The organism is Kitasatospora sp. NPDC008050 (assembly GCF_042957465.1).
In the GTDB taxonomy this organism is placed as follows: domain Bacteria; phylum Actinomycetota; class Actinomycetes; order Streptomycetales; family Streptomycetaceae; genus Kitasatospora.
This window is the reverse complement of the sequence record NZ_JBIBIJ010000007.1, coordinates 264,391-319,695: the sequence shown is the minus strand read 5'-3', so window position 1 is coordinate 319,695 and position 55,305 is coordinate 264,391. Positions and strand designations below refer to the sequence as shown.

The following is a 55,305-nucleotide window of genomic DNA, read 5'->3' as shown; positions in this document are numbered from 1 at the left end:
CACGATCAGGTAGCCCAGCGCGAGCCAGGAGCGGGTGGAGACGGCGCCGAGGTCCAGCCCCCGCTCCTCGCCCCGGACCAGCGCCACCAGCAGACAGCCGAGCCCGCCCGCCAGCATCTCGTAGGCGCTCGCCACCAGGGGGTTGGCGGGCATCGGCAGTCGGCTCGACATGAACGAGCCGATCGCCCAGGAGAGCGAGGCAATCATGATCATCACGACACCGCTCAGCGACACGCTCCCGCTGAACCCGGCGGCCGACAGGACGCCCAGCCCGACCAGGCCGAGCAGGACCCCGACCAGCGCCGCTCCCCCGGGCCGATCACCGAAGACGGTGCGCAGCACCACCACCCAGAGCGGCACCACCGCCACCAGCAGCGCCGCCAGGCCCGACGGGATCCGGCCCTCGGCCAGTACGAGCAGCCCGTTGCCGCCGACCAGGAGCAGCACGCCGACCAGCACCGTCGAACCGAGCTGACGGCGACTCACCCGCAAGGCGCGCGGCCCCAGCCGCCAGGCCAGCACCCCGAACAGCAGCAGCCCGGCGACCAGGAAGCGGACCGCTCCGGAGAGCAGCGCCGGCATGGTCTCCACCGCGATCCGGATGCCGAGGTAGGTGGAGCCCCAGACCACGTAGACCACGGCGAGCGCGGCCCAGACGGTCCTCGAAATCCGGGCGCCGCCCGGCCCGAGCGATGCGGCGGAGCCCGGACCCGAGGCGGCGGAGGAGCGTTGGGCCCCGATCGATGTCATGCGTGTCTCCCGATGTCGGTACTGTCCGGCCAGCGCTCATCAGAGCGCATCGGGGCACCCGGCCGCCAGCGGGTATCGAGGACTGATCGGACCCCCATTTCCCCGCGCTCCACCAGCGGCGAGAATCGGCGTACACACCATGCCGCACCGAGCAGGTACCCGTGCCGCGCAGAGAGCGCCACGGAGAGAGTGTCACGGAGAGAGGAAGGGCCCACGGTGACCGACCGGCCGCTGCCGTTCTTCGTCTACGGCACGCTGCGCCCCGGGCAGCGCAACCACGCGCACTTCCTGGGCGGCCACTGCGCGCGGATCCAACCGGCGGTGCTGGCGGGCGCGCTGCTGCACGAGGGGCCCGGCTACCCGTACCTGGTCGCCGACCCGGACTCCCGACGGCGGGTGCTCGGCGAGCTGATCACCGTCCGGCCGGGCGATTTCACCCCGGTACTGGCCGCGCTGGACCTGCTGGAGGGGTGCCGCCCGGACGGAAGCGGCCACTACATCCGCCTTCCGCTCCCCGTCACGGTCACCGCCTCCGCGTCCGCCTCCACCCCCACCGCCGCCACGGCCACCACCACCACCGACGCCAGTGCCGGTCCCCCCGCCCCCGACCCCGCCGAGCAAGTGACCGCCTGGGTCTACCTGGCCGGCCCGGAGCAGGCCGCCCGGCTGCGCGCGCACCCCGCCCCGATCGCCTCCGGCGACTGGACGCACCCCCGCTGACCGCAGCACCAGCACGGACGGCACAAGGACCGTTCGCGAACAACCCTCTATGCTCGACCAACACGCCCGCACCCACCCGAGCGGGCCAGGAACTGGGAGAGAGTGAGCATGACCACGGTCTCGACGCGGGCCCGACGGAATCTGACGAGGCGTCAGACAGGTGTGCTCGCGCTGACGTTGCTGGCCGTGGCCGGCTGCTCCTCCTCGGGGACGCCGGCGCCACCGGTGGCCCAGAAGATCGCCCTCCCCGGGAGCGCGAGCGGCAACCAGTCCAGCGAAGTCCGGCTGCACGTCGGCGAACGGCTGGGGGTCGCCACCGTCCGCAACGCCCAGCCCCGCGCCTGGACGACCGGCACCAGCGCCAACTCCCGTATCGTGCACCAGGATCCGAGCGCCACCACACGGAGCTGCGCGCCCGCCGAGGCCGGCTGCGAGAGCGAGGTGCTGGAGATCTACACCGCCACCACCACCGGCAGCGCCGAGCTCACCTGGTCCTACCAGAACCTCCCGACCTGCGGCCCGTACGCGGACCACCGCGACCCGATCCCCTGCGTGCTGGGCACGATGACGGTCCATGTGACCGTCGTCCACTAGGGCCTGCCGCCGAGCTCCCCTCAGGCGGCGTGCAGGTCGATGGCGTGCAGCACCAGGTCGTGGCCGGCGTAGCAGTACCGGCCGTCGGTGGAGAGCGACCAGACGTCGACGCCCGCCTCGCCGTCCTGGAAGGCCCAGCGCTTGGTCCCCGCCGCGGCGTCGAGGGCGACCACGCCACCGTCCGTCGGCCCGGGCACCAGCAGCAGGCCGCCCGCCTGCAGCGGTCGGCTGCGGTAGTCCAGCCGGAACGGCAGCTGGTAGGTCCACCGCGTGGCGCCGTCGCCCGAGTCCAGCGCGGTGACCAGCCCGTCGTCGTTGAAGAGGAAGAGCCGCCCGTTGTCGCCCGGCAGCGGGGCCAGGTAGCGCCAGGAGTCACCCGGCCCGGGGCTCAGCGTCCGGTGCACGCTGCCGTCCGCCATGCTGAGCAGGCGCAGCCCGGAGCTGTTGTCCGGCGCGTAGATCCACTGCTGGTCGGCGTTCCACCAGCCGGTCCCGCCGATCGTCCAGAGCCGGCGGCCGTCCCGGGCGTCCAGCAGGGACGTGCTGGAGGTGCCCTCCATCAGCAGCCGTCCGCCCGGGACCACGGCGAGCCGGATGATCAGCTCGTTGTGCTCCACCGGCACCTGCCAGATGGGCTGCCGGGTGGCGAGCGAGACGGCGATCAGGGCGCTCTCCGCGCGTCCGGGGTCGTTCGAGCCGGGCCCGACGAAGCCGTCGTTGCGGCAGTAGAGCGCGGTGCCGTCGCTGTCGAATGCCCGCAGCTGCGCCTGCGGGCCGCCGGGCGTGCCGGCCGGCGCGGCGTACTGCCAGTCCGAGGCGCCGGTGTCCAGGTCGTATCCGATGATGCGGCCCGGCTCCTGATCGCTGTCCGCGCCGGCGTCGAAGAGCCGCGAGCCGCCCGCGAGCAGCTGCCCCGCGGTGGAGACGGAGAAGTGCCGCAGCGCGCTGCCCGAGGCCGGATCGAGCTGCGCCAGGTCGGCGTCGGTCAGGTAGAGCGGCGGAAGGGTGAGGCTGCCCATCCGACTGTTCTGGAGCCGGCCGGTGCCGCGATAGGTCCAGCGCGGCTTCGGCCCGCTGGGCGCCGCCCGGGGAGCGGCGGAGCCGGGACCGCCGGACGGGGGCGCGGCGGACCGCGCGGGCGGGCTCGCCGAGCGCCGGTTCACCGCCCAGGCCGCGCCGCCCGTCAGCGCCACGGCGCCGCCGAACAGCAGCTGCCGGCGGGTGAGGCCGAATCGCGAGACGGGAGGGGAGGAGGCGGGATCGGCCAGCACCTCCATCGGCTCACCCGCCGCGCCCTCCTCGTCGTCGAAACGCCAGGACCCCCCGCTCCCGTCGGCACTCACGCCTGCTCCCCCCGTCGGGCCGTCCGCCCGTCTCCCGCCCCCAAGATCCGTTGGTCGCGACTTTACCTCGCGGTGCGCGGCGGGCAGGCGGGGTGTAGAGAGGAAAGGTGCCTCCCCAGCGGCGTTCCGATGACTTCGGCTCCCGGCCCCGGCGATCCGGGCGCGCCCTGGTGCTGCTCCCACTGACGCTGATCGTGGTGATCGCCACGGTGGACATCCTCAGCCCGCCGCAGATCCACCTCGGCCCGCTGCTCGTGGTCGCGCCCGCGATCACCGCCTCCTTCGCCGGCACCCGCCTGACCGCGCTGGTCAGTCTGCTGGCGGTGGCCGCCCTGACGGTGATCGGGGTGATGCGCGACGGCCTGGCCACCTCCAACCACGAGACCCAGCTCGTCGGCCTGGTGGTGGTCTCGGGCACCGTGGTGACGTTCACGGCGCTGCGCGACCGGCACGCCCGGGAGCTGGTCCAGGTCCGCTCGGTGGCCGCCGCCGCCCAGCGGGTGCTGCTGCGTCCGCTGCCGCACCGGATCGGTTCGCTGCGGATCGCCTCGGTCTACCTGGCCGCCGAGGCCGAGGCCCAGGTGGGCGGCGACCTCTACGCGGCGGCCCGCACCGCCTCGGGCACCCGGCTGCTCGTCGGCGACGTCCGGGGCAAGGGCCTGACCTCGCTGGGCGAGGCCTCGCTGCTGCTCGGCGCGTTCCGGGCCGCCGCGCACCTGCAGGCCTCGCTGCCCGAGCTGGCGGCGTACCTCGACGGCAGCGTCAGCTGGGACCTGGCGGCGGCCCTGGAGCCCAGCCCGCTGGACGAGGCGCCGGGGGATCCACCGGAGGACGGTGACCTGCTGCTGGACGCCGAGCGCCAGCCGGCGGAGTCGTTCATCACCGCCGTGCTGCTGGACATCCCCGACAAGGGCAACCGGATCCAGGTCATCAACTGCGGCCATCCGCCACCGCTGCTGCTGCACCGGGGCCAGGTGCTGGCGCTGGACGCCGGGCGCCCCGCGCCGCCGCTGGGGCTGGGCAACCTGCTGGAGAGCGGCTACCACGCCGACGAGTTCCCGTTCACGGCCGAGGACCGGCTGCTGATCTACACCGACGGCGTGATCGAGGCCCGCGACGCCACCCGCGCCTTCTACCCGCTCACCGAGCGCGTGCGCGCCTGGACGACCGACCGCCCCAAGCTCCTGCTCGAACATCTGCGGCACGACCTGCTGGCCCACGCCGGGGGGCGACTGGGGGACGACGCGGCGATGGTGGCGGTGGAGCGGGTGACCGAGGACGACTCCCCCGGGATGCGGTAGCCGGCGCGGGCCCCCTGCCCGCAAGCGGGTAACCACGCTAGGGCGCCTGCCCGCAGGCGGGTAGGAGGCCTAGGGTGGCTGCCCGCAGCCGGGTAGGCGGCCTAGGGTGGCTGGGTGGCACGGGCCCGAGCCGGTCGGGTGGGCGTGCGGGTGTGCGGAAGGTGGTCACGGGTGAGCGGTGTGGCGGCGCAGGCCGGGCACGAGGGCGGTAGCCGGCTGGGGGCCGGGGCCGACTTCACGCCCGAGCAGCTGGCCCGCGGACGCGGGCTGCGACGGGCGCAGGTGCCCTGGGTGCTCGGCGGGCGGCTGGTGGGCCTGGCGGTGACCCTCGTCCTCGGGCTGACGCCCGCCGGAGCGCATCTGGTGCGCTGGGCCGGCGGGCTGTTCGGTGGCTCGCGGACGGCCCAGGTGCTCGCCGGGATGGCGGCGCTGGTGCTGATCGGACAGCTGGTCGGGCTGCCGTTCGCGGCCCGGGTGCGGGTGGTGCGCCACGGCTACGGGCTGGTCACCCAGGGCTGGGCCGGCTGGGCGGTGGACCAGCTGCGCGCGCTGACACTGGGCCTGCTGGTCGCACTGCCCACCGCGCTCGGCGTCTACGCGCTGACGGGGTGGTCGACCCGCTGGTGGTGGGCCCCGGCGGCGGGCGCGGCCGCGCTGCTCACGGTGGCGCTCTCGTTCCTCTTCCCGCTGCTGGTGGAGCCCCTGTTCAACCGCTTCACCCCGCTGCCGCCCGGCGACCTGCGGAGCACGCTGCTGGCCCTCGCCGAGCGGGACGGGGTGCGGGTGCGGGACGTCCTGGTCGCCGACGCCTCGCGGCGGACCACCGCCCTCAACGCCTATGTCTCGGGGTTCGGTGCGACCCGCCGGATCGTCGCCTACGACACCCTGCTGCGCACCGCCGAACCGCGTGAGGTGGAGCTGGTGGTCGCGCACGAGCTGGGCCATGTGGTGCACCGCGACGTGCCGCGCGGCACCGCGCTGGGCGCCCTCGGCGCGGCCGTGGCCGTGGCCGTGCTCGGCCTGCTGGCGTCGCTGCACCCGTTGCTCTCCGGCGCCGGTGCCCCGGACGTGGCCGACCCGCGTTCCCTGCCGCTGCTGGCGGCGCTGGCCGCGGTGCTGGGTGCGCTGAGCGGGCCGGCGCAGGCCGCGGTGAGCCGCCGGATCGAAGCCGGCGCGGATCAGCACGCCCTGCGACTCACCGGCGATCCGGAGCAGTTCATCGCGATGCAGCGCCGCCTCGCGCTGACCAACGTCGCGGATGTCGATCCGCCGCGGCTGCTGGAGCTGCTCTTCGCCACCCACCCGAGCACGGCCCGCCGGATCGCGGCGGCGCGGGCCTGGGCGGCGGCCCACGGGGAGGGACGGGCATGACGCACCAGCCGTACCGGACCTGGCAGCAGGCGGACGCGGTGGACGTGGTGGCGCCGGACGGCTCCACGGTCACGCCGCTCGGCGAACTGCCCGGGGTGGCGAGCATGGCCCGCTTCGAGCTGGCCGCGGGCGCGGTGTCGCGGGCGGTGTCGCACGCGACGGTGCAGGAGATCTGGCATGTGGTGGCCGGTTCGGGGCGGCTGTGGCGGCGGCAGGGCGGGCGGGCGGAGATCACCCCGCTCCGGGTGGGCATCACGGTGAGCATCCCGCTCGGGACCGCCTTCCAGTTCCGCGCGGACGAGGGCGCTGCCGCGCTGGTGATCCTGGCCACCACCGTGCCGTCCTGGCCCGGCACCGATACCGAGGCGCGCCCGGAGCTGGGCCCGTGGCAGGCTGAGGGCCATGACGAAGATCACCGGCATGACGCCCAAGGGCCTGGACCAGGACGGCCTGTTCGTCCGTGAGGGCGCGCTGAGCAAGGTGCCCGTGGCCTTCGAGCCGGTGGTCACCGCGGCGCGGGAGGGGATCGCCGCCGCGTTCGGCCCCGAACTGCTGGACAGCGCCTACCTCTACGGCAGCATCCCGCGCGGCACGGCGGTGCCCGGGCACTCCGACCTCGACCTGCTGCTGGCGCTGCGCCGGCAGCCGACGGCCGCCGACCGGTCCGCCGCCGACGCCCTGCAGGCCGGACTCGACGCGCGGTTCGGGCAGATCAACGGCGGGGGCATCCTGCTCTTCAGCACCGAGACCCTGCTCAGCGAGCTGGAACGGTACGACCTGGGCTGGTTCGTCGCCTGCCTGTGCACCCCGCTGCTCGGCCCCGACCTCGCCGAGCAGCTCCCCCGCTACCGCCCCGACACCCTGCTCGCCCGGGAGACCAACGGCGATCTCGGACGCCTCCTCCCCCGCTGGCAGGCCCGCGCGACGGCGGCCGGCACGCAGGCGGAGCGCCGCACGCTGAGCCGGGGCGCGGCCCGCACGATCGTGCGGGCCGGCTTCACCCTCGTGATGCCGCGCTGGCAGGGCTGGACCAGCGATCTCGCCGAATCCGCCGAGATCTTCGCCCGGTACTACCCCGAGCACGGCGACCAGATGCGCGCGGCCGCCTCGATCGCCCGGGCCGGCAACCCGGATCCGCGAGCACTCGCCCTGCTGCTCATGGAGCTGGGCCCGTGGCTGGCCGAGGAGTACGCCGCCGTCCACGGGGTGAAGACGCCGCGGCCCTAGCGGGCGGCGGGCCCCGGCCCGCCGCCCGCCGCCCGTCAGCCGTCAGCCGTCAGCCGTCAGCCGGCCGGGGGAACGCTCAGCCGAAGTAGCTGTGGAAGTTGCCGGAGAACTCGTTGCCGTTGTACTGGTCCCAGTTGATCGACCAGGTCATCAGGCCGCGCAGACCGGGCTGCGGACCGCTGCGCGGCACGTAGCCGCCGCAGTTGGTGCCCTTGGTCAGGCAGTCCAGCGCCTGGTCCACCGCGCTGGGCGCCACATAGCCGTTGCCCGCATAGGTGTTGGCCGGCATGCCGATCGCCACCTGGGAGGGCGCGAGCGGCGGGAACATGTTGTTGGTGTTGCCCGCCACCGGGAACCCGGCCAGCAGCATGTCCGTCATCGCGATGTGGAAGTCCGCGCCGCCCATCGAGTGGTACTGGTTGTCCAGGCCCATGATGGAACCGGAGTTGTAGTCCTGGACGGTCAGCAGGGTGAGGTCGTTGCGCAGCGCGTAGATCACCGGCAGGAAGGCGCCGGCCCGCGGGTCCTGGCCGCCGAAGGGGCCGGAACCGTAGTACTGGTAACCGAGTTGGACGAAGAAGGTCTCCGGCGCCATGGTCAGCACGAACTTGGCGCCGTACCTGGCCTTCAACTGCTGCAGCGCCGCGATGGTGTTGACGATGACGGGTGTGCTGGGGTTCTTGAAATCGGTGTCCCCGGCGTTGAGCGACAGGGACTGGTTCTCGAAGTCGACGTCCAGGCCGTCCAGGCCCCACTTGTCGATGATCGCCGACACCGAGCTGACGAACTCGTCCCGGGCCGCGGTGGTGGTGAGTTGGACCTCGCCGTTGGCGCCGCCGATCGACAGCAGCACCTTCTTGCCCTGGGCCTGCTTGGCCGCGATGGCCGCCTTGAAGTCGGCGTCGGACTCGGCGGTCGGGCAGTCGGTCACCGAGCAGCGGTTGAACTGGATGTCACCGGAGGTCACCGAGGTGGGCTCGCCGAAGGCGAGGTCGATGACGTCCCAGGAGCTGGGGACGTCGGACATCTTCAGGTAGCCGGCGCCGTTGGCGAAGCTGGCGTGCAGGTAGCCGACCAGAGCGTGGGTGGGCAGGCCGTTGTCCGGCGGCGGCGTCGGGGTCCCGGTGGGCGAGGACGTGGGGGTGCCCGTCGGGGTCGATGTCGGTGTCGACGTCGGTGTCGAGGTGGGCGTCGAGGTGGGGCTGCCGGTCGGCGAGACGGTCGAGGTCGGCGTGGAGGTCGGGCCGCCCGGGCCGCTGAGCGAGACGTCGTCCGCGTAGTAGGTTCCCTCGCCGTACCAGCCGTGCAGGTAGACCGTCGCGCTGGTCTGGTTCGCGGCTGTCGTGAAGCCGACCGAGAGCTGCTGGTACCCGCCACCGGTGCTCGGAGTCCAGGTGCTGGTACCGCCGTTGACACCGAGGTAGACGTACGCGCCGTCCACGTAGGCGCTGAGCGTGTACGTGGTGTTCGGGGTGACGGTGACGGTCTGCGTGCACTGGGCGTCGTCCGCCGCGGTCGCCGCGCCCGCGAGCGCGTGACTTCCGCTGTGCACCGGGCTACTGACGATGCTTCCGGAACTGCCGTCGCAGCTCCACGGGTTGAGCGCACCGCTCTCGAAGCCGCCGTTGACCAGGTACTCGCCGGCCGAGGCACTCGGTGCCAGGCCGAAGGTGAGACCCACGGCACCGGCGGCGGCCAGCGCCCAGGCGGTCGTCATGGCGGCCAGACTGCGGACCCGCGGGCGGGGGCTGGCCTGTTCGTACGGGAATCCTGCTCTGTTGAGACTGCGCATGTGGGGATGCTCCTGCGTCTCTGCTGCCGAACGGATGGGGTGGGGAGGCCCGTCGGGGCAGCACGGGGAGCGACCCCGCAGCGCGCAGCGACCCCGTTGGACTAGACCACTGAAGCGGCCTGGACCAGTCCGTGTCAATGACCGCGAACCGGGCCAGGCCGCCCCGCGCCTGACGTCCGCTCAGAGGTTCGGCAGCGTCCGCCAGATCCACCCGGCCGTGAGCAGCACCGCAACGCCGGCCGCGGCCATCGCCGCGGCGGCGGTTCCGAGTTGCGCGAGGGCACCGAACAGCGCGGGCCCGAGGCCCTGCAGGGTCATCGCCCCGGCCGAGAGCAGCCCGAACGCCTGCCCCTGGCGGTCCGTCGGCACCGCCGTCACGAAGCGGCGCTGCACCCCGAGCCCATAGGAGAACCCGCAGCCGGCGACCACCAGCAGCAGGGCACCCGCCGGCGCGCCCGGGTGCAGCGCGAAGCCGAGCAGCGGGAGCCCGAGCAGGCCGACCAGCGGTGCGACCAGCCGCTCCCGCAGCGCCGGGCGCAGCAGGCGGCCCACCACCAGATCACCGGCCAGCATCCCCACCGGGAGCGCCCCGAGGAGCAACGCGGCGTAGCCGGGCGGCAGTCCGCGCTCCCCGGTGTACGCCACGATCAGCCCCTCGGCACCCGCCGCGAAGGCGGGCGGCAGCCACTGGGTGAGCAGCAGCCGGCGCACGGCGCGGTCGGCGAGCAGCGCGCGGTTGCCCGTCCAGCTGTGCCGCAGCACCGCTGCTCGCCCGGCGTCGGCCGACGGCGCGGGCAGTGCGGGCAGTGCGGGCAGCCGCAGCCGGACCAACAGCGCCGCCACCAGATAGCCGGCCGCACTGACCAGGAGCGCACCGCGCGCGCCGAGCACGGTGACCGCCACCCCCGCGCCCGCCAGGCCCAGCAGTTGCCCGCCCGAACTGGCGAGGTTGCCCAGCGAACGGCCCAGCACATAGGCGTCGCCGGTCAGTTCCAGCGCGATCAGCCGGCTGCTCACCGCGCCGAAGACCGGGGTCAGGCACGAGACGGCGCCGATCAGCGCGAGGGTCGCCGCCGTCGGCAGTCGGACCAGCGCCGGGGCGGCCGCGGCGAGCGCCGCAGCAGTTGGCCCGCGATGATCAGCGGGCGCGGGCGGCCCCGGTCGGCGAGCGCACCGAGCAGCAGGGTGCCGAGCAGTTGCGGGGCGAAGCCGACCCCGAAGGCCAGCGCGCCGAGCAGCGGGGAGCCGGTGGTGGCGTAGATCAGCACCGAGAGGGTGGTGATCCGCAGGCTGTCCGCCACCACGGCGAGGGTCCGGGCGACAAAGAGCAGGCGGAACAGCGGGCGGGCCAGGACCTCGCGGTAGGTGGCCCGCGGCTCGCCGGCGGTGGGGGCGGTCGCGGTGGCGGTCATGGGCGGCAGCGTCCCCCGGGGCGGCCAGGCGGGCCCACTCTTACGTGCCTGGACGTAAGCTCGGCGCATGCTGCGTTTCGAGGTGGGCACCGAGGACCTGCTGCACAGCCGCTTCGCTCTCTCCCCCGCCTTCGAACTCTGCACCCTGCTAGGTCTGTTGGGCAGTGTGCCGGGTCGCCGTCCACCTACCGGGTGGGTGGCCCGGCTGCGCCCGGCCTTCGAGCGGCTGCGTGCCCGGACCGAGCTGGACGCGGTGCTCACGCTGCAGACCCCGTCCTTCGGCGCCAACTTCATCGCGCTGCCGCCCACCGGCCTGGCCCAGAGCTGGGCCGACGACCTGACTGCGATCCGGCGCGCTCCCCCCGCCGCGGCCCGCGCGGACATCGCGCGCTGCCTCGCGGCCCAACCGGCCGCCGCCCCCGCCGTGCGCGCGGGATCGCCGCGCTCTGGGAGGAGCGGCCGCAAGCAGCGCCCGAGGCACTGGCCGAGTTGCTCGGCCGCTCCCGGGCCCGTCTGCTCGCCGCGCTCGACCAGCCGGCCGGCACCACCCAGCTCGCGCGCAGCCTGGCCATGACCACCGGCGCGGTCGGCGACCACCTCGCCGTCCTGCGCCGCGCCGGCCTCCTGCACCCGAGGCCGGCACCACCCAGCTCGCGCGCAGCCTGGCCATGACCACCGGCGCGGTCGGCGACCACCTCGCCGTCCTGCGCCGCGCCGGCCTCCTGCACCGGGCCCGGGCGGGCCGCACGGTGCTCTACTACCGCACCCCACTGGCCGAGGCGCTGCTCGGCGGAACAACGGCGGGCAGCTGAACCGGACTCCGGGGAGCGGGTGCGGGGTCGGGCACGGGTGGAGTGGGGGAGGCGGGGGTTGTCGGGGTGGGGGCGCGATCAGGACACTTGGTCTTGTGGACGAACCGACTTCGACGCCCGTTGTGCCCGCCGCCCTGGTCTTCGCCGGTCAGGTGCTCGACCCGGGCTCGTTCCGCAGCTGGGACGAGCCGCCGAGTCATGCCGAGGGAGGCAACCAGGACGCCTGCCCCGCCGGCTATGCCGAGGATCTCGCCCGGGCCCGGGCGCGCAGTGGGGCCGATGAGGCCGCGCTCACCGGGGAGGGGCTGATCGGTGGCCGGCGGGTCGCCGTGCTGGTGAGCGAGTTCACCTTCCTCGCCGGTTCGATCGGGGCGGCCACCGCCGCCCGGCTGCTGCACGCGGTGGAACGGGCGACGGCCGAGGGGCTGCCGCTGATCGCGTTTCCGGCCTCGGGCGGCACCCGGATGCAGGAGGGGACGCCCGCGTTCGTCCGGATGATCGCCATCGCCAACGCGGTGACCGCGCACAAGGCGGCCGGGCTGCCGTACCTGGTGCACCTGCGTCACCCCACCACCGGCGGGGTGCTCGCCTCCTGGGGTTCGCTCGGCCAGGTGACCACGGCCGAGCCGGGGGCGCTGGTCGGGTTCCTGGGCCCGCGGGTGTACCAGGCGCTGTACGGTGCGCCGTTCCCCGAGGGGGTGCAGCGGGCGGAGCATCTGGCGCGGTTCGGGACGGTGGACGCGGTGCTGACGGCCGGCGAGCTGCGGCAGTGGCTGAGGACGGCGGTGGGTCTGCTGACCGATCCTCAGGGTCCGGTCACCGAACCGGCGCCGGCTCAGCGCCCGGACGAGCGGGTGCCGCCGGCGGGGTCGGTCTGGGACTCCGTCCAGCGGACCCGGCGGGCGGACCGCCCCGGGCTGGCCGAGCTGCTGGCCGAGGCCGAGGCCGTGCTGCCGCTGTCCGGCACCGGTGCCGGGGAGCGGGACGACGCGCTGCGGCTGGCGCTCGCCCGGTTCGGCGGCCGCAGCTGCGTGGTGGTCGGCCACGACCGGGCGGCCGCGGCCGTGCACGGCCCGGTGGGCCCAGGTGCGCTGCGTACCGCCCGCCGGGGCATGCGGCTGGCGGCGGAGCTGCGGCTGCCGCTGCTCACCGTGATCGACACCCATGGCGCACTGCTCAGCCGGGAAGCCGAGGAGGGCGCGCTGGCCGGCGAGATCGCCCGCTGCGTGGCCGAACTGAGCACGCTGCCCACCCCGGTGGTCAGCCTGCTGCTCGGCGAGGGCGCGGGCGGTGCGGCGCTCGCCCTGCTGCCCGCCGACCGGGCGCTGGCGGCCGAGCACGCCTGGCTCTCCCCGCTGCCGCCCGAGGGCGCCTCGGTGATCCTGCACCGCACCCCGGACCGCGCCCCGCAACTGGCCGAGCAGCAGCGGATCGGCGCGGTGGAACTGCTGCGGGAGGGCGTGATCGACCGCGTCCTGCCGGAGCCGGCGTCCGCGGCGCTGTTCATCGAGCACACCGTCGGCGCGATCCGCGAGGAGCTGGCCGCCGCGGCCGCCCTCACCCCGCCGGGCCCGCGCCTGGCGCGCTTCAACGGCCTGGCGCGATAGCCGGCGGGCGCCCGGGACCACACCCACCCCAGCGCCCGCCGGACCGGCGGGCGCTAGCCCGGGCCGGCGAGGGCGGAGCGGGCGCCGGCGACCTCACGGCGGACGGGGGCCAGGGCACTGCCCGTGGTGACGTCGCACGGCGGGGCGAGGTCCGCGCCGCCCGCGCGGATCGCGGTGGCCAGGGCCCGCAGGTCGGCGGCGAGGGCGGCGACCTCGGCGGGCCGCGGCGGCTCCGCGCCCTGCGCGGTCTGCACGGCGGCGGCCGTACTGGCGTCGATCACCCGCTCCACCGCGACCACCAGCGGCCACCAGGCGGCGGCCCGCGCGCCCATCGGCGGCGGTTCGCCCAGCGCCCGCTGGAACTCGGTGCGCACCCCGGCGAGGTCCCGGTAGAGCCGGCGCCGCAGCCGGGCCCGGGAGCCGGGCGCGGCGGAAGGCACGGGAGCGGTCGGCGGGAACACCACCCCGGGCAGCGGCGCGTGGTCGCCACCGCCCGCGGGCGCGGCGTCGGTGCCGGCGGCGAAGGCGCACTCCAGGTACCGGGCCACGTCGTCCACCGCGTCCGCGAGCCGGGCGCCGACCCGTGAGTGCCAGCTCTCCGGCCACAGCGCGTACCCCGCGACCAGCACGATCGCGCACCCGAGCAGGCTGTCCAGCAGCCGGGGCGCGATCAGGTGGACGCCCTGGTGGCTCAACAGGTCGGAGAGGATCAGGATCAGCGGCGTGATCACCACGGTCTGCAGGCCGTAGCTGCGTCGCGACACCATCGGCAGCGCCGCGGCCAGCACGGCCACCACCGGCGCCTCCCAGCCGCCGCGCGGGACGGTCTCCAGCACGGCCGCGGCCAGCACCAGGCCGACCACGGTGCCCAGCGCCCGCAGCACGGCGCGGGAGAAGACGGAGCCGAAGTCCGGTTTCAGCACGAAGGTGACGGTCAGTGGCACCCAGTAGGAGCGGGGCACCGTGACGGTGGAGACCAGCGTCTGGGCCAGGCCCAGACAGAGCGCCAGCCGCAGGCCGTAGCGCCAGGAGTCGGCCGAGAGCAGCACCTCGCGGGTGCGGCTGCGCAGCCGCACCCCCAGCGGTGCCGGGCGCAGCGCCGGTGTCGGCGCGCGATCCTGGTAGTCGCCCGCCAGCACCTCGTGCGCGTGCAGCAGGGCAGCTGCGGCGGCCCGCTCGACGGGGGCGGCGGCCTCGCCCGACGGCAGGTCGGCGTCGGCGAGGAGCGTGGGAGGGACGGGGAGCGGCCTGCGGTCGGCCACCGCCTCGGCGAGCGCGCGCACCTCGCTCGCGAGCCGCGCGCCGAGGTGGCCGCCGGCCGCGTGCACGGCGGGGGCCACCTCGACCAGCGGGGTGAGCGCACCCAGCAGCGCGATCAGGCGCACCATGCCCCGGCTGCGTCCCGGCGCCAGCGCTCGGCGGCTGAGCAGCAGGTCGTACGCCTGGTCCAGGGCCCCGGTCAGCCGGGTCCGGGCCTGGCTCCAGTCGGCGCCGCCGGCGGCGTCCAGCAGGTTCGCGGTCTCCCGATAGGCCTGGACCACCGCCGTCCGCTCCGGGACGCCCGAGCGGGCGGGCCAGGCGAGCAGCGCCATCACCAGGATCAGCCCGGCACCGAGCAGGATCAGTGCGGGCCCGCGCCACCAGGGCGGCGGGAACGGCAGGCCCGCGCCGATCACCGCCATCAGCAGGACGTTGAGTCCGGCGGCGGAGGAGACCGCGCCGATCGTGCTCATCATCCCCGCGACCAGCGCGAGGCCGGTGAGCGCGGCGACGGCGACCCAGCCGTGCCCGTGCACCTGCTCGCCGAGCGCGAGCCCGGCGGCGGCGAAGAGTTGCGGGACGGCGATGTTGAAGACCCGTAGCCGGTAGGCGTCGGCGGTGTCGCCGAGGACCGCGCCGAGCGCGCCCATCGCGACCAGCGCGCCGTCCGCGCTCTGGCCGATCGCCGCGCCGACGGCCACCGGCACCGCCATCCCGATGGCCGCCCGGACCGCGGCCGCCTTCGGCACGGCGGTGGGCTGCGGGCGCAGCGTGCGGACCAGCCAGGCGGGCGGCACCAGCAGGCCGGTCCCCGAATAACCCGGTTCACCCGGTTCACCCGGTTCGTCATGGTTCTCGCTCTTCCTCACCGGACGATCCTCACCTGACGACTCGTCAGCCTCGGGGAGGCGCGAGGACGATCCGTTCATCTCTTGCTCAATTCTGCGTGGAACTGCTATGAACTAAGCAATATCAATCACATACCGGAGGGCTCCCCGTGCCTGCGCCCGACCCGATCCTCACCGTCACGCTGAACGCCGCACTCGACCTCACCTACCAGGTGCCCGGTGTCCGACTGCACCGGAGCAACCGGGTGGCGCAGGTGGCCGCGCGGGCGGGCGGCAAGGGGGTCAACGTCGCCCGGGTGCTCCACCGGCTCGGTCGGCCCGCCGTGGTCACCGGCCTGGTCGGCGGCGCCACGGGCAGCGCGCTCCGTGCCGACCTCGCCTCCGCCGGGCCGACCGACGCGCTCTTCGCCGTGCGGGGCGAGACCCGGCGCACGATCGCGGTGGTGGACCCGCTCGCGGCGGACGCCACGCTCTTCAACGAACCGGGGCCGGACATCACCACCGCCGAGTGGGCCGGGTTCACCGCCCACTTCGCCGCCCTGCTCGACGCGGGCTGCCGGGCGGCGGTACTCTCCGGCAGCGTGCCGCCGGGCCTGGCGCCGGACGCCTACGCCACGCTGGTCGCACTCGCCCGTGACCGTGGCGTCCCGGTGCTGCTGGACACCGCCGGACCGTGGCTGCTGCCCGCCCTCGCCGCCGGGCCCGAGCTGGTCAAGCCCAACGCCGACGAGCTGCGCGAGGCCACCGGGCTGGCCGACCCGCTGGCCGCCGCCCGCACCCTGCTCGCCCGGGGCGCGGGCGCGGTGGTCGCCTCGCTCGGCGCCGAGGGCATGCTCGCCGTGACGCCGCAGGGCGCCTGGCGGGCGGTGCCGCCCGAGCAGCTGGCCGGCAACCCCACCGGGGCCGGCGACTCGGCGGTGGCCGCACTGAGCGTCGGCCAGGTCGACTTCCTGCCCTGGCCGCAGCGCCTGGCCCAGGCCGTCGCCCTCTCGGCCGCGACCGTCCTGAGCCCGCTGGCGGGCGGCTACGACGAGGCCGCGTACCGCTCGCTGCTCCCGCGCGTGCGGGTGACCGAGCTCTGACCAGCGGAAACCCGGGCGGAATCCGGGCGGAATCCGGGCGGGCACCCGGGCCGAAACCCGATTGGCCCCGCCACCGGGCCGCACTACTCTGCGCCCATGGACGTCAAGATCACCACGCTCGCCGAGCGCCCGGAGCTGCGGGCGGCGCTGTCGTTCCCGGACACCTGGCCCGAGTTCATCCTGGCCGATCCGGTCGGCCGCGCCTTCTTCGGTCAACTCAACGACACTTTCCCCGAGTTCACGATCGTGGCGACCATCGAGGATGACCTGGTGGCAGCGCTCGGGCACAGCGTCCCGTTCGCGCTGCACCAGCCGCAGCGCGGCAGCCTGCCGCCGGGCGGCTGGGACGAGGTGCTGCTCTGGGCGTTCCGGGACCACCGGTTGGGGACCGGGCCCGACACGGTCAGCGCGATCGACGTCACCGTGCACAGCGACTGGCTCGGCCACGGCCTGTCCGACCTGATGCTGGCCGCGATGCGCGAGAACGCGCGCTCGCGCGGCTTCGCCGAGCTGGTCGCGCCGGTCCGGCCGACCGGCAAGCACCTCGAACCGGCCGTCCCGATGGCCGAGTACGCGTTCCGTACCCGGCCCTCGGACGGCCTGCCCACCGACCCGTGGCTGCGCACCCATGTCCGCGCCGGCGGGGTGATCGACTCGATCGCGCCCTGCTCGATGACGGTGGCCGGCTCGCTGGCGCAGTGGCGCTCCTGGACCGGCCTGCCGTTCGACGCCCCGGGGCCGGTGACGGTGCCCGGCGCCCTGGTGCCGGTGCACTGCGTGCCGGACGCGGACGCGGCGACCTACACCGAGCCGAACGTCTGGATCCGGCACGCGCTGGACTGAACAGCGCTGTCCGCTCTCAGCGATTCCGCCCAGAGCTTGCCCGCCTTCCCAACCCTCCCGCCGGTTGGCACAGTCGGGCCATGCGACTTCTGATCCTGGGCGGTACCGAGTTCGTCGGCCGGGCTTTCGCCGAGGCGGGGCTGGCACGTGACTGGGAGGTGACGGTCTTCCACCGCGGCCGGCACGCACCCCCGGCGGGTGTCCGGGCCCTGCACGGCGACCGGAACGACCAACGCGGCATCAGAGCCCTGGCGGGCGGCGAGTGGGACCTGGTGGTGGACACCTGGCAGTTCGCCCCCACCGCGGTGCGGGACGCCGCCCGGCTGCTGTCCGACCGGGCCGGCCACTACATCTACGTCTCCAGCCGGTCCGTCTACGAGTTCCCCACCGGGCCCGGGCTCGACGAGCGGGCGCCGGTGGTGGCGGGCGACCCGGACGACCCGGCGGGCGACTACGCGCGGCTCAAGCGCGGCGGCGAGCTGGCCGCGCAGGCGGTCTTCGGCGACCGGGCACTGCTGGTCCGGGCGGGCCTGGTGCTCGGCCCCGGCGAGAACGTGGGCCGGCTGCCCTGGTGGCTGAACCGGATAGCCCGTGGCGGCCTGGTACCGGCACCCGGACCGCGCGAGCTGGCCCTGCAGTACATCGACGCGCGCGACCTGGCGGCCTGGGCCCTCACCGCGGCGGCGGGTGGCGTGGGCGGGACGTTCAACACGGTCGGCCCGCCCGGGCAGGCGACCATGGGCGGACTGCTGGAGGCCTGCCTGGCGGCCACCGGCTCGGACGCCGAACTGCGCTGGATCGAGCCGCAGGTGCTGCTGGCGGCCGGTGTGGAGCCGTGGAACCAGCTGCCGATCTGGATCCCGCCGGGCGATCTGTACGACACCATGCACGGCGGGAACGTCGCCAAGGCACTGGCCGCGGGCCTGCGCTGCCGGCCGGTGGCGGAGACGGTCGCGGACACCTGGGCCTGGCAGCGCACCCTGCCGAACCACGCACCGGCGGGGACCAGGCACTCCCCCACCGGGATCAGCGCCGAGGTGGAGGCCGGGCTGCTGAACGGCTGATCCGATGGAGTGATCGAGTCCGCCGACTTCCTATGCACCAGGCAGAGCACAATGGTTGAAAGTGTGTCAGTTCCTGGAAAGGTGCACGGTGCTCGACGAGTCCTCCTTCCCGCTGCTCGGTATCCCCAGCTGGCCCGGCCGGCGCGGGCTGACCCTCACCGGCGGCGCGGGGCCGACGCCCCGGTCGGCGATCCACTCCTATCTGGCCGGGGACTCCCGGCGCTCGCCGGCCGCCGTGGTCTTCGGGCAGTCCAGCGAGCGCGACCAGTCCGAGGCGGTGCGGCGCAACCTGCTCGATCCGACCGGGCGTCCGGAGTACGTCGAGTCGCTGGGCGCCCGGGCCCAGACGGTGCAGGTGGACGGGGTGCCGGTGCGCGCGGTGCTGGAGAGCTGGTCCGAACCGCGCCTGCGGACGGCGCGGTTCGGATGGCGCGGATACCTGGTGGCGGTGGGGAGTTGGGAGCTGCCGCTGGACTCGGCGTTCTTCGCCTCGCTCGGGGCTCTGGAGCCGCTCCGCTGAGCCGGGCCGCACGCCGAGCCGGGGCGCGACGCCCGGTCAGGCTTCGGCTTCGGCTGCCGTACGCCGTCGGCTCGCCGCGCGGGCCCAGAGCGCGACGGCCGCGCCCAGCAGGCAGAGCACGGCGGCGACCACGATCGCCCGGTCGGCGCCCGCCGTGACACCGGCGGCGGACCCGGCGGCCGAGTGGCCCGAGTTGATCAGGGCCAGCGCGATGGCCACCCCGAGGGCCGAACCCAGGTAGCGGGCGGTGTTGTTGGCGCCCGAGCCCATCGCGGACTGGTGCGCCGGCACGCTGCTGACGGCCAGTCGGGCCAGGGCCGCGTTCAGCACCCCGCTGCCGACCCCCGCCACCGCCAGGCCGGGCACCAGGCGCAGCCAGCCGGACCCTGGCGTCAGCCCGTACAGCGCCGCCTCGCCGATCGCGCAGGCCAGCAGCCCGGCGGCCAGCTGGGTGGTCGGGGCGAGCCGGGTGGCCAGGCGGCGGGCCTGCAGGGCGGCGACCACCGACAGGCCGGACCAGATCGCCAGCACCAGGCCCGCGGCCAGCGGTGTCCGGCCGAGCCCGCGCTCCAGGACGGTGGGCAGGCAGCTCATCAGACCGACGATGGAGAGCCCGGTGAAGAGCGCACCGGCGCCGGAGGCGATGAAGCCGGGGTCACGGAAGAGCGCGAGCTCCAGCATCGGCTCGGCCACCTTGGCCTCCACCAGCGCGAACGCCGCCAGCCCCAGCACGCCGAGCGCGAGCAGCAGCAGCGGGGCGGTGCGCAGCCAGCCGCTGCGGCCCTCGGCCAGGCCCGCGATCAGCGCGGCGGTGGCGGCGGCCAGGGTCAGCGCGCCGAGCGGGTCGAGCCGGCGCGGGTGCGCACTGCGGGACTCGGTGAGGAAGGCGGCGCCGAGGCCGGCCAGCAGCAGCGCGAGGGCGGCGAGCACGCCGTAGACCACCCGCCAGTTGGCCCACTGGGCCAGCAGTGCGGCGTAGACGGGGCCCACCGCGATGCCCAGGCCCACGGCGGCGCCCCAGCTGCCGAGCGCCCGCACCCGGGCCGCGCCGGCCGGGAAGGCGTGGCTGACCAGCCCCAGACTGGGCGCGAGCACGGCGGCCGAGGCGCCGCCCTGGACCACCCGGGCGATCAGGAAGACGGCGGTGTCCGGGGCGAGTGCGCCGAGGGCGGCCGAGGCGGCGAGCAGCACCGCGCCGAGGGTGAAGACGCGCTTGCGGCCGTGGTCGTCGGCGATGGTGCCGGAGATCAGCAGCAGGGCGGTGAGGCCGAGCAGCGTGCCGGTGAGGATCCAGGTCTGCGCGGCGGCGCCGGCGTGCAGCGCGGCGGCGGTGGGCGCCAGGGTGGTGGTCGGCACGGTGTAGGTGATCAGGACCAGCAAGGTCCCGTAGCAGGCGGTCAGCAGGGCCCGGCGCGGTCCGCGCACCGCGGTGGCGCCGACCGGGCGGGCCGTCGCGGGGCTCACCGCCGGGCTCAGCGCCGAACCCGTCACCGAGCTCACCGCCGGGCTCACCTCCGGGCTCGTCAACGGGCTTGGATGGGTGCTCTCCAGGGTCATCTCCGCGGCCTCCCCGACCAGTCGGATCCAGTCACTCGCCGGCACTCGGACCGGCGTGCGCACGAGGTGGGTCTGGTGAATGAACTCACTCGACCACATGGGTCTGTTGAACGAACCGACCCAGGAGTGACTGTACACCATGAGTCTGTTCAACGAACTGACTCCGGGTACACTGGTTTCCATGGCGCTCGGAACGGACTACGCCCAGCAGGACTGCTCGCTCGCCCGCGCACTGGAGGTGATCGGTGAGCGGTGGAGCCTGCTCATCGTGCGCGACGCCTTCTACGGGGTGAGCCGCTTCAACGACTTCCTGGTCCACCTGGACATCCCGCGGGCGGTGCTCACGGCCCGGCTGCGCGCACTGGTCGAGGCCGGGGTGCTCTACAAGGAGCCCTACCAGGACTCGCCCGTGCGGTACGGCTATCTGCTCACCGAGGCCGGTCTGGAGCTGTGGCTGCCCGTGCACGCGCTGGCCCGCTGGGGCGAGCGGCACGCCGCCGAACAGGAGTCGCACACCGTCTTCACCCACGACGCCTGCGGCAACCGGCTGAGCCCGGCCGGCGTCTGCGTACCCTGCGGCGTCGCCGTCCCCCCGGCCCACGTCGTCATGCGCCCCGCGCCCAGCGGTCGGCGCAGCCCGCGCACCGACCCGGTCTCCCTCGCCCTGGCCCAGCCCCGCCCGCTGCTCACCCCGCTGCTGACGGACGGTCAGGGGTAGCGCGGGCCAACGACGGCCCTGTGCAGGCTCATCTCACCGGGAGTGGGCCACCAGCGGCGCGCCGCACCCACCGGCGGCCGCGGCGGCCCCGGTGGGGAAGGACTCGGCGGACCCAGCGGGGAAGGACTCGGCGGTCCCGGCGGGGAAGGACTCGGCGGTCCCGGCGGTGAAGGCGAAGCGGACCACCTTGCCGCTCTCGGTCCGCTCCCACTCCCAGCCGCCCGCCAGTGCCTGCACCAGCAGCAGGCCGCGCCCCGAGGGCAGTTCGTCGCCCGGGGAGAGCATCACGGGTGCGCGCCTGGACCGGTCGGCCACCTCCACCAGTAGCCGCCGACCGGTCCAGCGCACCGTGACCCGGCACTCCCCGCCCGCGTGTTCCAGCGCATTGGTGACGACCTCACTGGCACACACCCGCAGGTCCCCCAGTGCCTCCGGGGCGAGCGGCACACCCCAGCCGATGGCCACGGCAACGATCCGGTCACGGGCGTGCCGAACGGCGTCGGCACCGGTGGTGACCTGGAATACATCCGACTGGGGACGGTACACGCGCTCCATGTAGGGCATCTCCTCGACGATCCAGGGAGCGGCCGAGCTTCTGTTCCGCCGTCCCCGAGCGGCTGATTGACAGTCAACCGACTTACGCCAGGGAAGAGAACGGTTCATGCTGGGCGAAGCCGTGAACGACGTGAATCAGGCAGGGGGAGCTATGACACGCACGCCGAACAGACAGCTGGTCGCGCTGCTGTCGGAGGCCCGTTGGGGCAACGACCAGCTGGCCCGCGCGGTGAACCGGACCGGCCGGGACGCCGGTCTGGAACTGACATACGATCACTCTGCGGTTTCGCACTGGCTGAAAGGCGTCCGTCCGAAACCGGCCGTCCGCCCGGTGGTCGCCGAGGCGTTCAGCCGTCGGCTCGGCCGCCCGGTCACCGTCCAGGAGGCCGGCCTCGGGTCGACGCCCGCCGACGGCAAGCCCGGTGCGGACCTGGTCGACCTGGTGCGCAGCGACATGGACCCCTCGCGCCGCAGCATGCTGACCGCCGGGCTCTACTCGGCCGCGCTCCTGGTGCCCGGCTACACCGAGCTGGCGCACCGGCTGGACGGCTCGAAGCAGGAGGTGCGGGCGGGGCGCACCGTGCGGATAGGAGAGAGCGAGGTGGAGACGGTCCGGGCGATGACGGTCCGGATCGCGGGGATCCTCGACGAGCTGGGCGGCGGCCACGCCCGCCCGATGAGCGCGGCCTTCCTGGCCAACACGGTGATGCCGTGGCTGCAGGCCGACGGCACGCCGAAGGTCAAGCGCTCGATGCTCGCCGCCGCCTCCGACCTGGTCTACCTGACCGGGTGGATGGCCATGTACGAACGCGCCCACGGGCTGGGCCAGCAGTACTTCACCGAGGCCCTGACGCTGGCTCAGAACGGCCAGGACCACGTGACCTACTGCCGGACCCTGCGGGGCATGTCCCTGCAGGCGGCCAACCTCGGCTACGGCCCGCGCGCGCTGGAGTACGCGGACGCCGCCGCCGAGTGCGCGCCGGCCGCCGGGCCCCGGCTGACCGCGTTCCTGCGCGGCCAACAGGCGCACGGCGCCGCCCTGGTGCAGGACCAGCGGCTGGCCTTCACCCGGCTGGGCCAGACCGAGGCGGCGCTCGCCAAGGCCGACGGCCGCAACGACGCGGTCGGTGGCTACGACTGGTCCGCGTACCACTTCCACGTCAGCAGCGTGCTGTACGCGCTCGGCGACCTGCCGGGCTCGATCCAGGCGATGCGGCAGTCCAACCGCGTGCGGCCGGCCAACGAGCGCCAGGGCCGGCTGCACGCCAACGGCCTGCTGGCGGCGCGCCAGTGGGAGCTGGGGCACGTCGAGGCGGCCTGCCTGACCTGGGGCGAGTTCCTGGACGACTACACCGCCCTGGCCACCGCCCGCGGCGACGAGCACTTCGACGTGCTGCGGCAGAGCGTGGTGAGCCACCCGGGCAGCCGGGCGGTGCGGCGGCTGGGCGAACGCGTCCGGGTGGTGGCCGCGCAGAAGGCCGCTGTGTAGCACCGCGCGCCGGGGGACACGAGCGGAGGCGGGTTCCCCGGCGCGGTGTGGCGGAGGCGAATGCCTCGGAATGATACCCCCAAGGGGTATAGGCTCGACGCGCTGCTCTGCGCACCCCGAGCCACCCGAGGAAGGCGGACCATCGGCCATGGACGCGATCCGGCATGCCCTGTCCATCACCGGCTCGATGACCTGGGAGATCACCTGGGCCCTGATCCTGGGCTTCGCGCTCTCCGCGGTGGTCCAGGCGGTGGTGCGCAAGTCCACCATCGTCCGGCTGCTCGGCGACGACCGGCCGCGCACACTGGCCGTCGCCTCGGCCCTCGGCGCGGCCTCCTCGTCCTGCTCCTACGCGGCCGTGGCGCTGGCCCGTTCGCTGTTCCGCAAGGGCGCGAACTTCACGGCGGCGATGGCCTTCGAGATCGCCTCCACCAACCTGGTGGTCGAACTCGGCGTGATCCTGGCGCTGCTGATGGGCTGGCAGTTCACCGCGGCCGAGTTCGTCGGCGGGCCACTGATGATCCTGGCGCTCGCCCTGCTCTTCCGGCTCCTGCTGCGGGACGGGCTGCTGCGCGCGGCCCGCGAACAGGCCGACCGCGCGGTGGCGGGATCGATGGAGGGGCACGCCGCGATGGACATGTCGGTGGGCGGCGAGGGCTCGTTCGGCCGCCGGCTGCTCTCCCCCGCCGGGTTCACCGCGACCGCGCACGTCTTCGTGATGGAGTGGGCGGCGATCCTGAAGGACCTGGTGATCGGCCTGTTCATCGCGGGGGCCATCGCGGCCTGGGTGCCGGACAGCTTCTGGCACGGGTTCTTCTTCGCCGGGCATCCGGTCGCGAGCAAGCTCTGGGGGCCACTGGTCGGGCCGCTGGTGGCGATGCTCTCGTTCGTCTGCTCGATCGGCAACGTGTCGCTGGCGGTGGTGCTCTGGAAGGGCGGGATCAGCTTCGGCGGGGTGGTCGCGTTCATCTTCGCGGACCTGCTGATCCTGCCGATCCTGAACATCTACCGGAAGTACTACGGCGCCAGGATGGCCGGGTTCCTGCTCGCGACGTTCTACGCGGCGATGGTGGTGGCCGGCTACGTGGTGGAGTTCCTCTTCGGCGGGCTCGGGCTGGTGCCCGACCAGCGGGACGCCAGGATCCCGATGGCGGGGGTGAGCTGGGACTACACCAGCTGGCTGAACATCGCCTTCCTGCTGCTGGCGGCGGTGCTGGTGGTGCGCTTCCTGCGGACCGGCGGGCGGGCGATGCTGCGGATGATGGGCGGCTCGCCGGACGCGGAGCACGGCCGGCCCGAGGGCCACGGGGAGCACGGGGAGCACGGGCGCCACGAGGACCACGGGGGCCACCACACCCCCGAGTCCTGACCCTCCCCCGGCTACGCTCGCCCCATGACCCGTCAGCCCCCCTTCCTCAGCGACGAGGAGCGCCGCTCCCGGCTCGCCCGCCGGCACCTGCTGGCCCCCGCCCACCGGGCGGCCACCGTGGAGCAGGTCGCCGAGGCCATGGTGGGCCTGCACGCCACCGACCCCGCGACCGTCTACCTCTCGGCCGGCGCCCGGCTGGCGCGGCCGGCCGCCGCCGAGGTCGAGCGGGCCCTCTACGAGGACGTGTCGCTGGTGAAGCTGCTCTCCATGCGGCGCACCATCTTCGCCGTCACCGAGGAGTTCGCGCCCTACGTCAGCTCCTCGACCGCGCGCGCCATCGCGGTGAAGGAGCGGGCCACCCTGGTCAAGCATCTGCGGGAGGGCGCCGAGGGCTGGGACGAGCCGAGGCTGGCCGCCACCGAGCAGGCGGTGCTGGCCGCGCTGGCCGCCCGCGGCGAGGCCACCACCACCGAACTCTCCGCCGCCGTACCCGCGTTGCGCGAGACGATCCTGATGGCGCCGGGCAAGCCGTACGAGGCGCGGCAGAGCGTGGGCAGCCGGCTGCTGCGACTGCTCGCCTCGGACGGGCACGTGCGGCGGTGCCGCCCGCGCGGCTCCTGGGTGAGCAGCAGCTACCCGTGGGCGCTGGTCCCGCAGTGGCCCGACCTGCCGGTCCGGGAGGCGAAGGCCGAGGTGGTCCGGCGCTGGCTGGCCGCCTTCGGGCCGGCGACGGTGGAGGACGTGAAGTGGTGGACGGGGTGGACCCTCGGCGACACCCGCAAGGCGCTGGCCGACGTCGGCGCCGTCGAGGTCGGGCTGTCGAACGGCCCGGGGCTGGTCCTGCCCGGCGACGAACGGCCCGGCGGGGAACAGGCCGTCGGGGAACAGGCCATCGGGAGCCAGGCCGACGGGGACCAGGCCGACGAGCAGCGGGCCGACGAGCCGTGGGCCGCGCTGCTGCCGGGCCTGGATCCGACCGTGCTGGGCTGGCGCGGCCGCGACTGGTACCTCGACCCGGCCCAGGTGCCCGCGCTCTTCGACCGGGCCGGCAACCCGGGCCCGACCGTCTGGTGGCGGGGCCGGGTGGTCGGCGGCTGGGCGCAGCGCGCGGACGGCGAGCTGGTCTGGCGGCTGCTCACCGACCTCGGCACCGAGGCCGAACCCGCCGGCCGGGCGATCGCGGCCGAGGCCGAGCGGCTGGCCGGCTGGCTCGGCCAGGTGCGGGTCACGCCACGGTTCCGCACCCCGCTGGAGCGTGAACTGACCAGCTGAGCGGGTCGTTCGGGGCGCTACCGGGTCGCCTGGGTCGCGACGGTCTCGGCGAACTCCTGGGCCAGGGTGGGCAGGGCGCCCCACTGGCGGACGGCCCAGCCGACCGCGAGCGGTGGCAGGCCGGGGATCGGGACCAGGCGCAGGGTCGGGTGGTCCGAGGCGCGCCAGCCGGGGAGGGCGGGGACGACCGCATGGCCCAGGCCGATCCCGGCGAGCAACACCGCGGTGTCCCAGTCGGCGACGCTGGTGGTGGCGTTGGTCCCGGCGGCCGTCTCGTCCTCGTGGTGGGCAAGCTGGCCGTCCAGCTGGGCGCGGGCCACCGAGTTCTCCGGCAGCCGGATCGGGCGGATCCGGGCGAGGTCGGCCGGATCGATCGACTCCCGCTGCGCCAGCGGGTCCTCGGCATGGACCGCGAGCACCCAGGGCAGTTGGACCACCGGCCGCTGCTCGACCCCGCGCACGGGGGCGCCGATGGTGATCCAGGCGAGGTCCGCCTCGCCCGCGGCGAGCGCGTCGAAGCAGCTGCGGCTGGATGTCTCGGTGCGGAACTCCAGGTCCACGTCCGGGTGTTGCCGCCGGAACTCGACGACGGCCGCGGTCATGAAGTGCCGCATGGTGGTGGCGCCGGTGGTGACCCGCACCGTGCCGCGCTCACCGGTGCGCAGATCACGCAGCTCGCGCAGCGCCAGGTCGAGGTGGCCCAGGCCCTGGGCGGCCGCCCGGTGCAGGATCCGCCCGGCCTGGGTCGGCGCCACCCCGCGCGGGCGGCGCTCCAGCAGGGTCAGACCGAGCTCGGTCTCCAGACGGCGCACGTGCTGACTGATCGCCGACTGGGTGCGGGACAACTCGCGCGCGACGGCGCTGAGATTGCCGCTCTCGCAGGCGGCGACGAAGACGCGGAGGTCGTCGAGGGTCATGAGGAGGCAAGCTACCAGGCCATCGCTTGCGAGGTCGGTTCAAGCTATTGCTTGGATGAATGGAAGAAAACCTGAGGATTGACTTGGGTGTCGCCGTTGCAGAACCATCGACTACAGCCGGGGCGGTCACCTGTCCGCCACAGCAGGGGGCAGTGGCGGCGAGCCGGGATCCGGACGTCGACCGGGCTGGACAGGGGCCGACCCGGCAGCGGAGGAGGGCATGGTGACGGACAGTCAACCGGAGACGGTCGACCCGGTGGTCGACCCGGCGGTCGCCTGGCTCAACTCGCTCGGCGCGGCCGGGATCGAGCACCCCGGCGGCACTCTGCCGGCCCACCTCCAGCGGGTGCGGGCGATGCTGGCCGCCTGGGGTGCCCGCCCCGAGCTGCAGCTGGCGGGCCTGTGCCACGCCTGCTACGGCACCGACGGGTTCGCGGTCGCACTGCTGTCGCCGCAGGCGTCCGGGCGGGCCGAGTTGGCGCGGCGGATCGGCCCGGCGGCCGAGGAGATCGTGTACCGCTACGCCAGTTGTGACCGCAGGGCCTCCTACGCCGCGCTGCCGCGGGCCGACGGCGCCTTCCACGACCGCTTCACCGGCACGGCGTTCGTCCCCTCCGCACAGCAGCGCCGCGACTTCGCCGAGCTGACGGTGGCCAACGAGCTGGACCTGGTGCTGATCAGCCCGGAGTTCCGGGCCCGCTGGGGCGAGGCGCTGGGGCGGCTCTTCACTTCACTGCGGCCACTGGTGAGTTCGCCGGCCTGGCACGCGGTGACACAGGCGCTGGGTGACCGGCCGGGGGAGCCTCGGTAGCCGCGGCCGTCGAACGGGCCGCGCGCAACCGGCGCAGCATCCGGGCGTCCTGGAAACCGACCGCGCGGGCGGCCGCCTCGGCGGTACCGCCCTGGGCGATCAGGTGCTCGGCGTGCTCGATCCGCAGCTCCTGCTGGTAGCGCAGCGGGGTGAGCCCGGTGACGGTGACGAAGCGCCGGGTCAGCGTCCGCTCGCTGACGCCCACGGCGGCGGCGAGGTCGGCCAGCGCGAGCGTGCCGGTGTAGCCGCCGTCGATCAGGTCCTGGGCCCGGTGCACGGCGTCGGACAGGTGCGCGCGGTGCCGGAGCATCACGCTGGCCTGCTGCTCGTCGCCGTTGCGCCGGGCGTAGACCACCATCGCGCGGGCCACCCGGGCGGCGTCGTAGGGACCGTGGCGCACCGCGATCAGGTGCAGCGCGAGGTCGATGCCGCTGGCGATGCCCGCCGAGGTGATCAGCCGGTCGTCCACCACGTACAGCACGTCGCGCAGCACGGTGGCGCGCGGGTAGCGGCGGGCCAGCTCCTCCTGGAGGTCGTGGTGGGTGGTGCAGCGGCGGCCGTCGAGCAGACCGGCCCGGCCGAGCGCGTCGGCGCCCGCGCAGATGCTGGCCACCGTGCCGCCCGCCGCGTGATGGGCGGTCAGGCGGTCCAGCGTGGCCTGCTCCAGCCGGCCGTTGTCCTGCGGGCGCCCGCGCTCGTGTTCGCGCGGGACCCGCGAGCGCCAGCCGGGGACCATGACCAGGTCGTCCGCCGCCAGCGGTGGCCACTCGGTCGCCGCCCGCAGTTCGAGGCCCTGGGCGGTGCGGATGGACTCCCGCTCGCCCACGAAGTGGATCTCGTACGGGTGGCCGAGGTCGGCGGCCGAGGAGAAGACCTGGGCCGGCCCGGCCAGGTCCAGCAGGTGCAGCTGAGGGGCGAGGAGGAAGACGACCTTGCTCATCCCGTCAGCCTAGCTCCGGCCCCGGCCGGTGGGCACACGATCCGGTCAGTACAGTCAGCCCAGGCCGGGCCCGGCCTGGGCTGGCTCAGGCCTGCTCCAGTTCGGCGACCGTGGCGATCCGGGCGAAGCGGCCCGCCAGCGCGTACTCGGTGCGCGTGATGATCTCCTCGGTGCCCAGCGTGCGCGGGTCGGCCAGGATCTCCGCCAGGCTGCGCCCGGCCGGGGCGTCGCGGTGCTCGATCGGGTGGGTGGCGGTGGCGTCGGTGACGAAGACGACCTGGTAGCCGAGGTCGGAGCCGATCCGGGTGGTGGTCTCGCAGCACTGCTCGGTGCGGATGCCGCAGATCACCAGCTCGCCCACGCCGTGCTGGACCAGCAACTGCTGGAGGTTGGTGGTGCTGAAGGCGTTGTGCGAGGTCTTGAGGACCACGGGCTCGCCGTCGAGCGGCTTGAGGCCCTCGATCGGGTGCACATGGCCGAGCGCCGGGTCGAAGACGTCGCCCGACCCCGGCTCGCTGTGCAGCACCCAGACCACCAGGTCGCCCTTGCTGCGGGCGAGCTGGACCAGACGGTCGACCTGCTCGACGATCTGCGGGTTGGAGGTGGCCGCCCAGTTGTCGCGGCGGCGGAAGGACTCCTGGACATCGATGACGATCAGTGCGGTGCGGGTGGCGGCGGCGCTTGCCTGCGTGGTTTCCATGGGCACCATCCTGGCCGCCGGACGGGCCCCGGCGAAGGCCCGATCAGGCCCGGCTGCGGAACGATCTGGTCAGCCGGTGGGCTCAGCGCGGGTCGGGCCGGTCGACGTTCCAGTGCCGCACCATCTGGCAGATCCAGCGGTCCTCCTGCTCGCGGTCGACCCGGATCAGCGAGAAGCGGCTGATGGTGCGCTGCCCGCCCTCGGCATCCCCGTAGAGCAGGTCGATGTTGACCCGCTCCCCGTTCTTCACCGGTTCGACCAGCGCCTGGTGGTCGGGGTCCTCGGGATCGCGGATCGCCGCGTGCCAGAAGCCGGTGTCGCCGGGCGCGATGTAGAGGTCCCGGGACTGACGGCGGAACTCGGCCGGGTCCGGGTGGGCCACGTTCTGGTAGGTCTCCGGCGGCGCGAACCGCCAGCCGTGGATCACGCCGAGCCCGGGGCCGATGTTGCGGATCGAGGCGGCCAGGTACAGGTTGCCCTCGGTCAGCCGCAGGTAGCCCGCGCTGCCGGGCAGGTGCGCCCGGTGGCCGTCCTGCCAGATCAGCTTCTGCTGCGGCGCTTCGAGCCGGGAGCCGATCAGCAGCGGGCGCAGCGAGGCCTGCAGCGCGCGCTCCGCCGAGAGCGCGGCCCGGTCCGCCGAGAGCGCGGCACGGTCGGCCGAGCGGATCGAGGCGAACGAGGCGCCGGCCAGCACCAGGGTGCCCCCGGCGGTGGCCAGCGCGGAGATGACGTTCCAGTCGGCCATGGGTCACCAACCCACTGCGCACTGATGTGATGATCCGACCGAAAGCATGGCGCGCAGCCTAGGGCACGCCCACCCCGTGCCGCACAGCGCCCCGACGACCCGCCCACAACGGTTGCCCCGGGTCCCCGCCGACCGCGAGACTCGGCAACTGTGAGCGAACTCAGCTATGACGACGTGAAAGCCGCCGCCGAGCGGATCAGCGGGATCACCCGCCCGGTGCCGGTCATCGCGGTGGACCCGGGCGCGGTCGGCTCCGCCGAGGTCTTCCTGGCCCTGGACTTCATGCAGCACAGCGGTTCCTTCAAGGACCGCGGGGCGGCCAACTTCGCCGCCGCCCACCTCGCGGCCGGCACCATGCCGGCGGCCGGCGTGGTGATCGCCTCCGGCGGCAACGCCGGCCTGGCCTGCGCCTGGGCCGCCGAGCGGCACGGCGTGCCGGCCACCGTCTTCGTCCCGGTCACCGCGCCCGAGGTGAAAGTGGCCCGGCTGCGGGCCCTCGGTGCCCGGGTGCGCCAGGTCGGCACCGAGTACGCCGAGGCGCAGACGGCGGCGCAGCGCTTCGGCCGGGAGACCGGCGCGCTGGTCTCGCACGCCTACGACGACCCCCATGTGGTCGCGGGGGCCGGCACCCTGCTGCCGGAACTGCTCGCCGCCGTGCCCGGCCTGGACACGGTGATCGTCGCGGTGGGCGGCGGCGGCCTCTTCGCGGGCACCGCCATCGCGGCGGCGCACCACGGGGTGCGGGTGGTCGCGGTCGAGCCGGAGCGCTGCCGCGCGCTGAACGCGGCGATCGAGGCGGGCGAGGTGGTCGACGTCGAGGTCGACTCCGTCGCCGCGGACTCGCTCGGCGCGCGCCGCGCCTCGCAGACCGCCCTCCACTGGGCGCGGCGGGCGTCGGCGCTCTCGCTGCTGGTGAGCGAGGAAGCGATCCGCTCGGCCCGGCAGACGATCTGGGAGCACCGCCGCCTGGTGATCGAGCACGCCGCGGCGACCGCGCTGGCCGCCCTGATGAGCGGCGTCTACCGGCCGGCGCCGGGCGAGCGGGTCGCGGTGGTGCTGTGCGGGGCGAACACGGACCTGTCCTCGCTGCGATAGCCGCGCCGGCACCGGGAGGTCCGCAGCCACCGGGGTTGTCACTGGCTGACGTTACGGTCGCCGGATGGCTGAACCGACCACCGAACCGACCCTGTCCCGGAGCGCCGTCGCCGGCGCCGTCGTCCCCGACACCGTCGTCCCCGACACCGTCGTCCCCGCCATCGTCGTCACCGACGACCCGGCGCCGGCTGACCTCGCCCTGATCTCGGACGAGCTGGACCGCTTCAACATCGAGGCCAGCGGCACCGCGGACCGCCGACCGCTGGCCGTGCTGGTCAAGGACCCCGGGACCGGAGCGGTGCTCGGCGGCCTGACCGGCCGGACCTCGCTCGGGCTGCTCTTCGTGGACCTCTTCCACCTGCCGCCCGCGCTGCGCGGCCGGGGGCTCGGCAGCGAGATCCTGCGGCGGGCGGAGGAGGAGGGCCGGCGCCGCGGCTGCCGCAGCGCCGTGCTCTACACCATCACCTTTCAGGCGCCCGGCTTCTACCAGCGGCACGGCTGGCGGGTGTTCGGGGAGATCCCGTGCGACCCGCCGGGCACCAGCCGGGTGTTCATGACCAAGGACCTCGGCTGATCCCACCTCATCGGGTGGCGGCCGCACCGGGGAGCAGGCTGGAGCGGGACGGCGCGTCCGGGCCGGCCGTCAGCGGGGCCGGTGTTCGCGGCGGCGGCGGTGGCATTCGCGGCGGCGGCGGTGTGTTCAGCAGCACCGCGCCCACGCAGGTGGCCACGCCCAGCAGGACGGCCGCCACCCCCGCCAGCTGCCGCCAGGCCGGCCCCCTCACCCGACCGCGGCCGGCACGGCCGTCGGGGTCCTGCGCTCGCCGCCGACCAGCGCGGTGGCGATCAGCACGTCCAGCAGTTCCTCGTACAGCAGCCCGGTCGCGGCCCAGATCCGCGGGTACTGGGAGGCGGCGGTGAAGCCGGGGAAGGTGTTCACCTCGTTCACCACCGGCTCCGTGCCGCCCCGGAGCAGGAAGTCGATCCGCAGCAGCCCCGAGCAGTCCAGTGCCCGGAAGACCTCCACCGCCATCTCCCGCAGCCGCTCGGCGACCGGTTCGGGCAGCCGGGCGGGGATCTCGAAACGGGTCGCGCCGTCCTGGTACTTGGCGGCGTAGTCGAAGAACCGATGCCCGCCGTGCACCCGGATCTCCAGCGCCGGGCCCACCTCCAGGCGGCCGTCCGGGTGTTCCAGCACCGCCAGGTCCACCTCGCGACCGAGCACCGCCTCCTCCACCAGGACCTTGCTGTCGAAGGCGCGGGCGCCGGCCAGTGCCGCGTCCAGCTCCGCCCAGTCGTCCACCCGGGTCACGCCGAGGCTGGAGCCCGCCCGGGCCGGCTTCACGAAGGCGGGCAGGCCCAGCCACTCCCGTTCCCGCACCGGCAGTTCGGCCGCGGGGCCGTGCAGCAGCGCCGAGGCCGCCACCGGGAGGCCGGCCGAGGCCAGCAGCCGCTTGGTGACGTCCTTGTCCATCCCGGCCGCGCTCGCGAACACGCCGTTGCCCAGGTACGGGACGCCCAGCGTCTCCAACAGGCCCTGCAGCGTGCCGTCCTCGCCGTACGGGCCGTGCAGGGCCGGCACCACGACGTCGGCGGTGGCCAGGACGGGCAGCGCCTGCGCCAGGCCGGTCCAGCAGGGCGCGCCGTCGTCGGGCAGCAGGCGCTGGAGGTCGTCCGGGCCGTACGAGCCGACGGGCAGGTCCTCGGAGCCCGGCACCCAGGAACCGGTGCTGGTGATGCGCACCGGCCGGACCGCGTAACGGTCCCGGTTCAGGTGGGTGATGATGCCCGCCGCCGAGGCGCAGGAGACGTCGTGCTCACCGCTGCGGCCGCCGAACAGCACCGCGACCCGGATCCGGTTCTGCTCAGCCATGGCGGTTCTCCTCGGTGCTGTCGAACCCGCGAGTGGTGTCGAACTCGCGGATGGTGTCGGGGTCCTGGGTGGCGTCGGGCCCGCCCGCCGGCAGGTAGCGCCTGGGCACCCGGGGGCCGATGCCGGTGAGCAGCTCGTGCGCGTTGGTGCCAGCCCAGCGGGCCCAGTCGCCCACCGTGGGCTCGCCCCGCTCCCCCGGGCCGAACACCACCACCGGCTCGCCGATGCGGACCTGCGCCGCCCCGGCGTCCAGCACGCACTGGTCCATCGCGATCCGTCCCGCGACCGGGCGCCGGGCCCCGGCGGCCCACATCGCGGCGCGGCCCGAGGCGGCGCGCGGCACGCCGTCCGCGAAGCCGAGCGGCACCAGCAGCAGGGTGCCGTCCCGCGCCGCGCGGTACTCGTGCCCGTAGGACACACCCTCACCGGCCCGCACCGGGCGGGCCATGACGGCCCGGGCGCGCAGCGTCATGGCCGGGCGCAGTCCGAAGCCGAGCCCGCGCACCGGCTCGACGCCGTACAGCCCGATCCCGGCCCGGACCAGGTCGTAGTGGGTGCTCGGATCGCTCAGCGCGGCGGCCGAGTTGGCCAGGTGCAGCAGCCGGGGGCGAAGTCCGGCCGCGCGGGCGAAGGCGACCGCGTCCTCGAAGTCCCGGACCTGGCGCGCCGTGCAGCTCGGCGCGGATCCCATCGAGCCGTCGGAGTCCACCAGGTGCGACCAGAGCCCGCGCACCCGCACGGTGCCGCGCAGCTCGAACGCCCGGGCGGCCCGGACCAGCGCCCCCCAGTCGCCCGGCGCCGCACCGTTGCGGCGCAGCCCGGTGTCGACCTTGAGATGCACCCGCGCGGTGAGCCCGGCCCGCTCGGCGCAGGCCGAGATGCCGGCCAGGTGCAGGTAGGAGGAGACCGAGAGGTCGACGCCGGCCCGCAGCGCCGGGGTGAAGTCCTCGTCGGGCAGCTGCATCCAGCTGAGCACCGGCGCGGTGAGACCGGCCGCGCGCAGCTCCAGCGCCTCCCGCATCGAGGTGACGCCCAGCCAACTCGCGCCGTTGGCCAGCGCGGTGCGGGCCACCGGCACCGCGCCGTGTCCGAAGCCGTCCGCCTTCACCACCGCCATCACGGCGCCGCGTGAGCGCGCCGCCAGTAACCGGGTGTTGTGCGCGATCGCGCCGAGGTCGACCACCGCCTCGGCGTAGGCGTCGCCGCTCCCGGGCAACCGTGCTGTGCTGCAGGTGTCCTGGGCCCCGCGGGCCCGGACGTACCGGCCGTGGGGCGCCGGGCCCCGTTCTCTCGTCGCGCTCCGCATGAGCACCGACCTCCTGGTGTCGCCGTTCGCACGACACTCCAGCCGAGGCCCCGTTAAACCCTGGTGAGGTGATCACTCACACCCAGCTCACATCGCGTCTGCATACTGAAGGGGACGCCACGCCGAACCACGCACGGCGGGCCGCCACGACGACGAACGGGCAGCATGCGCACATCGGTCTCCGGGCCCGAGCAGGGATCCGACCAAGGTGACGGAGGGCGACCCGACCGGGGCGGCGGGGGACGAGCCGACCGGGGCGAGGGAGGCGGCAGCGGCGGTGCCTGGCGCAGCAGCCTGCGGACCCGGCTCTCGCTGGTCTTCGGCCTGATGTTCTTCGTCGCCGCCGCCGCGGTGCTGGCCGTCACCATCATCCTGGTCGACAACTCGATGCGGTACAGCCTGGATCTCGCCTTCTCCCCCGGCTACTCCCTCGACCCGCACCCCGCCGCCGACCTCCAGCAGCACCTCGCCCAGCGGCAGGGCGGGGAGGCGGCGACCAAGGCCGTCATCCTGACCTCGATGAAGCGCAACCTGCTCGCCAAGGGCGGTCTGACGGTGCTCGTCGTGGGGGTCGTCGCCACCACCGCGGGCTGGCTGGTGGCCGGGCGGCTGACCCGTCCGCTCAGTGTGATCAGCTCGCACGCGGAGCGGATCGCCACCCGCACCCTGCACCGGCGGATCGACCTCCAGGCGCCGCCCGGGGAGGTGAAGTCACTGGCCGACTCCTTCGACAGCATGCTCGACCGGCTCGACCAGGCCTTCGCCGGCCAGTCGCGCTTCATCTCCAACGCCGCGCACGAGTTGAAGACCCCGATCGCGGTCAGCCGCACCCTGGTGGAGGTCGCGATGAACCGGCCCACCGCCCCGCCCGAGGTGAGGACGCTGGGCGAGAACCTGCTGGCCGTCAGCGAGCGCCACGAGAGGCTGATCGACGCGCTGCTCACCCTGGCCCGGACCGATGACGCGCTGACCGAGCAACTGCCGCTCGACCTGGCCGAACTGGCCGAGGCGGTGGTGGCGTCCGCCGGTGCCGAGGCGGCCCGCCAGGACGTCACGCTGGAGTGCCGGCTGGCGCCCGCTCCCGCCACCGGCGACCCGATCCTGCTGGAGCAGGTGCTGCGCAACCTGGTCGACAACGCGATCCGCTACAACGTGCCCGGCGGGCGGGTCACGGTGCGCACCCGGGGCAGGTGGCACGGCGCCGAGGTGCTGGTCGGCAACACCGGGCCGCTGATCTCCGAGCACGAGATCCCGGTGCTCTTCGCGCCCTTCCGCCGGCTCACCGACCGGGTGGGCTCGGCGCGCGGCAGCGGCCTGGGCCTGTCCATCGTGCGCGCGGTCGCCCAGGCGCACAGCGGCGAGGCGACCGCGCGGCCGCTGCCGGGCGGCGGGATCGAGGTGCGGGTGGTGCTGCCGACGGACCGGCGCTGACCGATCCTCAGGACGACCGGCGGGGCGACCGTCAGGGGATCCGGTAGCCGGTGCCGGTCAGTGTTTCGATCAGGTCCGGCTCTCCCAGCTTGCGGCGCAGACTGCGGATGGTGACCCGCACGATCGTGGTGAACGGGTCGATGTTCTCGTCCCAGGCCCGCTCCAGCAGTTGCTCGGCCGAGACCGGCGCCCCCTGCGCGCCGAGCAGGACCTCCAGCACCGCGAACTCCTTGCGGGAGAGCGCCAGCGGCCGCCCGTCGCGGCTGGCCGCGTGGTGGTGCGGGTCCAGCCGCAGCCCGGCGCGCTCCAGCACGGGCGGCGTGGCGGGGCGCGAGCGCCGGCCCAGCGCCCTGATCCGGGCCACCAGTTCGGCGAAGGCGAAGGGCTTGGCCAGGTAGTCGTCCGCGCCCAGGTTCAGGCCCGCGACGCGCTCGGCGAGGGTGGTGGAGACGGTCAGCATCAGCACCCGCACCTCCAGGCCCTGCGCGACCACCCACCGGCACACCTCGTCGCCGTGCAGCCGCGGCAGGTCGCGGTCCAGCACCATCACGTCGTAGGTGTGGACGCCCAGCCGCTCCACCGCCGCCGCGCCGTCGTGCACGACGTCCACGGCGAACGCCTCCTGCCGCAGCCCCTCGGCGATGGCCAGGGCCAGCATCTCCTCGTCCTCGACCACCAGCACGCGCACGTCCGCCGCTCCCCCGCTCACCTCGCCACCGGCCCCCGGTATCGCATCGGACGCAGCCGGGAGGGCCATGGTTGCAGGCGAACGGGCCGCTGCCCGAAAGGGCCCTAGGCCCTAGGGCCTGTCGTCCCCGCCGGGATCTTCGTGGGCGGGGCCTCCTGCTGCTTCGGCAGTTCGCGTCGGGTTCGGACCGGCGAGAGGAAGACCGGCAGGAACGCCGTCGCCAGGAAGGCGGCGCCGACCCAGAGCGCGGTGTGGACGGTGGCCAGCTCGCCGATCACTCCTGCCACGGCGGAGCCGATGGCGAGGGCACCGGTGAGCAGGAAGCGGAAGGTGGCGTTCATCCGGCCGAGGAGGGCATCCGAGGTCGCACGCTGCCGCAGGCTGACGCCCAGCACGTTGTCCGTGCCGGTCTTGGCCATGGCCAGCAGCCAGCCGGTCCCGGCCAACCAGAGCCAGGGGCCGCGGCCCACCAGCGGGACGAGGAGTCCGGCGGGCGCCAGCCACAGGCCCAGCAGGCCGAGGGTGCGGCCGTGGCCCAGGCGCCGGGCGATGGGCCGGGCGCAGCGCGCTCCGAGCAGGAGGCCGACTCCGCCCATCGCCCAGAACAGCCCCAACACCGACGCCGGAAGGTGGAGTTCGCGGATGAACAGCACCGGGAGCATGGTGTTGATGATCTGGGAGCCGAGGTTGCTGAGGGCCGCGGTGAGCGCGAGGGCCCGCAGCTCCCGGTCGCCGAGGACGTGCCGCAGACCCTCGGCGATCTGTGCTCTCAGCCGGGTGGACCTCCCGGGCGCCAGCGGGGCCGGCCGGGGTGTGCGGCGGATCGCGGTGAGGCGCAGGGCCGAGGCCAGATAGCCACCGGCCGCACAGGCCACCGCCACCGGGGCCGTGAGCAGTTGGACGAGTCCGCCGCCCGCGCCCCGGCCGGCCACGTTGCCGACGGCCATCAGGCTCACCACGGCGGCGTTCGCCCGGACCAGGCTCTCGCGGCCGACCAGCTGCGGCAGCACGCTCTGGGACCCGACGTCGAAGAAGACGGTGGCGCAGCCGTTCAGCAGGACCGTCAGGTACAGCTGACCGAGCGTGAGGGAGCCGAGCCACCAGGCCAGCGGGACGGTGGCGAGCAGGACGGCTCGCAGGAGGTCGGCGGCGATCAGCACCCGGCGGTGCCGCATCCGGTCCACCCAGGCTCCGGCCGGCAGGCCGATGAGGAGGAAGGCGGCCGTGCTCAGCGCGGAGAGTGCCCCCACCTGGCCGGGGCTCGCGTCGAGGGCGGAGACGGCGATGAACGGGATGGCGACGTAGCCGACGTTGGTGCCGAGCTGGCTGAGTGCCGTCGCGCCGAACAGGGTGCGGAAGTCGGCTTCGCGCCAAGGGGATTCGTCCTGCGTGTGCACGGTCATCCGATCCTCGCTCCGGGGCTCGGCTGCGGCCGGGCGGCGCCGGACCGGGCGGGACCGCTGCTCTGACCGCGCGTCAGTCCGACGCCGACGAGCACCAGGGCCATGCCCGCGACGACGCGCACGCCCACCCTCTCGTCGAGGACGATCGCGCCCAGCGCCACCGAGACCACCGGCAGCAGATAGCCGACGCTGGCCGCGGTGGTGGGGCCCTCGTCGGCGATGAGGCGGGAGTTGAGGTGGAACGTGATGCCGGTTCCGAAGACGCCCAGGATCACGACGGCGGCCACCGCCGTCCAGGTCGGACCGGACAGGGTCGTGGGACCGGCGGGCAGGGCGAGGGCGCTCAGGCCTGTCGCGGCCAGGAGTTGGGCCGCCGAGAGGGCCAGCGGTGCGGTCCGGCGGCCGATGAGGTGGCGGGCCATGTAGGCGAAGGCCGCCGCGTAGCTGACGGCCGCGGCGAGCAGGGCCAGCGCACCCCGGCCGGTCAGGCCCCCCTGCTGCCACGGGGCGAAGATGACCACCGTCCCCGCGAAGCCGAGCAGCAGGCCGGCCAGCCGGACCGGGGAGAGGCCGCGCTCCGAGCCGGACGCGACTCCGATGGCCAGGGACCACAGTGGAGTTGTGGCGTTCAGGGCGCCGGCCACGCCCGAGTCGACGCTCTGTTCGCCGATGCTGAAGAGGAGGAACGGCAGGGCGTTGCACAGGAGGGCGGCCACCACGAGATGGCCCCAGGTCCTGCGGTCCCGCGGGAGGCGCTGGCCGCCGGAGCGGGCCAGGACCAGCAGCACCGCCGCGCCGAGCGCACACCGGATGACGGTGATGTGGAGCGGGGACAGGCCGCCGTCCAGGGCGAGTTTGATCCAGAGGAAGCCCGATCCCCACAGCAGGGCGAGAACGGCCATGCGTATGAGGGTTGCGCGTGAGCCGCTGAGCACTGTCCGCCTCCTGGTCGGGGTTTTTCCTCCCCGTACGGTGCCCCGCGCCTCGTTGTAAGACAAGCGAAAAGATCTGCATCGAGAGTTAAGCTGTGCTACATGCTTGATATGCGGCGTATGCAGGTGCTGAGGGCCGTGGTCACCAGTGGATCGGTCACCGCGGCAGCGCGGAATCTCGGGTACACGCCGTCCGCCGTCAGCCAGCAGATGGCGGCGCTGGAGAAGGAGGCCGGCATCGGGCTGCTGGAGCGGACCGGGCGGGGCGTGCGGCCCACCGAGGCCGGGCGGCTGCTCACCGAGTACGCGGCCGTCCTCGGCAGACACCTCGCCGAGGCGGAGACCGCGCTCGCCGAGCTGCGGGCCGGCCGGACGGGCCGGGTGGTGGTGCGGTACTTCGCCACGGCGGGAGCGAGGTTGGTGGCTCCCGCCGTGGCGGCGCTGCGCCGTGAACAGCCGGGTGTCCAGGTCGAACTCCGGCTGGGCGAGGCGGAGGACTCGCTCGTGGAGGTGCGGGAGCGTCGGGCCGATGTGGCCCTGCTGATCCGGCCGCGGGACAAGGTGTCCGTCGACGGCATCCGGTTCGTGCACCTGGCCGAGGACAGGTACGTCGCCGTGCTGCCCCGGGGACACCGGCTCGCCGCGAAGCAGGTGCTCGACCTGACCGACCTCGCCGACGAGCCGTGGGTCGGCAGCGATCAGCCCGGCCCCTGCCTGGACCCGGTCCTGGAGGCCTGCGGGGCGGCCGGATTCAGCCCGGACTTCGTCGTCGAGAGCGGGGACTACGCCACCGCGCAGGGCTTCGTCGCGGCCGGGCTCGGGGTGGGCCTGATCCCGGAGATGGGGCTGGGCAACCACCATCCCGATGTGGTCGTCCGCGAGGTCCGCAATCCGGAGCCGGTGCGGGCGGTCTACGCGGCCCTGCGGGAGCCGGCCCCCGTCCACCCCGCGCTGCACCGACTGCTCGACGCGCTGCGGAGCGCGGCCGCCGGTTGCTCCGCGCGGGGCGCGTAGGAGGGTCCGTCGGCCCCCGCCGGCGGACCCTGCGACATCCCAACGGCCTTGTCCGCGGGCGGCTCTGCACTGAGACTGTGGGGATGCGGATCAACCGACGGGACATGCGATACGACGAGTCCGACCGCGCCTGCCACGGGGGCGTGCCGTTCACCGGGGAGGTGGAGTACACCGATGCCGACGGCCGGGTGATCGCGCTGGCCGGCTACCTGTCCGGGCTCCGGGACGGGACGCTGCGCACCTGGTACCCGGACGGGACGCCGCGCTCGCAGGGACCGGGCGAGGAGTCAGCCGAGGCCGCGTTCGAGCTGGCGGCGAGCGAGCGGGCGGCGGGCCGTGTCGACGCCGCGCGCGCCGCGTTTCTGCGTGCCGTGGCCACCGGTGACCCGGAGGTCGGCCCCAAGGCGCTGGCGAACCTGGCGGTGCTGGAGGCCTCGGCCGGGCGGGTCGCGCAGGCGCGGGCCGCGTTCGAGCAGGCGATCGCGACGGGGCATCCCGACCACGCGCCGAAGTCCCTGTTCAACTACGCGATCTTCCAGCAGCGCAACGGCGAACTCGCGCACGCCCGCGAGCTGTACGAGCAGGCCGTCGCCGACGGGCATCCCGAGCACGCCCGCAAGGCGCGGTTCAACCTGGCGAACCTGGCGGTCGATCAGGGGCGGGTCAGCGAGGCCTGCGGCCTGTTCCTGCGGGCCATGGAGCCCCCGTTCCACGGGGACACCGCGCAGCGGGCCCACCGGCGGCTCATCGAGGTCGACTCCGGCCGCCTCGCCGAGGCCTGCGAGGTCTACGTGCGGGCCATCGCCGACGCGACCGCGAGCGCGGACCAGCAGACGGTGCGTCAGGCGCGCGGCCTGCTGCGCGACCTCGACCCGCAGTACGGCCAGGCGGAGCGCACCATCAACGTCGGCAACCGCACCTTCGCTGTGGCCGAGATCGAGTCCGCCGAGTGGGCCATGGGGCGGCCGAGGTACGGCAGCGGCTATATCGACGTGTACACCCGCGACGGCCAGCAGCACACGGTCTTCGTCGACCCCGGCGATCCGTACGACAGCCGGGGGCTCAGCGCGCTGCGGGAGCTGCTGGGCCCTGGCAACCTCTGAACGGCGCTCTCCAGGCAGCGAAGTGGTGACGAGGGCAGCATTCTTGATCACGCTCTTGCACGAAACCTTCACTTCCTGCCACCCTGCACTGTGATCACTGTTCCGACGTTGACGGCGACCGGGTCGGGGGCGGACCGCTGGTGGGAGCCCGGCCTGTCCGCGAGCGAACTGCGCTCGGGCGCAGGGCCGTCGGGCGCGCTGCCGTCGGGCGCAGGGCCGTCGGGCACAGTGTCCGGTGGCCGCCGGCCCGCGTGGGCCGCGTTCGTGGAGGAGGCGGTCGCCGGCGCTCCCGTGCCGGTGGTACCGGAGGGCCCGCTGCCGGGCACCACCGGCTTCCGGGCCGTCCTCGCGCCGCTGGCCGAACTGGCGGGGGCCCGGCTGGCCGGGGCCCGGCTGTCGGGGGCACGGCTGTCGGGGGCACGACCGTCGACGGCACTGCTGGCGACGGCACTGCCCCGGGCCGAGGCCGATCTGGCGGCCGTCCGGGCGCAGTTCGTCGACGACCTCACCGACGCCCTGGTCCGGCAGGCCGCCCGCACCCTCGTCCTGGAGCTCCATACGGCCAGGACGGCCGGGCAACTGACCGGCGCCACACCCGCCGAACGCTTCCGTTCCTTCGTCACCAGGGCGGCGGGCCGCGATGGCCTGTCCGAACTCTTCCGGGGATACCCGGTGCTGGCCCGGCTCCTCGGCCGCACGAGCCTGGCCGCCGCCGACGCGCTGACCGAGTTGCTGGAGCGGTTCGCCGCCGACCGGGCGGAGTTGGTCGCGGTCCTCCTGCGGGGGGCCGACCCCGGCCCGCTCGTCGCGGTCGGGCGGACGGCCGGCGACGGGCACCGGGGCGGCCGCGCGGTGACCGTGCTGCGCTTCGCCGACGGCACACGGGTGGTGTACAAGCCGCGCTCGATCCGGGCCCACCGGCACTTCAACACGGTGGTGGAGTGGTTCAACGCCCAGCCGGACACGCCCGGTCTGCGAACCCTCGCGCTGCTGGAGCGCCCCGGTTACGGCTGGCTGGAGTTCGTCGAGCGCAGGTCCTGTGACGATCCGGACCAACTGCGGCGCTTCTACCGGCGGCAGGGCGCCTGGCTCGCCCTGCTGCACGCCCTGGACTGCACCGACCTGCACTTCGAGAACCTGATCGCCTGCGCCGAGCATCCCGTCCCCGTCGACGTGGAGACCCTCTTCCACCCACCGGTACCCGCCCACCGGTCACCGGCGCAAGGCGATCCTCAGGTCGCGGATCCGGCGGCGCTGGCACTGCACGCCTCGGTGCACCGGACCGGTCTGCTGCCGGTGCTGCTCCTCGGCGACGAGCGGGCCCTGGACGCCTCGGGGCTCGGCGGCGACCCGGGCGCCGGATCGCCGACCGATGCGGTGGCCTGGGCGGCGCCGGGGACCGACGAGATGCGGCTCGTCCGGCGCGCCGGGGAGTTCGGCGGCGCCGAGAACCGCCCACGGCTCGGCGGTGTGGTCGCCGACCCGGCCGACCACGTCGACGCACTGCTGGCCGGTTTCCGGGCGGGCTACCGCGCCCTCGCCGCGGGCGCCGGGGAACTGACCGGCCGTCAGGGCCTGCTGGCCACGTTCGCCGGTGACGAGGTGCGGGTGGTGGTCCGCGCCACCGCCGAGTACGCGACGCTGCTGGACGAGTCGACCCACCCCGACGTGCTGCGGGACGCGGCCGAGCGGGAGCACCTGCTCCGGCTGGTGGGCCTGGACCAGGACGGCCGTCGGAGCTGGGCCGAGCTGGTCGACGCCGAGATCGCCGAACTGTGGGACGGCGACGTCCCGCTGTTCACCGCGCGGCCCGGCGACACGGACCTGTGGAGCGGTCGGGGCCGGCGGTTCCCCGGTGTCCTGGAGCGCCCCGGCCTCGACCGGGTGGCAGCCAAGATCACCGCGCTGGCGCCGGCCGACCTCGCCGCCCAGGAGTGGATCATCAGGGCGGCGATGACGAGCCGCTCGACCGCCCCCGCGCACGGGACCGGCCTCCCGCTGCCCGAACCACCGGCCGCGCCCGCACCGGACCCCGCCCGGCTGCTGGTGCCGCGTCAGGCAACCTTCGCCCTGTCGCGACAGTTGCCTGACGCGGCACTGGCCGCGGCCGGCGCCCTCGGCGACCGGCTGGTGGCCCAGGCCCACCGGTCCCCGGAGAGGTCGAACTGGATCGGACTCGAACTGCTCGCCGACCGGTACTGGCGGCCGGTGGCCTCGGGCGCCGACCTCGGCGGCGGCTATCTCGGGCCGGCCCTGTTCCTCGCCCAACTCGCCGCGCTCACCGGCCGGGCACGGTACGCGGAGGTGAGCCGCAGCGCGCTGCAACCGATACCCGAGCTGCTGGAGCGACTGGCCGCCCGGCCCGAGGACCTGCCGGTCGTGGGCTCGGGCGCGTTCGCCGGCCTGGGCGGACCGGCCTACGCCCTGGCCCAGTTGACGGTCCTGCTCGACGACCGGGAGATCCTCGGCTGGCTCGAACCCGCCGTCCGGCTGACCGCCCGCGCCGCCGAGCAGGAGGAGTCGTCCGCCGTCGCGGACGGTACGGCCGGCGGCCTCGCCGCCCTGCTCGCCGTGCACCAGGCCACCGGCAGCGCCGAGGCCTGGCAGGGCGCCGCGCTGTGCGCATCGCGTCTGCTCGACCGGCCACTGCCCGCCGAACCCGGCTTCAGCACCGGCGCGGCCGGGGTCGGCTGGGCGCTGCTGCGCTTCGCGCGGGCCGGCGGCGGCGCCGACTGCGAACGCGCCGGGCTGGCCGCCCTGCGCGCCGCTGTAGGCGGAGCTGTGGGCGGAGCTGTGGGCGCAGCTGTGGGCGCAGCTGTGGGCGCAGCGAGCGGCGGGTCCTGGTGCGCGGGCACGCCCGGTGTCGCGCTCGCGCTGGTGGACAGCCCGGCCGCGATGGCCGATCCCGAGCTGGCGAGCGGGGCCGAGAGGTTCCTCCGGCAGGCCGTCGCCGCGGGTCCGCTGCCGAACCACAGCCTGTGCCACGGGGAGTCGGGTGTCCTCGAACTGCTCCGCCGCGCATCCGACCCCGCCTGCCGCGCCGCCCTGGAACGCCGAACGGCCGCGCTGCTGGCCGGGCTCGACCGGTCCGAACCGGTCTGCGGCACCCCCGGCGGCCTCGGCTCCCCCGGCCTGCTGACCGGCCTTGCGGGGGTGGGCCACACGCTGCTGCGGCTCGGCTTCGCCGACCACACGACCTCGGCGCTGCTGTTGCAGCCGCCGATCGGTACACGGCCGTCGCCACGGACGCCGTGACCTTCACCGGAAAGGATCGACCACCATGCTCAGCCCCGCCATACCCGACACCCGCAAGCCGCCCGTCACGCCCCCGCCCGGCGCGCTCGACCACCCGGCCGGCCGGATCGAGCTGCGCTCGGGCAGCCGGCTCACCCGCCGCTCCGCGCTGCTGGGCAGCCACCGCAACGAGCCGCCCTGTACGTACGAGACGATGACCGGCCCCGCCTGAGCCGACACCGGCCGCCCGTGCGGTGAGCCACCGGCCACGCGACCCCGGTTACGGCCCTGGGCCGTACCGGGGGTCGCGTGGCCGGGAGCCGGCGGTGCCCGCGCCGGCCGGGCCCGGCGGCCGGCAGTGCGCCGAAGGACCGCTGTCCTGCGGGTTTCTGATGATCCAATACCCTGCAGCCATGCGTACCACTTCACCGGTCACGGTGGGCCGTGAGGCCGAGATCCTGCAGCTCGACGGGGCCTTGACGCGGTTGCGGGACGGCTGCGGCGAAGCGGTGTTCCTGGTCGGCGAGGCCGGCATCGGCAAGTCCCGGCTGATCGACCACTGCGCCGGGCGGGCCGTCGCGCTCCCGCTGCCCGTGCTGCGCGGCCGGGGCAGCACGACCGGGGCGGGCACACCGTTCCGGCCCCTCGTCGAAGCACTGTCCTCGCAGTTCCGCCGGAGCGGGCCGCCGGGAGACCCGGAGCTGGTGCCCTACCGGCCGGCCCTGGCCCGCCTGGTCCCGGAGTGGCGGCACACGGCGGCCCCGGGCCACCCGGACAGCGTGGTCGAGCTCGCCGAGGCCCTGCTCCGGCTGCTCGCCGTCATCGGGCGGACGGCCGGCTGCGTGCTGGCCCTGGAGGACCTGCACGACGCGGACTCCGAAACCGTCGCCGTCGTGGAGTACCTGGTCGACAACCTCACCCAGGTGCCGGTGCTGCTGGTCGCCGCCCTGCGGCCGGAACCGGGTCCCGCACTCGACCTGGCGTGCGGGGCCGAGCGGCGCCGGGTGGCCTCGATCACCGCGCCCGCACCCCTGGGCCGGCCCGAGGTCCGGGCGCTGGCCGCGGGCTGCCTCGGCGTGGCGGCGGCAGAGGTGCCGGGCCCGGTGGTCGAGCGGCTGGCCGACGGTGGCGGCATCCCGTACCTGGTGGAGGAGTTGCTCGCCGACATGATCGGCTCGAACGTCCTGCACCGGGACGGCGACGGCTGGCGGGTGGCCGGCGAGCTCGCGGTCACCGTGCCCGCCACCGTGGTGCAGAGCCACGGCCAACGCCTGGACCGGCTGCCACCGCACCTGCGGGAACTCCTGCTGCTCGCGGCCACCCTCGGCCACCGGTTCCCGGTCGACGCCCTGCGGCTGGTCACCGGCCGGGAGGAGTCGGACCTGTTCGCCGTCCTGAGGTCCGCGGTGGAGACGGGCCTCGTCGTCCCCGACACCACCGCGCCGGAGCAGTACGCGTTCCGCCACGCCCTCACCGCCCAGGCGGTCCTGGCGGGCCTCGCGCCGGCCGAACGCGCCGCCCTCGCCCGTCGGGCGGCCGCCGCACTCAGGCCCGCCGAGCCGCCGATCTCCGCCGAACGGTGCCAGCAGGTCGCCACCCTGCTGGTGGCGGCGGGCGACCTGCCCGGCGCGGCGCTGCTCTACGCCGAGGCGGGCCGCCAGGCGCTGGCCGGCGGGGCCTGCGCGTCCGCCGTCCAACTCCTGGAGCGGGCCCGGGAGCTGGCGGCCCCGGCGGACCGGACCCCGGTCACCGAATCGCTGCTGTACGCACTGGCCGAGGCCGGCCGGCTGGACCACGCGCTGGCGCTGGCCGAGACACTGCCGGCGGCCGGCACGACGGCCCTGGACCCCGACCGCAGAACGGCCCTGCACACCCGGCTCGCCTGGGCGGCCGTCATGACCGAACGGCGGACGGAGGCCGTCACGCAGCTGGCGATCGCCCGGGCGCTGCTCGGCGAGGAGGGCCGACCGGAGCAGACCGCCGCACTGGCCGTGATCGAAGGGCACCTGGCGCTGCATCCGGGGCAGGACGAGCGGCTCAGCGAGGTCAGGCGGCGGGCCGAGGAGGCCGCCGAGGTCGCCGAGCGGGCCGAACTCCCGGTACTGGCCTGCCAGGCCTGGCAGTTGCTGGCGCTGCTGGCCCGCGAGGACGGCTTCGACACCGCCGACGCCTGCCTGGCGCGGATGCTCACCGTCGCCGAGACCCATGCCCTGCCGACCTGGCGGTTCGAGGCACTGATCCGCCTGGGCGCCAACGCGTTCATGCGGACGGGCGACCCGGGCCTCCTCGAACAGGCCCGCGAGGAGGCCCGCGAGCTGGGCTCGATCGTGCTGACCCAGCGCACCGAGAGCCTGCTCGCGATGAACGCCGTGCTGCGCGGCGAGCAGGCGAAGGCCACCGGGATCATCGAACGCTGGCGGGACAGCAGCGTCCGGATGCGCAACATCGGCACTCACCGCTACCTGCTGCTGACCGCGGCGACGCTGGCCGCCCACCGCGGCCGGCGCCGGGAGATGGAGCGCGAGCTGCGGGAGTTCCGGCAGGCCGGAGGCGAGGACTCGTTCCTCGTGCCGCTGATGTTCGGGCTGTGCCGAGCGGTCTGCGCGCTGCTGGAGGAGGACCGCGCGGCGGCCGGCGCCGAGCTCGCGGCCGGAGCGGCCTGGGAGGCCGAACACCCGAACGTCTTCTACCTGGCCGGGCGGTACGGACTGGCCCCGCTGCTGGCCGTGCTGGCCGGCGCCGCGGGGTGGGACGAGTACGCCGCGGTGGCGGCCGCACCGGCCGCCGAACTCGCTTGGAACGCACAGTTCCTGACCCTGGCCCGGGCGATCCTGCTGGGTCGGCGGGGCCAGGGCGAGCAGGCCGCGCAGGAGGTCGAGCGGATGCGGCGCGGTACCACGCCGTTCCCGACCGGGCGCCACCTCGGTCTGCGCCTGGTCGCCGAGGCCGCGCTGGCCGACGGCTGGGGCGATCCGGTGGCCTGGCTGCGGTCGGCGGAGGAGTACTTCCACGCGCTCGACGCGCCGTCCGTGGCGTCCGCCTGCCGGGTCATGCTGCGGCAGGCCGGCGCGGGCGGTACCCAGCGCAGGAGCGGACGCGAGCTGATACCGGCCGCGCTGCGCGCGCTGGGAGTCACCCCGCGCGAGTTCGAGGTGCTGGTGCTGCTCGCGGAACGGCCCGGCAACCAGGACCTCGCGCGGCGGCTGTCCATCTCGACGCGCACGGTGGAGAAGCACATGGCGAGCCTGTTCCAGAAGACCGGCCGGCCGGACCGCGCGGCGCTGTGCCGGCTCTCCGCCGAGCTGGCCGCGGGCAAGCCCTAGGAGCTCACGCACGCTGCCGGGTGCCGGGTACTGGGTGCCGGGTACTTGGTGCCGGGTACTGGGTGCTTGGTGCCGGGTCGGGGTGCGGAAGATGGGTGTGGATCACCCATGCCGCGCCCCCAGGAGCCCCGGAAGTATGGGCACCGCGGACGGCAGCCGGACCCCGGCTCACCCGTCCATCCCCACGACGGAGGCGCGGTGATGACTGTGACGGACGGCCCGGTGCCCCCGGACGACCTGGAGCCGGACTCCGAGTTCCTCCCGGGCATCGTCCGGGCGGTGCTGCCCGCCGACCGCTGGCAGGTCACCCCGCGGGCGTTCTGGTGCCATGTGGTGCCCGAGGACGAGCCGCAACTCCCGGCCCAGGGCTGGAAGCTGCACGTCTCGGCCACACCGCTCGCGGCACCCCTGGTCCTGCACCGCTGCGCGGAGGTCCTGGTCGCCCAGCGGGCGCGCTTCAAGTTCGCCCGCACGCTCGGCAACGCCACGGCCCTGGTCAGCGGACGCTACGACCGCAGCGGCGGCGGCAAGTTCATCACCGTCTATCCGCAGGACGACGAGCAGTTCCGCCACCTCGCGGAGCAACTCCACCTGGCCACCGAAGGACTGCCGGGGCCGGGCATCCTCTCCGACCGGGTCCACCGGCCCGGCAGCCTGGTGCACTACCGCTACGGCGCGTTCAGCCGGAGCGTGAGGCTGAGCACCGACGGCTCATGGGAGGCCGTGCTGACCACGCCCGACGGCGGGCTGGAGAAGGACGGCCGGCAGCCCCGGTACAGCCCGCCGAGCTGGGCACGCTGTCCACTGCCGGCGCCGGTGCCAGTGCCGGTCGCCGCCGCGGGCAGCGGCAGCGGCAGCGCGGCTCCGTCGGCGGTGCTGCTGAACGACCGCTACGTGGTGCGCCGGGCCGTCCGGCACGCCTACAAGGGCGGGGTGTTCATCGGCACCGACCAGGAGACCGGGGCGGAGGTGATCATCAAGGAGGCCCGACGGCACGTCGGCGCGACGCTCAGCGGCACGGACGCGTCCACGCTGCTGCGGCACGAAGCCCGGATGCACACCGCACTCGCTCCGCTCGGCATCGCCCCCCGCGCTCTCGACCGGTTCGAGCAGGGCGGCAACCAGTACCTCGTCCAGGAGCGGATCGTCGGCCGGACCCTGTACGCCTGGGTGGCCGGACGGACGGACCACGCGCCGGGCCCGCTGGTCCACCTCGCCCGGCAACTGGTCGACGTGGTGTCGGCGGTGCACGGGACCGGCCTGGTGCTGCGCGATCTCAACCCCAACAACCTGATGGTGACCGCCGAGGGCCGGCTGTGGCTGATCGACCTGGAGATGCTCGCCCGACCGGGAGAGCGCGTCCGCAAGGCGTTCACCCCCGGTTACGGCGCTCCCGAGGTGGTGTCCGGGCCGGTCGACGGTCCCGCACCGGCCGCCGAGTCGGACCTGTTCAGCCTCGGCGCGACCCTGTTCCACCTGGCGTCCGGTACCGACCTGAGGCTGGCGGCGGACAGCCCGGCGGAGCGCGACGACGCGGAGCACCGGGACGACGCCGGGCGGCGCGCCGAGCTGGTGTCCGGGGTCCTCGGGGCGGGGCCCGGTCTGCGGTGGTTCGAGCCGCTGGTCCTGGGCCTGCTGGCCGAGTCCGCCGAGGACCGCTGGCCGCTGTCCCGGGTCCGGGAGTACCTGGCCTCGGCCCCCGACGCGACGGCCGGCGCCGACTGGGCGGAGGTCTCCCCCACCGAGCCGGTCCCCGCCGGGGTCGAGGCCCGGATGGTCACCGACGGTCTGAGCCTGCTGCTGACCACCATGACTCCGGCCGCCGAGCGGCTGTGGCCCGCCACGGGCTTCGCCGCCGGTACGGACGCGCTGAGCGTGCAGCACGGCGCCGGCGGTGTGCTGGCGGTGCTGTCGGCCGCCTGCGCGGCCGGCGAGACGGGCAGCGGTGGCAGGGCCGGCAGCGGTGGCGGGGCCGGCAGCGACGGCCGGGCCGGGGAGCTCCGGGCGGCGGTCTCCCGGGCCGCCGGCTGGATCGCGGACCGGCTCGACGACGATGGCGAAGTGCCGCTTCCAGGGCTGTACTTCGGCCGCAGCGGGACCGCCTGGGCACTGCTCGACGCCGCCCGGCTGCTCGGGGACGACACCCTGGAGTCCAGGGCGCTGGCACTGGCGCGCCGGATACCGATGCGCTGGCCGAACCCGGACGTCTGCCATGGCGCGGCCGGAGCGGGTCTCGCCCAGCTGCACTTCTGGCAGGTGACCGGCGAGGACGAGTTCCGCAAGCGGGCACTGGAAGCCGCCGAGGGCCTGGTCGCCGCCGCCCGCCCGGGCCGGTCGGGGGTGAGCTGGCCGATCCCGGCCGACTTCGACTCGGCCCTGGCCGGACAGGACCAACTGGGCTTCGGCCACGGGGTCGCCGGAGTGGGCACGTTCCTGCTGCTGGCCGGGCTGGCCGCGGAGCGCGGGGATCTCGTCGAACTCGCCCGCCGGGCGGGCGACACCCTGGTGGCAGCGGCCCGGACGGACGGCACGACCGCCTGGTGGCCGATGAGCGACACATCCGCCAACAGCCCCTTGCAGCCACCGCACTGGTGCAGCGGCTCCTCCGGAGTCGGCACCTTCCTGATCCGCCTCTGGCAGGCCACCGGCACCGACCGCTACCGCGAACTGGCGGAGCAGGGCGCCGTGGAGGTGTACCGCAGGCGCTGGCGGGCCGCACCGGCGGCCTGCCACGGCCTGGCCGGCAACGCCGACTTCCTGCTGGACCTGGCCGCCGCTCTGGGCGAGCAGCGCTACCGGCACTGGGCCGAGGAACTCGTGGCGTGCGCCTACGCCCGCCGGGTGTTCCGCGATGGGCTGCTGCTCGTCCCGGACGAGTCGCTGACCAAGGTGACCGCGGATTACAACACCGGTCTGTCCGGCGTTCTCGCCCTGCTCCTGCGACTGAGGCACGGCGGCCCCCGGATGTGGCTGCCCAACTGGCCAACCCCTCCCGCACGGTAGGGGCGGCCGGGCCCGTCGACGACGGGATACCACCCCGGCCGCCCCGGCCGCACCCCGGGTCCTCGCACCCCGGGTCCTCGCACCCCGGGTCCTCGCGCACCGGATCCGTCCCTGCGCGACGGCACCCGCACCAGACCTGCCCCGGCCGGCACCTGCCGGCCCGACAACCGCGGTAGGAGAAAGGAGGTGAATTCATATGAGCATCGACGTCAACGAGCTGCAGGCACTTGCCAGCGACGAGCAGGAGACGGCCGTCATGGCCGAGCCGCCGCAGTGCACCTGGACCTGTTCCTGGACCAGCCTCTGAGCACCGTGCCCGGCCAATTCCCCCACCACGTGACGAGAGGAGGTGAATCCACATGAGCAACGACGTCAACGAGCTGCAGGCGCTCGCCAGCGACGAGCAGGACACCGTCGCACTGGCGAACCCCCCGCAGTGCACCTGGACCTGTTCCTGGACCAGTCTCTGACAGATCGTCAGATCTCCAGTGCGCGGCCATGAGGTGAGCTGGGCCCCGCGTCCCCTGACGCGGGGCCCATCCATTGCCGCACTGCCGCACGGGCCCCAAGGGGCCTCAACCGGTCAGCCGCTCAGCAGATCAGCCGGTCGGCCGGTCAGCCGCTCAGCAGCCGCTCGGCGAGGAACTCCTCCCAGGTGCGCGTTCCCAGGTGCGCCCCCTCGCGCGCGAGGTTCTCGCCGGCGCGGTAGGCGCGCCCGGCCTTGCCCGGGGTGCGCATCGGGACCATGGTGCGGCGCTCGCCGGTGGCGGCGAGGTAGGCGCGGCTCAGGTCGGCCATGCCGTAGGTTCGCGGGCCGGCGAAGTCGGGGACCAGGCCCGCCGGTTGGCCGAGGGCCAGGTCCACCAGCCGGGCCGCCACATCGCGCGGGTCGACGGGTTGCAGGCGCAGGCCGCCCGGGACCGGCATGACCGGGAGCTTGGCCATCTGGCGCACCACGGTGAGGGTGAGGTCGTGGAACTGGGCCGCGCGCAGCGTCGTCCAGGGCAGACCGGAGTCGGTCACCGCCTGCTCGGCGCCCAGCTTGGACGCGAACCAGTCGAGCGGCACCCGGTCCGCACCGATCACCGAGACGAACACCAAGTGCCGTACCCCGAGCGACCCTTCGGCCCGCGCAGCGCGGGCCAACCGGGCGGCGCGGACCAGGTTGCGGGCCGCCTCGGCGTCGCCCTCGGGGCCGCCCGCGAGGTGCAGGATGATCTCGACTCCCGCCACGGCAGCGGCGATCCCGTCCTCCGGTGACGCCGCGAGCAGGTCACCGGTCGCGTACTCGACGCCGTCGGCAGGTTGACGGGCCTGCCGGCTGAGCACCCGGACCTCACGGCCCGCCGCGCGCAGCAGCGGCAGGACGTGGCGCCCGAGGGTGCCGGTGCCGCCGGTGAGCAGAATCGATGAAGTCACGCTCGGTTCCCGTCGGTTGCCGATACCAGGGGCAGCGCGAAGCGCCGGCAGACGTGGACCCGGGCGAACTCGCCACGCAGCCGCTGCTCGTCGGCGAGCTTCGCGTGCAGGAAGGCGGCGATCGGCCGCAGGCCGTCCCCGGCCTGCGCGACCGCCCGGCCCGGCTCCTCGGGCGCGGTGTAGTGGTTGGCGTAGACGTGCAGGTAGTGGCTGCTCTCGGCGAAGCCCATGGCCCGGTACCAGCTCAGGGTGCCGGGGTGGTCACGCGTCCAGGCGTCGAGCGTGTCGGCACCCAACTGCCGGGCGTGCACCCGGATTTCGTCCAGCAGGAGTCGGCCCAGGCCGCTGCGCTGGTGGTCGGGGTGCACGGCGACGGTGTCGATGGTGGCCAGCTCACCCTCGATGCCGGTGTCCATGATCGCGACGACGTCACCGTTCCCGTCGACGGCGACCAGATCCAGGCCGGGGGCGGTGGAGTCGGGCTTGGCCCGCAGGACGTCGTCGAAGTACGGGGTGTCGAGAAAGGAGAGGACCCGGCAGCGCAGCCAGGTGGTCTCGTCAGTGGGCGCGTAGGGGCGAACGGTGTAGCTCAAGGTGGTGATCCTCTGCAGGCGTGACGGCGGTCGGGCGGCGGCTGAAGAGGCTGGTCATCACGAGAGGGATCCTCGCCCAACACCTGACGCCCCGCAACCGCTTTCCGGCACGCGACCGGACCGGGGCCGCGGTGGTAAAATGCCGACAGACGTTCAGAGCCTCCTCAGCACGGATTCCGGTCCGGGCCGCGGAGGCTTTTTTCATGCCCACACCCACCTCATGGAACAACACCGCTGACCTCGCCGGTACTTGGCGACTCGGCGACCTCACCGTCAACCGCCTCGGTTTCGGCGCTATGCGCCTGACCGGCAGCGCCCCCTTCCACCTCGGCGTGCCGAGCGACCGCGAGCGGTCGATCGGCGTGCTGCGGCGCGCGATCGAACTCGGCGTGAACCACCTCGACACCGCCGCGTTCTACTTCTCGTCGACGCGCTCCGCCAACGAGTTGATCAACCGGGCCCTCGCGCCCTACCCCGACGACCTGGTCATCACCACCAAGGTCTGGCCCGGCCGCGACCCCTCCGGCGCCTGGTGGTGGGCCACACCCGAGCAGCTGCGCGGGCAGGTCGAGGAGAACCTGCGCCAGCTCGGCCGCGACCATCTGGACGTGGTCAACCTGCGGGTGCCACCGAGCCGCAAGGGCACCTCGATCGCCGAGCACGTCGGCGCGTTGGCCGAGTTGCGGGCGGCGGGGCTGGTCCGTCATCTCGGCCTGTCCAATGTGACGGGCGAACAGCTGGCCGAGGCCCGGACCATCGCGCCGGTCGTCTGCGTGCAGAACGCCTACGGTGTCGGCGCACCCGAGGAGGAGCAGGAACTGCTGCGACGATGCGGCGAACTCGGCATCGCCTTCGTCCCGTTCTCCGCGATTGCGATGGCGATCGCGGCTGCGGGCAGCGGGCAGCAGGCCGGAGCCGGGGAGCGAGCGGACGTGCTCGCCGTGGCCCGCGCGCACGGCGCGTCACCCGCGCAGGTGCGGCTGGCCTGGACGCTGCAGCAGGGGCCGCACGTGCTGGCGATCCCGGGGACGGGCGATCCCGAACACCTGGCGGAGAACGTGGCCGCGGGCGCGCTGCGGCTGACGGCGCAGGACCGCGCCCTTCTCGCACACCGCCCGGACTGACGGCCGCGACGGCGGGACGGGCCCTGAAATCGTCTCGCCCGCGCCCGCCTCGTCCGGTACGGTCGCGGGGTCGGTTTCACGGTGGGGAGTTTCGGTATGGCATGTCGTATCAGTGAGCTCGTGCTCGGTTGCCACGACCCTGAGGTGCTGGCGCGGTTCTGGTGCGAGGTCCTGGACTTCGTCGTGCTCGGTCGCGAGGACGACGGTTCGATGGAGATCGGGCCGCGCGAGGGGTTCGGGGGCCTGCAGCCGACGATCTTCCTCAGTCGCAGGGACGAGCCGGAGAAGGGCAAGTCCCGGCTGCACATCGACGTCAACGCCACCGACCGCGATCAGGACGCCGAACTCGAACGCCTGCTGGCGCTCGGCGCGCGCCCGGCCGACATCGGCCAGACGGGGGACGAGCAGTGGCACGTCCTGGTCGACCCCGAGGGCAATGAGTTCTGCCTGCTCAGGACCCGTCTCAACCCCCTCTGACGCACCCGGCTCCAGACAGAGTCCTGGACGGCAACACCGCACAAGGGCGGCCGCTTCGGCGGCCGCCCTTGTGCGTTCAGCCGCCGGTCACCGGTCACCCGTCGCCGCTAGAGGGTCTGGGCCTCGCTGGCGGCGGCGATGGCGAGCAGTTCCTCGGCGTCCCACGCGAGGGCGCCCGAGCGGAAGTCGGCGATGACCGCCGCCAGCCAGCCGGCCTCGGCACGGGCGATCGCGAGGCTGTACTCCGTCTCCAGCAGAGCGACCCGGGGGACGCCGGACCCGGCGGCCTCGGCCTGCCCGCGCTCCAGCACGGACTGGGCGTCGCGCACCGAGGAGAGGCGGGCGGCGAGCGCCTCCTCGATCTCGGCCGGGGCGAGCAGCATCAGGTTGGAGAGGGCCACGGGAAACTCGGGGAACTCCTGCTTGGGCGAGCGGAGCATGTCCAGCAGCCAGGTGCGGGTGGCCTCCCGCCCCGCCTCGGTGAGCTCGTAGACGGTCCGCTCCGGGTACTGCTGGTCGCGCTCGGTCTCGCGGACGGCGACCAGGCCCGCCGTGAGCAGCCGGTCGATGGCGCGGTACAGGCCGGTGCGCTGGCCGACGTTCACCACCTGCTCCTTCCCCCACTGCTTGAGCAGCCGCTGCATGCCGTACGGGTGCAGGGGCTTGAAGTGCAGCAACGACAGGACGGTCAGGCCCAGGGGGGAGCTCTTCACTGCGGTACTCATGCCGCCGATGCTACCCGCGACGGAACTAGTTGCATTGAAACTAGATACGGTGCAACTATGGAGAGGCCGAGCTGGGAGCCGACAGAGCGCCGGCCCGAACGGCGAACGATCAGGAGAGGGACAGAGCCATGGCATCGAAGATCAAGAACGCACTCGTCATCGGCGGCGGAGTCGCCGGCCCCGTCACCGCGATGGCCCTCCAGCAGGCGGGCATCGAGGCCACCGTCCACGAGGCGTACCCGGAGACCGCCACCGGCGTCGGCGCCGGGCTCGGGCTCGCGCCGAACGGGCTGGCCGCGCTGGACGTGATCGGCGCCGGCGACCTGGTGCGCCGGCTCGGCGACCCGATGGACGCCATCGTGCTGCAGAGCTGGAACGGCAAGCGGCTCGCCGAGTTCGGCAGCCCCGGCCGCCTGGAGCCGACCCGGCTGGTGATGCGCAGCGACCTGTACCAGGCGCTGTACGCGGAGGCCCTCCGGCGGGGCATCCGGATCGAGCACGGCAAGCGGCTGACCGGCGTGACGAAGGCCGCCGACGGCGTGACGGCGCGGTTCGCCGACGGCTCCACCGCCACCGGCGAGCTCCTGATCGGCGCCGACGGGATCCGCTCCACCGTGCGCGGCCTGATCGACCCGGCCGCCCCGCAGCCGCGCTACGCCGGCCTGCAGGGCTTCGGCTCGATGAACGCCCAGACCGGACTGGTGCCGGACACCGGCGGCCGGATGTACATGACCTTCGGCAAGCGGGCCTTCTTCGGCCTCCAGGTGATCAACGGCAACGCCGTCTGGTTCGTCAACCTGCCGTGGGCCGAGCCGCTCACCCAGGCCGAGGCCGTGGCGCACGGCGCCGCGCGGTGGCTGAAGGAGCTGGAGGCCGCGTGCGCGGGCGACCGCACCCCGGCCGTCGAGCTGATCCGCCGCACCGACCCGGCCCAGCTGATGAT

The 55,305-nt window shown here is 74.5% G+C and carries 51 protein-coding genes (2 of these 51 cut by a window edge); 31 read left to right on the top strand and 20 right to left on the bottom strand.

Annotation, left to right across the window (positions count from 1 at the left end):
* Positions 1-750, bottom strand: the 5' portion of a protein-coding gene (locus ACFZB9_RS16975; protein WP_391447811.1) for an EamA family transporter. 213 nt of this gene lie to the left of the window's left edge; only the first 750 of its 963 coding nucleotides appear in the window; its start codon is at positions 748-750; its stop codon lies off the left edge, out of view.
* A 216-nt stretch (positions 751-966) separates the two neighbouring features.
* Here ACFZB9_RS16975 and ACFZB9_RS16970 point away from each other — a divergent pair, with 216 nt between their 5' ends.
* Positions 967-1,470 (top strand): gamma-glutamylcyclotransferase family protein, encoded by a 504-nt coding sequence (locus ACFZB9_RS16970; RefSeq protein WP_391447809.1) that lies wholly within the window; start codon positions 967-969, stop codon positions 1,468-1,470.
* 162 nt (positions 1,471-1,632) lie between these two features.
* Positions 1,633-2,064: a hypothetical protein gene (locus ACFZB9_RS16965; protein ID WP_391447807.1), complete on the top strand. Its 432-nt coding sequence runs from the start codon at positions 1,633-1,635 to the stop codon at positions 2,062-2,064.
* Positions 2,065-2,084: 20 nt separating this feature from the next.
* On the opposite strand, the gene ACFZB9_RS16960 is transcribed toward ACFZB9_RS16965, so the two are convergent.
* Positions 2,085-3,407, bottom strand: coding sequence for a PQQ-binding-like beta-propeller repeat protein (locus ACFZB9_RS16960; RefSeq protein WP_391447806.1), 1,323 nt, complete (start codon positions 3,405-3,407; stop codon positions 2,085-2,087).
* A gap of 170 nt (positions 3,408-3,577) precedes the next feature.
* On the opposite strand from ACFZB9_RS16960, the gene ACFZB9_RS16955 reads away from it, so the two are divergent.
* The 4 genes from ACFZB9_RS16955 (at position 3,578) to ACFZB9_RS16940 (ending at position 7,306) form a co-directional block, all read left to right on the top strand.
* Positions 3,578-4,708, top strand: a complete 1,131-nt coding sequence (locus tag ACFZB9_RS16955; RefSeq protein ID WP_391447805.1) for a PP2C family protein-serine/threonine phosphatase — start codon at positions 3,578-3,580, stop codon at positions 4,706-4,708.
* Between the two features lie 171 nt (positions 4,709-4,879).
* Complete coding sequence (locus ACFZB9_RS16950; RefSeq protein ID WP_391447804.1) at positions 4,880-6,079, top strand: M48 family metalloprotease; 1,200 nt, start codon at positions 4,880-4,882, stop codon at positions 6,077-6,079.
* Entirely contained in the window at positions 6,076-6,543 is a 468-nt protein-coding gene (locus ACFZB9_RS16945; protein ID WP_391447802.1) for a cupin domain-containing protein, read from the top strand. The genes ACFZB9_RS16950 and ACFZB9_RS16945 overlap by 4 nt, the downstream gene beginning before the upstream one ends.
* Positions 6,482-7,306, top strand: a complete 825-nt coding sequence (locus ACFZB9_RS16940; RefSeq protein ID WP_391447800.1) for a nucleotidyltransferase — start codon at positions 6,482-6,484, stop codon at positions 7,304-7,306. Before ACFZB9_RS16945 ends, ACFZB9_RS16940 begins: the two co-directional genes overlap by 62 nt.
* Before the next feature lie 76 nt (positions 7,307-7,382).
* Here ACFZB9_RS16940 and ACFZB9_RS16935 read toward each other — a convergent pair whose 3' ends face one another.
* The 3 genes from ACFZB9_RS16935 to ACFZB9_RS16925 all read right to left on the bottom strand — a co-directional run bounded on the left by ACFZB9_RS16935 (position 7,383) and on the right by ACFZB9_RS16925 (position 10,510).
* Positions 7,383-9,023 (bottom strand): chitinase, encoded by a 1,641-nt coding sequence (locus ACFZB9_RS16935; RefSeq protein ID WP_391447799.1) that lies wholly within the window; start codon positions 9,021-9,023, stop codon positions 7,383-7,385.
* Positions 9,024-9,278: 255 nt separating this feature from the next.
* On the bottom strand, positions 9,279-10,115 hold the full coding sequence (locus ACFZB9_RS16930) for a hypothetical protein (protein ID WP_391447798.1): 837 nt from the start codon (positions 10,113-10,115) through the stop codon (positions 9,279-9,281).
* A gap of 38 nt (positions 10,116-10,153) precedes the next feature.
* Complete coding sequence (locus ACFZB9_RS16925; protein ID WP_391447796.1) at positions 10,154-10,510, bottom strand: hypothetical protein; 357 nt, start codon at positions 10,508-10,510, stop codon at positions 10,154-10,156.
* Between the two features lie 67 nt (positions 10,511-10,577).
* Between ACFZB9_RS16925 and ACFZB9_RS16920 the strand changes: the two genes are divergently transcribed.
* The 3 genes from ACFZB9_RS16920 (at position 10,578) to ACFZB9_RS16910 (ending at position 12,929) form a co-directional block, all read left to right on the top strand.
* Complete coding sequence (locus tag ACFZB9_RS16920) at positions 10,578-11,084, top strand: hypothetical protein (RefSeq protein ID WP_391447794.1); 507 nt, start codon at positions 10,578-10,580, stop codon at positions 11,082-11,084.
* A 94-nt stretch (positions 11,085-11,178) separates the two neighbouring features.
* On the top strand, positions 11,179-11,322 hold the full coding sequence (locus ACFZB9_RS16915) for a hypothetical protein (RefSeq protein WP_391447792.1): 144 nt from the start codon (positions 11,179-11,181) through the stop codon (positions 11,320-11,322).
* A gap of 95 nt (positions 11,323-11,417) precedes the next feature.
* Positions 11,418-12,929 (top strand): carboxyl transferase domain-containing protein, encoded by a 1,512-nt coding sequence (locus ACFZB9_RS16910; protein WP_391447790.1) that lies wholly within the window; start codon positions 11,418-11,420, stop codon positions 12,927-12,929.
* A gap of 53 nt (positions 12,930-12,982) precedes the next feature.
* On the opposite strand, the gene ACFZB9_RS16905 is transcribed toward ACFZB9_RS16910, so the two are convergent.
* A complete protein-coding gene (locus tag ACFZB9_RS16905) occupies positions 12,983-15,058 on the bottom strand; it encodes an FUSC family protein (RefSeq protein WP_391447788.1) in 2,076 nt (691 codons plus the stop codon).
* 128 nt (positions 15,059-15,186) lie between these two features.
* Between ACFZB9_RS16905 and ACFZB9_RS16900 the strand changes: the two genes are divergently transcribed.
* From ACFZB9_RS16900 to ACFZB9_RS16885, 4 genes are all read left to right on the top strand, one after another.
* Positions 15,187-16,119 carry a 1-phosphofructokinase family hexose kinase gene (locus ACFZB9_RS16900; RefSeq protein WP_391447787.1) on the top strand — a complete coding sequence of 311 codons (933 nt, stop codon included), beginning with the start codon at positions 15,187-15,189 and terminating at the stop codon, positions 16,117-16,119.
* Positions 16,120-16,215: 96 nt separating this feature from the next.
* A complete protein-coding gene (locus ACFZB9_RS16895; protein ID WP_391447786.1) occupies positions 16,216-16,962 on the top strand; it encodes an N-acetyltransferase in 747 nt (248 codons plus the stop codon).
* Positions 16,963-17,042: 80 nt separating this feature from the next.
* Entirely contained in the window at positions 17,043-18,026 is a 984-nt protein-coding gene (locus ACFZB9_RS16890) for an NAD-dependent epimerase/dehydratase family protein (RefSeq protein ID WP_391447784.1), read from the top strand.
* 88 nt (positions 18,027-18,114) lie between these two features.
* Positions 18,115-18,546 carry a hypothetical protein gene (locus ACFZB9_RS16885; RefSeq protein WP_391447782.1) on the top strand — a complete coding sequence of 144 codons (432 nt, stop codon included), beginning with the start codon at positions 18,115-18,117 and terminating at the stop codon, positions 18,544-18,546.
* A 36-nt stretch (positions 18,547-18,582) separates the two neighbouring features.
* Here ACFZB9_RS16885 and ACFZB9_RS16880 read toward each other — a convergent pair whose 3' ends face one another.
* Complete coding sequence (locus tag ACFZB9_RS16880) at positions 18,583-20,103, bottom strand: MFS transporter (RefSeq protein WP_391447780.1); 1,521 nt, start codon at positions 20,101-20,103, stop codon at positions 18,583-18,585.
* A 181-nt stretch (positions 20,104-20,284) separates the two neighbouring features.
* On the opposite strand from ACFZB9_RS16880, the gene ACFZB9_RS16875 reads away from it, so the two are divergent.
* On the top strand, positions 20,285-20,821 hold the full coding sequence (locus tag ACFZB9_RS16875; RefSeq protein ID WP_391447779.1) for a winged helix-turn-helix transcriptional regulator: 537 nt from the start codon (positions 20,285-20,287) through the stop codon (positions 20,819-20,821).
* Between the two features lie 33 nt (positions 20,822-20,854).
* Here ACFZB9_RS16875 and ACFZB9_RS16870 read toward each other — a convergent pair whose 3' ends face one another.
* On the bottom strand, positions 20,855-21,376 hold the full coding sequence (locus tag ACFZB9_RS16870; RefSeq protein ID WP_391447778.1) for an ATP-binding protein: 522 nt from the start codon (positions 21,374-21,376) through the stop codon (positions 20,855-20,857).
* 151 nt (positions 21,377-21,527) lie between these two features.
* Between ACFZB9_RS16870 and ACFZB9_RS16865 the strand changes: the two genes are divergently transcribed.
* The 3 genes from ACFZB9_RS16865 (at position 21,528) to ACFZB9_RS16855 (ending at position 25,506) form a co-directional block, all read left to right on the top strand.
* Positions 21,528-22,865: a hypothetical protein gene (locus ACFZB9_RS16865; RefSeq protein WP_391447777.1), complete on the top strand. Its 1,338-nt coding sequence runs from the start codon at positions 21,528-21,530 to the stop codon at positions 22,863-22,865.
* Between the two features lie 148 nt (positions 22,866-23,013).
* Positions 23,014-24,234, top strand: a complete 1,221-nt coding sequence (locus tag ACFZB9_RS16860; RefSeq protein WP_391447775.1) for a permease — start codon at positions 23,014-23,016, stop codon at positions 24,232-24,234.
* A gap of 24 nt (positions 24,235-24,258) precedes the next feature.
* The gene (locus tag ACFZB9_RS16855; RefSeq protein ID WP_391447773.1) at positions 24,259-25,506 is read left to right on the top strand and encodes a winged helix DNA-binding domain-containing protein; all 1,248 of its coding nucleotides are present in this window, start codon (positions 24,259-24,261) and stop codon (positions 25,504-25,506) included.
* A gap of 17 nt (positions 25,507-25,523) precedes the next feature.
* Here the strand turns inward: ACFZB9_RS16855 and ACFZB9_RS16850 are convergent, their stop codons facing one another.
* A complete protein-coding gene (locus ACFZB9_RS16850) occupies positions 25,524-26,423 on the bottom strand; it encodes a LysR family transcriptional regulator (RefSeq protein WP_391447771.1) in 900 nt (299 codons plus the stop codon).
* Between the two features lie 223 nt (positions 26,424-26,646).
* Here ACFZB9_RS16850 and ACFZB9_RS16845 point away from each other — a divergent pair, with 223 nt between their 5' ends.
* On the top strand, positions 26,647-27,234 hold the full coding sequence (locus ACFZB9_RS16845; RefSeq protein WP_391447769.1) for a DUF6817 domain-containing protein: 588 nt from the start codon (positions 26,647-26,649) through the stop codon (positions 27,232-27,234).
* On the opposite strand, the gene ACFZB9_RS16840 is transcribed toward ACFZB9_RS16845, so the two are convergent.
* The 3 genes from ACFZB9_RS16840 to ACFZB9_RS16830 form a co-directional block, all read right to left on the bottom strand.
* Complete coding sequence (locus ACFZB9_RS16840) at positions 27,149-28,174, bottom strand: GlxA family transcriptional regulator (RefSeq protein WP_391447768.1); 1,026 nt, start codon at positions 28,172-28,174, stop codon at positions 27,149-27,151. The two genes, ACFZB9_RS16845 and ACFZB9_RS16840, sit on opposite strands and share 86 nt — an antisense overlap.
* A gap of 85 nt (positions 28,175-28,259) precedes the next feature.
* On the bottom strand, positions 28,260-28,874 hold the full coding sequence (locus tag ACFZB9_RS16835) for a cysteine hydrolase family protein (protein WP_391447766.1): 615 nt from the start codon (positions 28,872-28,874) through the stop codon (positions 28,260-28,262).
* An 82-nt stretch (positions 28,875-28,956) separates the two neighbouring features.
* Positions 28,957-29,619: a hypothetical protein gene (locus ACFZB9_RS16830; protein ID WP_391447764.1), complete on the bottom strand. Its 663-nt coding sequence runs from the start codon at positions 29,617-29,619 to the stop codon at positions 28,957-28,959.
* Between the two features lie 150 nt (positions 29,620-29,769).
* On the opposite strand from ACFZB9_RS16830, the gene ACFZB9_RS16825 reads away from it, so the two are divergent.
* On the top strand, positions 29,770-30,714 hold the full coding sequence (locus tag ACFZB9_RS16825) for a serine/threonine dehydratase (RefSeq protein ID WP_391447762.1): 945 nt from the start codon (positions 29,770-29,772) through the stop codon (positions 30,712-30,714).
* Positions 30,715-30,778: 64 nt separating this feature from the next.
* Positions 30,779-31,288, top strand: coding sequence for a GNAT family N-acetyltransferase (locus tag ACFZB9_RS16820; RefSeq protein ID WP_391447760.1), 510 nt, complete (start codon positions 30,779-30,781; stop codon positions 31,286-31,288).
* Positions 31,289-31,495: 207 nt separating this feature from the next.
* Here ACFZB9_RS16820 and ACFZB9_RS16815 read toward each other — a convergent pair whose 3' ends face one another.
* Positions 31,496-32,587: a D-alanine--D-alanine ligase family protein gene (locus ACFZB9_RS16815; protein ID WP_391447759.1), complete on the bottom strand. Its 1,092-nt coding sequence runs from the start codon at positions 32,585-32,587 to the stop codon at positions 31,496-31,498.
* Complete coding sequence (gene alr / locus ACFZB9_RS16810) at positions 32,580-33,803, bottom strand: alanine racemase (protein ID WP_391447757.1); 1,224 nt, start codon at positions 33,801-33,803, stop codon at positions 32,580-32,582. Before alr ends, ACFZB9_RS16815 begins: the two co-directional genes overlap by 8 nt.
* A 255-nt stretch (positions 33,804-34,058) precedes the next feature.
* Here alr and ACFZB9_RS16805 point away from each other — a divergent pair, with 255 nt between their 5' ends.
* Complete coding sequence (locus ACFZB9_RS16805; protein ID WP_391447755.1) at positions 34,059-35,324, top strand: sensor histidine kinase; 1,266 nt, start codon at positions 34,059-34,061, stop codon at positions 35,322-35,324.
* 31 nt (positions 35,325-35,355) lie between these two features.
* On the opposite strand, the gene ACFZB9_RS16800 is transcribed toward ACFZB9_RS16805, so the two are convergent.
* The 3 genes from ACFZB9_RS16800 to ACFZB9_RS16790 all read right to left on the bottom strand — a co-directional run bounded on the left by ACFZB9_RS16800 (position 35,356) and on the right by ACFZB9_RS16790 (position 38,317).
* Positions 35,356-36,012, bottom strand: coding sequence for a response regulator transcription factor (locus tag ACFZB9_RS16800; protein WP_391448072.1), 657 nt, complete (start codon positions 36,010-36,012; stop codon positions 35,356-35,358).
* A 104-nt stretch (positions 36,013-36,116) separates the two neighbouring features.
* Positions 36,117-37,415, bottom strand: coding sequence for an MFS transporter (locus tag ACFZB9_RS16795; RefSeq protein ID WP_391447754.1), 1,299 nt, complete (start codon positions 37,413-37,415; stop codon positions 36,117-36,119).
* Positions 37,412-38,317 (bottom strand): DMT family transporter, encoded by a 906-nt coding sequence (locus tag ACFZB9_RS16790; protein ID WP_391447752.1) that lies wholly within the window; start codon positions 38,315-38,317, stop codon positions 37,412-37,414. Before ACFZB9_RS16790 ends, ACFZB9_RS16795 begins: the two co-directional genes overlap by 4 nt.
* 150 nt (positions 38,318-38,467) lie before the next feature.
* On the opposite strand from ACFZB9_RS16790, the gene ACFZB9_RS16785 reads away from it, so the two are divergent.
* The 7 genes from ACFZB9_RS16785 (at position 38,468) to ACFZB9_RS16755 (ending at position 50,331) form a co-directional block, all read left to right on the top strand.
* Positions 38,468-39,361, top strand: a complete 894-nt coding sequence (locus tag ACFZB9_RS16785; protein WP_391447750.1) for a LysR family transcriptional regulator — start codon at positions 38,468-38,470, stop codon at positions 39,359-39,361.
* 104 nt (positions 39,362-39,465) lie between these two features.
* Positions 39,466-40,464 carry a tetratricopeptide repeat protein gene (locus tag ACFZB9_RS16780; protein ID WP_391447749.1) on the top strand — a complete coding sequence of 333 codons (999 nt, stop codon included), beginning with the start codon at positions 39,466-39,468 and terminating at the stop codon, positions 40,462-40,464.
* A 108-nt stretch (positions 40,465-40,572) separates the two neighbouring features.
* On the top strand, positions 40,573-43,719 hold the full coding sequence (locus tag ACFZB9_RS16775; protein ID WP_391447747.1) for a type 2 lanthipeptide synthetase LanM family protein: 3,147 nt from the start codon (positions 40,573-40,575) through the stop codon (positions 43,717-43,719).
* 25 nt (positions 43,720-43,744) lie between these two features.
* A complete protein-coding gene (locus ACFZB9_RS16770) occupies positions 43,745-43,930 on the top strand; it encodes a hypothetical protein (protein WP_391447745.1) in 186 nt (61 codons plus the stop codon).
* 181 nt (positions 43,931-44,111) lie between these two features.
* Positions 44,112-47,021 carry an AAA family ATPase gene (locus tag ACFZB9_RS16765; RefSeq protein WP_391447744.1) on the top strand — a complete coding sequence of 970 codons (2,910 nt, stop codon included), beginning with the start codon at positions 44,112-44,114 and terminating at the stop codon, positions 47,019-47,021.
* A 201-nt stretch (positions 47,022-47,222) separates the two neighbouring features.
* Positions 47,223-50,024 (top strand): class IV lanthionine synthetase LanL, encoded by a 2,802-nt coding sequence (lanL, locus tag ACFZB9_RS16760; protein WP_391447742.1) that lies wholly within the window; start codon positions 47,223-47,225, stop codon positions 50,022-50,024.
* A 196-nt stretch (positions 50,025-50,220) separates the two neighbouring features.
* Positions 50,221-50,331, top strand: a complete 111-nt coding sequence (locus tag ACFZB9_RS16755; RefSeq protein ID WP_391447740.1) for an ALQxL family class IV lanthipeptide — start codon at positions 50,221-50,223, stop codon at positions 50,329-50,331.
* Between the two features lie 308 nt (positions 50,332-50,639).
* Here ACFZB9_RS16755 and ACFZB9_RS16750 read toward each other — a convergent pair whose 3' ends face one another.
* Positions 50,640-51,443 carry an SDR family oxidoreductase gene (locus ACFZB9_RS16750; protein WP_391447738.1) on the bottom strand — a complete coding sequence of 268 codons (804 nt, stop codon included), beginning with the start codon at positions 51,441-51,443 and terminating at the stop codon, positions 50,640-50,642.
* A complete protein-coding gene (locus tag ACFZB9_RS16745; protein WP_391447736.1) occupies positions 51,440-52,036 on the bottom strand; it encodes a GNAT family N-acetyltransferase in 597 nt (198 codons plus the stop codon). The genes ACFZB9_RS16750 and ACFZB9_RS16745 overlap by 4 nt, the downstream gene beginning before the upstream one ends.
* 203 nt (positions 52,037-52,239) lie before the next feature.
* On the opposite strand from ACFZB9_RS16745, the gene ACFZB9_RS16740 reads away from it, so the two are divergent.
* Both ACFZB9_RS16740 and ACFZB9_RS16735 read left to right on the top strand, forming a co-directional pair.
* Entirely contained in the window at positions 52,240-53,160 is a 921-nt protein-coding gene (locus tag ACFZB9_RS16740) for an aldo/keto reductase (RefSeq protein ID WP_391447734.1), read from the top strand.
* Positions 53,161-53,256: 96 nt separating this feature from the next.
* The gene (locus ACFZB9_RS16735) at positions 53,257-53,637 is read left to right on the top strand and encodes a VOC family protein (protein ID WP_391447732.1); all 381 of its coding nucleotides are present in this window, start codon (positions 53,257-53,259) and stop codon (positions 53,635-53,637) included.
* A 107-nt stretch (positions 53,638-53,744) separates the two neighbouring features.
* On the opposite strand, the gene ACFZB9_RS16730 is transcribed toward ACFZB9_RS16735, so the two are convergent.
* Positions 53,745-54,362: a PadR family transcriptional regulator gene (locus ACFZB9_RS16730; protein WP_391447730.1), complete on the bottom strand. Its 618-nt coding sequence runs from the start codon at positions 54,360-54,362 to the stop codon at positions 53,745-53,747.
* Between the two features lie 128 nt (positions 54,363-54,490).
* Here ACFZB9_RS16730 and ACFZB9_RS16725 point away from each other — a divergent pair, with 128 nt between their 5' ends.
* Positions 54,491-55,305: the 5' portion of an FAD-dependent oxidoreductase gene (locus tag ACFZB9_RS16725; protein ID WP_391447728.1), read on the top strand. It continues 412 nt past the right edge of the window; 815 of the gene's 1,227 nt are visible here — the first part of the coding sequence; the start codon lies at positions 54,491-54,493; the stop codon falls past the right edge of the window.

What these genes read in the sequence shown, in the direction of transcription:
- ACFZB9_RS16890 (WP_391447784.1), top strand. Translation starts at nt 17,043, where the DNA reads ATGCGACTTCTGATCCTGGGCGGTACCGAGTTCGTCGGCCGGGCTTTC.
- ACFZB9_RS16870 (WP_391447778.1), bottom strand. Translation starts at nt 21,376, where the DNA reads ATGGAGCGCGTGTACCGTCCCCAGTCGGATGTATTCCAGGTCACCACC.
- ACFZB9_RS16830 (WP_391447764.1), bottom strand. Translation starts at nt 29,619, where the DNA reads ATGGCCGACTGGAACGTCATCTCCGCGCTGGCCACCGCCGGGGGCACC.
- ACFZB9_RS16940 (WP_391447800.1), top strand. Translation starts at nt 6,482, where the DNA reads ATGACGAAGATCACCGGCATGACGCCCAAGGGCCTGGACCAGGACGGC.
- ACFZB9_RS16855 (WP_391447773.1), top strand. Translation starts at nt 24,259, where the DNA reads ATGACCCGTCAGCCCCCCTTCCTCAGCGACGAGGAGCGCCGCTCCCGG.
- ACFZB9_RS16790 (WP_391447752.1), bottom strand. Translation starts at nt 38,317, where the DNA reads ATGGCCGTTCTCGCCCTGCTGTGGGGATCGGGCTTCCTCTGGATCAAA.
- ACFZB9_RS16740 (WP_391447734.1), top strand. Translation starts at nt 52,240, where the DNA reads ATGCCCACACCCACCTCATGGAACAACACCGCTGACCTCGCCGGTACT.
- ACFZB9_RS16765 (WP_391447744.1), top strand. Translation starts at nt 44,112, where the DNA reads ATGCGTACCACTTCACCGGTCACGGTGGGCCGTGAGGCCGAGATCCTG.
- ACFZB9_RS16875 (WP_391447779.1), top strand. Translation starts at nt 20,285, where the DNA reads ATGGCGCTCGGAACGGACTACGCCCAGCAGGACTGCTCGCTCGCCCGC.
- ACFZB9_RS16935 (WP_391447799.1), bottom strand. Translation starts at nt 9,023, where the DNA reads ATGACGACCGCCTGGGCGCTGGCCGCCGCCGGTGCCGTGGGTCTCACC.
- ACFZB9_RS16805 (WP_391447755.1), top strand. Translation starts at nt 34,059, where the DNA reads ATGCGCACATCGGTCTCCGGGCCCGAGCAGGGATCCGACCAAGGTGAC.
- ACFZB9_RS16860 (WP_391447775.1), top strand. Translation starts at nt 23,014, where the DNA reads ATGGACGCGATCCGGCATGCCCTGTCCATCACCGGCTCGATGACCTGG.
- ACFZB9_RS16865 (WP_391447777.1), top strand. Translation starts at nt 21,528, where the DNA reads ATGACACGCACGCCGAACAGACAGCTGGTCGCGCTGCTGTCGGAGGCC.
- ACFZB9_RS16785 (WP_391447750.1), top strand. Translation starts at nt 38,468, where the DNA reads ATGCAGGTGCTGAGGGCCGTGGTCACCAGTGGATCGGTCACCGCGGCA.
- ACFZB9_RS16850 (WP_391447771.1), bottom strand. Translation starts at nt 26,423, where the DNA reads ATGACCCTCGACGACCTCCGCGTCTTCGTCGCCGCCTGCGAGAGCGGC.
- ACFZB9_RS16755 (WP_391447740.1), top strand. Translation starts at nt 50,221, where the DNA reads ATGAGCATCGACGTCAACGAGCTGCAGGCACTTGCCAGCGACGAGCAG.
- ACFZB9_RS16820 (WP_391447760.1), top strand. Translation starts at nt 30,779, where the DNA reads ATGGCTGAACCGACCACCGAACCGACCCTGTCCCGGAGCGCCGTCGCC.
- ACFZB9_RS16815 (WP_391447759.1), bottom strand. Translation starts at nt 32,587, where the DNA reads ATGGCTGAGCAGAACCGGATCCGGGTCGCGGTGCTGTTCGGCGGCCGC.
- ACFZB9_RS16880 (WP_391447780.1), bottom strand. Translation starts at nt 20,103, where the DNA reads ATGACCCTGGAGAGCACCCATCCAAGCCCGTTGACGAGCCCGGAGGTG.
- ACFZB9_RS16915 (WP_391447792.1), top strand. Translation starts at nt 11,179, where the DNA reads ATGACCACCGGCGCGGTCGGCGACCACCTCGCCGTCCTGCGCCGCGCC.
- ACFZB9_RS16780 (WP_391447749.1), top strand. Translation starts at nt 39,466, where the DNA reads ATGCGATACGACGAGTCCGACCGCGCCTGCCACGGGGGCGTGCCGTTC.
- ACFZB9_RS16895 (WP_391447786.1), top strand. Translation starts at nt 16,216, where the DNA reads ATGGACGTCAAGATCACCACGCTCGCCGAGCGCCCGGAGCTGCGGGCG.
- ACFZB9_RS16730 (WP_391447730.1), bottom strand. Translation starts at nt 54,362, where the DNA reads ATGAGTACCGCAGTGAAGAGCTCCCCCCTGGGCCTGACCGTCCTGTCG.
- ACFZB9_RS16945 (WP_391447802.1), top strand. Translation starts at nt 6,076, where the DNA reads ATGACGCACCAGCCGTACCGGACCTGGCAGCAGGCGGACGCGGTGGAC.
- ACFZB9_RS16920 (WP_391447794.1), top strand. Translation starts at nt 10,578, where the DNA reads ATGCTGCGTTTCGAGGTGGGCACCGAGGACCTGCTGCACAGCCGCTTC.
- ACFZB9_RS16925 (WP_391447796.1), bottom strand. Translation starts at nt 10,510, where the DNA reads ATGACCGCCACCGCGACCGCCCCCACCGCCGGCGAGCCGCGGGCCACC.
- ACFZB9_RS16735 (WP_391447732.1), top strand. Translation starts at nt 53,257, where the DNA reads ATGGCATGTCGTATCAGTGAGCTCGTGCTCGGTTGCCACGACCCTGAG.
- ACFZB9_RS16770 (WP_391447745.1), top strand. Translation starts at nt 43,745, where the DNA reads ATGCTCAGCCCCGCCATACCCGACACCCGCAAGCCGCCCGTCACGCCC.
- ACFZB9_RS16795 (WP_391447754.1), bottom strand. Translation starts at nt 37,415, where the DNA reads ATGACCGTGCACACGCAGGACGAATCCCCTTGGCGCGAAGCCGACTTC.
- ACFZB9_RS16840 (WP_391447768.1), bottom strand. Translation starts at nt 28,174, where the DNA reads ATGAGCAAGGTCGTCTTCCTCCTCGCCCCTCAGCTGCACCTGCTGGAC.
- ACFZB9_RS16835 (WP_391447766.1), bottom strand. Translation starts at nt 28,874, where the DNA reads ATGGAAACCACGCAGGCAAGCGCCGCCGCCACCCGCACCGCACTGATC.
- lanL (WP_391447742.1), top strand. Translation starts at nt 47,223, where the DNA reads ATGACTGTGACGGACGGCCCGGTGCCCCCGGACGACCTGGAGCCGGAC.